The following is a 55,442-nucleotide window of genomic DNA, read 5'->3' as shown; positions in this document are numbered from 1 at the left end:
CGCCCTCGCCGGCCAGTTCGAGCAGCAGATCAGCGCTCAGCTTGGTGTGTACGGAGACCGGCAGGTCATAGGCGTAGAGCGGGAGCCCGCCCCGGACGGCGACGGTACGGAAATGGGTGCGGATCTCGGCCGGATGGGTGCGCGTGTAGAACGGCGCCGTCGCCACCAGCCCCGACACCCCGGCCTCGACCGCGACCCGCACGTGCTCCAGAACCCGCGGCGTCGTCATGTCGATCACCCCGGCCAGCACCGGCACCTGCCCGCCCACGTGCCCGACGACCGTGTCGAGCACCACCCGCCGCTGGGCGTCCGTCAGGTACGCCACCTCCGAGGAGGACCCCAGCACGAACAACGCGTCCACGCCACCCGCGAGCAGATGATCGACCAGCCGGGTGAGCGAGACGGCGTCCACCTGGTAGTCGGGGGTCATGGGGGTGCAAACGGGCGGGATGACGCCTCTCAGCATCGCATCCGCACTGGTCATGCTCGCTCCTGGATCAGTTCGAGGTCGGTCGCTCCCGCCGCCACCGGGTGGTGGCAGTGGAAGAGATGGTCAGCATCGGTCCGCGCGTCCGGCATCTCCGCGGCACACACCTCGTCCGCCCGCCAGCACCGCGTGCGGAACGGGCACCCGCTCGGCGGATTCGTCGCCGAGGGCACCGCCCCGACCAGCGGGATCGCGTTGATCGGCGAGATCAGTCCCGGCGTCGCGGAGAACAGCGCCCGCGTGTACGGATGCCGCGCGGCCAGCGGCACGGCCTGCGCGGGTGTCTGCTCGACGATCCTGCCCAGATACATCGTGACCACGCGGTCGCTCATCCTGCGTACCGTCTGGATGTCGTGCGAGACGAACACCAGCGCGAGCCCGAGCCGTTCCTTCAGGTCGAGCAGCAGGTTGAGTATCTGGGCGCGCACGGACACGTCGAGCGCGCTCGTGGGCTCGTCGGCGATGAGCAGGTCAGGTTCGAGGGCGAGCGCCCTGGCCACGGCCACGCGCTGGCGCTGCCCGCCGGACAGCTGGCTCGGCAGCGCGTCTGCCGCGCTCGGGGGCAGACCGACCAGGTCGAGCAGCTCGCGTACGCGGGCGTCGCGCTCGGCGGGGGCGCCGCGGCGGTGCACGTCGAGCGGGTCGCGCAGCACCTGCCTGACCGGCAGCCGCCGGTTGAGCGCCGTGGACGGGTCCTGGAACACCATCCCGACGCTCGACCCGACCAGCTCCCGCCGCCGGGACTCCTTGAGCGCCCACAGGTCCGCGCCGCGGAACGTCACCGTGCCCGCGGTCGGCCGCTGCAGCCCCACCAGCACCCTGGCCAGCGTGGACTTGCCGCAACCCGACTCCCCCACGACACCGACGGTCTCGCCGGGGCCGATCACCAGGTTCGCGGCGGTCAGCGCGTAGACGCGGTCGCGCGCGAACACGCCACCCGAGCGCGCCTTGTGCACGACGTGGACGTCCTTCAGCTCAAGCACGCTGCTCACTCCTCACCAGACTGACCGCGGGGTGGTGGCAGGCCACCGCGTGGGTGGCGTCCCCCGCCAGCACCGGCGTCTCGGTACGGCACACGTCCGTGGCCATCGGGCACCGGTCTGCGAACCGGCAGCCGGCCGGGAAGTCGGCCGGTGCGGGCACCACGCCGCGGATCTGCGTGAGCCGCTCGGCCCCCGACTCCAGCGACAGCACCGACCCGAGCAGGCCGCGCGCGTAGTGGTGGGCCGCCTCCCCGACCAGGGTCGCGGTGGCGCCGGTCTCGACGATCTGGCCGCCGTACATGACCACCACGCGGTCGGTGACGTCGGTGACCAGCGCGAGGTCGTGCGAGACGAGGATCAGCGCGAACCCCAGCTCCTCGCGCAACCGCAGCAGCAGCTCGATGACCTGCGCCTGCACGGTCACGTCCAGCGCGGTCGTGGGCTCGTCGGCGACGATCAGCTTGGGCTCGCGCGAGAGCGCCATCGCGATCAGCACCCGCTGCCGCTGCCCGCCCGAGAGCTCGTGCGGGTAGGAGGACAGGGTGCGGCGGGCGTCCAGTCCGACGAGTTCGAGCAGCTCTGCCGGGGTACGCCGGCCGCCACGCCGGGTGACCTGCTTGAGCTGGGCCTTGATGGTCATGGCCGGGTTCAGCGAGGAGAGGGCGTCCTGGTAGATCATCGCCATTTCGTGGCCGAGCAGCCGGCGGCGGGCGCGGCGGGGCAGCGCGAGCAGCTCCTGCTGGTCGAAACGCACGTGGCCGCTGACGCGGGCGTCGCGGGGCTGCAGGCCCATGATGGTCAGCGCGGTCAGCGACTTGCCGCAGCCCGACTCGCCCACCAGGCCGAGCACCTCACCCGGGCGTACCTCGAAGCCGATGCCGTCCACGATGTCCACGCCCTCGGCGAACCCGATCCGCAGCCGCTCGACCGCGAGGATCGGCGGGCCCTGCGGCAGGGGGCGGGCGCGTTCGGCCAGCCTTTGGGCGGCCTCGGCCAGGCCGGGCAGCTCGACGATCTCGCCGGAGCCAGGCTGAGCCTGCTCGAACGCGTCCTCCTCCTTCTTGACCGGCGCCTTGCGGGCGGCGGGCGCGGCCCAGGCGTCGGAGATGCCCTCGGACAGGATGTTGAGTGCGAGCACGGTGATCAGGATCAGCAGTCCGGGGAAGACCGTGGCCCACCAGCCGCCGAGCAGGACCAGGTTCTTGCCGTCGGCGATGACACTGCCCCAGGAGGGGTTCGGGGGGCGTACGCCGGCGCCGATGAACGACAGCGACGCCTCGAACACGATCGCGTCGGCCACCATCACCGTGCAGAACACCAGCACCGGCGCGGCGCAGTTGATCGCGACGTGCCTGATGAGGATGTGCGGCGTGCGGGCGCCGATGATCCGCTCGGCCGCCACGTAGTCCTCGCCGTACTGGGCGATCACGTTGGCCCGCACGACCCTGGCCACGGACGGCATGTAGAGGAACGCCATGGCCATGACCAGCACCGGGATGCTGCCGCCGAACACCGCGACCAGCACGGCGGCCAGCGCGATGCCGGGGAAGGCCATGATCACGTCGAGCACCCGCATGAGGGTCTCGTCCACGGCCCGGCGCGAGGTGGCCGCGACGGCGCCGATGATCGCGCCGGCGACCAGGGCGAGCCCGGTCGCGCCGAGGCCGATGATGAGCGACCAGCGGGCGCCGTACAGGAGTCTGGACAGGATGTCGCGGTTGGCGCTGTCGAGCCCCATCCAGTGCGCGGCGGACGGGCCGCCGCCGGCGGCCTCCTGGAAGTACGGCGAGTGCGGCGCGATCCACGGCGCCAGCACCGCGGCCAGCACGACGACGGCGACGATGCCGACCGCGACCCACGACAGCGGCCTCAGCCTGCGCAGGCCCACGCCGGGCCGGGACAGACGTTCGGTCAGTCCACGTCTCATGCGGCGCTCCTGAGGCGGGGGTTGATCAGCAGGTAGAGGACGTCGACGACGAGGTTGACGACCATGAAGCCGACGGCGATGGTCAGCACGACGCCCTGGACGACGGCCGGGTCGCCGTCGCGCACCGCGTTGATCATGAGCTGGCCCATGCCGGGCAGTCCGTAGATGGTCTCGATGACCACGGTGCCGCCGATGAGGTAGCCGATGCGCAGGCCAAGCACGGTCAGCGGGTTGATCAGGGCGTTGCGCAGCACGTTGCGGCCGACGACCACGATCTGCGGCAGGCCGCTGCCGATCGCGGTGCGTACGTAGTCGCGGTCCAGCTCCTCCACCATCGACGTGCGGATGATGCGGGTGAGCTGGGCGGCGATCGGCAGCGACAGCGACAGCGCCGGCAACGTCATCGACCGCAGCCAGCCGGTGAAGGAGTCGGCCGGGTTGATGTAGCCGCCCGTGGGGAACAGGCCCTCGCCCACCGCCAGCCACTGGATCATCAGCAGCGCCAGCCAGAACGCCGGGGCCGCCACGCCGATCAGCGACACCATCCGGATCACCTGGTCGGGCCACCGGTCGCGGAACAGCGCGCCCGTCACGCCGAACACCAGCGCGAGCACCACCGCCACGGCCAGGCCGAGGAACGTGAGCTGCAACGTCAGCGGCAGCGCGGTCGTCACGGACTCCAGCACCGGCTTCTTCGTGAGCACGCTGGTGCCGAGGTCGCCCCGCGCCAGGTCGGCGACGAAGTGGAGGTAACGCAGCGGGAGCGGGTCCAGCAGGCCGTTCTCGAGCTGGAACTGGTGGATCTGCTCGGGGGTGGGGTTCGCGCCCTGGAAGTAGGCGTACTCCGGCTTGTTGTTGGAGAAGCGCATCACGACGAACACGAACGCGACCACGCCGAGCACCAGCGGGACCAGGATGAGGAGCCGCCGCAGCAGCATCCGGGCGACGAGCGTCATGTCCTCTTGGCCTGCAGCAGCGTGATGCCCGGGTACGCCTGGGCGCGGATGCCGGACAGCTTCTTCGGATCCCAGGCGGTCATCAGCTCGGTGTGGACGACGGGGTAGAGCACGGCCTGCTCAGCAATCATGTCCAGATATTTGTGGACAGCCGCGGTCTTTTTGGTTTTGTCCGGTTCCTTGGTCGCCTCGTCCATCAGGGCGAACAGCGCCTTGGCGTCGTCACTGCCGTCGTAGTGGGCGTACTTCATCCACAGGCCGCCCGCCACGAAGTTGTAGCGCATGATCAGGTCGGCGTCCATGCCGAACTGGTTGGGGTTCGAGGCCGCGGCGACCACCTGGTAGTCCTGGAACTGGTCCATCTTGGTGAACAACGCGGCCGTGTCCTGCGGCTCCAGCGTGGTCTTGATCCCGACGGCCTCCCAGGAGGAGGCGATGGTCGGCAGGCAGTCGGCGATCCAGCTCACGTTGACGGCCATGAGGTTGACCGTCAGGCCGGTCACCCCCGCCTCCTTGAGCAGGGCCTTGGCCTTCTCCGGGTCGTAGTCGTAGACGACCGAGGCCGGCTTGTGATCGGGATGCCCCTCGTTCAGGAACGAGCTGGAGGCCGTGCCGTGGCCCTTGAGCGCCACGTCGATCATCTTCTGCCTGTCGATCGCGTAGTGCAGCGCCTGCCGGACGCGTACGTCGTCGAACGGCTTGGCCGCGGTGTTGAACATCAGGAACATGTGGTTCATGCCCCGGCCGCCCTCCACCGTCAGGCCCTGCTGCTTGAGCTGCTCGACGTTGGCGTACGGGATGTTGTCGGCGATCTGCGCCTCTGCCGAGCCCCCGGAGATCTTGGCCACGCGCGCCGCGGCGTCCACGATCGTCAGCCAGTTCATCTGCTTGACCCTGGCGGGACGCGGGCCGTTGTAGGCGGCGTACGCCTCGAACGAGGTGTTGGACTTCGGGTTGTGCGCGGCCAGTTTGTACGGCCCCGAGCCCACCGCCTTGCCGCTCTTGGCCTGGTCCCACGCCCCCGCCTGGCCGAACACGTGCTTCGGCATGATCTTGGCGATCGTCAGTCTGGGCGCGGCGTCGGGGAACGGGAACGCGAAGACCAGCTCCACGTTCCTGTCGTCGATCTTCTTCACCTCACGCAACCAGGACCTGAAGAAGTTGCCGACCAGCACGTTCGCCTCGGGGTCGAGGATCCGCTCGAACGTGAAGACCACGTCGTCGGCGGTGACCGGCTTGCCGTCGTGCCAGGTCGCTCCCTCGCGCAGGGTGAACTTCCACGAGGTCGCGCTCACGTCGGAGGGCAGCGCGGTCGCCAGCGCCGGATACGGCTCGCGGGTGATCGGGTCGGTGTCGAGCAGACCTTCGTAGACGTGGTTGATCCCGGCCATGGCGAACGCCGAGGCGGTCTGCGTCGGGTCCCAGCTCTGGTCGTTGCCGTAGCCGATGACGGCGGTGATCAGGTCTTTGTTGGATCCGGCGCCGACCGAACCGGTCGAGGCCGGGCCTCCGGAACAAGCGGAGAGCGTGGCCGCGATGAACGCCGCCGCACCGGTCGCTCCGCTGTAACGCAGGAAGTCACGGCGGCTGAACTCAGAGCTCACGGATGCCTCCCAAGGGGTAGAACGTGGGACATCCCATGTCCTATGTTGTGCGTAACGTGGACGCTAAAGGCTGCCCCCTCTTGAGGTCAACAGAAGATTTCCCGATTGTTACCTGCGGGGGTTCCGCCCCCTAACCCCTCGACCAACTTACGAAGAAGGGATTCTTCATGACCGCTGTCCCGCGTCCGGCGCGGCAGAGCCGTGCCGTCGAGGCCCAGCAGGGCGTCAAGGACTTGATCGTCCGGCGCGGACTGGTGGCCGGGGACCCCCTGCCGACCGAGTCGGAGCTCATGGAGGAGCTCCAGGTCAGCCGCAACTCGATCAGGGAGGCGCTCAAGGCCCTGCAGGCGGTCGGCATCGTGGACATCCGCCACGGCTTCGGCATGTTCGTGGGCCGGATGTCCCTCGCGGGACTGGTGGACGAGCTCACCTTCCACAGCCGCATCACGCTCCAGAACGGCAAGAACCACCTGGCGCACCTCGTCGAGATCCGCGAGATCCTGGAGAGCGGCCTCGTGCAGCGCCTCATCGACCTGGGCCAGGAGGCCGACCTGACGCCGATCTCCGACGTCATCGCCCGCATGGAGTCCGAGGCGGATGAGGGTCTCGTCTCCCCGGAGACCGACCGTCTCTTCCACGACCTGCTCTACCGGCCGCTCGGCAACCCGCTCGTGAGCCAGCTGCTCGGCGCGTTCTGGGACGTCTACTACCAGCTGCGCGACCACCTGGGGGAGCCGGACGAGCCGCCGCTCGACGTGGCCAAACGGCACCGCGACATGTACACCGCCGTGCTGGCCGGCGACCGGGCCGCCGCGGAGGCCGCCGTACACGCTCATTTCCACGGCGTACGCAATCGCCTGGCCCGCCTGCGCGGCTGATCTCCTAAGCTGACGACATGGCCGAGATCGCCGTCCCCGACGGCTCGTGGACGTTCAACGGCGAGGTCCTGCGCATCGTGCCCGGCAGCGGGAAGGACGTCCACGATCTGCGCAGGACGCTGGGCGAGGTGCTGGTCCCGCTGGAGGCGATCGCGGGGGTGGCGTTCGAGCCGTCGCGCAAGGGCGGGCACCTGCGCCTGCGGCTGCGCAAGGGGGCAGATCCGCTGTCCGACGCGGTCGCTGGCGCGCTGACCTCGCCGGCCGACCCCTACCGGTTGTCCGTTCAGAAGGCGCGCGCGGGCGCGGCCGAATACTTCGCCGACGAGATCCGCGACACGCTGCAGGTCTACCAGACGCCGAGCGGCCCCTGCGAGGACTACCTGCTGCCCGGCCCGTCCGTGCCCATCTCGGCCACGGCAGGCGACGGCGCGGCGTTCTTCGACGGGGAGCGGGTGCGCCTGGAGTGGACCGGGTTCGCCGGCTCGGAGAAGGAGAAGGCGGGGCCGCAGGAGTTTCCGCTGACGGACGTGATCGGCGTGGAGTGGAAGCCGCAGTCCGGCCTGGGCACCGGCACGCTGCGCTTTCGTACCAAGGACGCGGGCCCGCCGCAGCCACCCCAGAAGGACCTGCGCTGCGTGGCCTGGGGCATCCAGCGGTTCGGCGGCGCGACGGCCCTGGTGGCCGCCGCCGTGCTGGCCCGCCTGCCGCGCGAGACACCGGAGCTGCCGGCCGCGTCGGCGCCGGCCTCCGACGACGTGCACGACGCGGTGCTGCGCCGCCTGGCCGAGCTCGGGCAGCTGCATCGCTCCGGCGTGCTGACCGACGAGGAGTTCGCGACCGCCAAGCAGGCGATGATCAGGCGTCTCCAGGAATCGTGAGCCGCTGCCTCCGGGCTACGATCGACTACATCAGGACGGCGGTGTCCACCTCGGCGAACCTGGGGTCGGCGAGCAGGTGGTCACGTACCGCAGTGGCCGCGGCGAAGACGGCCGCCAGCCGGCCCGCGCCCGCGCCGAGCACGTCGGCGGGGTCGCCGAGGCGGCGCAGCCGGTCGAGCGTGCGCAGCAGGACGAACCCCTGCCTGTTGGGCGGGCTGGTGATCACCTCGTGGTCGCGGAACGTGCCCCTGGGCGAGCGCGTCCTGCCCCGCGGCTGGGCGCAGAAGGCGTCCGCCCTGCACGTACGCCGGGCCATCAGCGGCACGTGGAACGGCAGGGAACTGCTGCCGCCCGCTCCGGACGCCGTCGCCGACTCCGGGTACGGCTACCAGTTCTGGACGACCGAGGACCGGATCTACGACGCCTCCGGCATCTTCGGCCAGGAATGCATGATCTTCCCCGACCAGGGCGGCGTCGTCGTGGTCACGGGCGCCATGGGCGAGGACACGTACCACGACCTTCCGGAGATGATGCGCGGGACGTTCAGGCAGGCGTTCGACGGCGCCGCGCGGGAGACGGTCGGGGACGACGCGGCCGGTGGGTCGAGCAGCGCACCGGCGTGAGCGGCTGGCGGCTGCACCACTCCTACCAGGACGCCCGCGCCCCCATCCTGGCCGCCGCCGAGTGGGCTTCGCCGGACGTCCTCCGGCTGACGTGGCACTTCCTCGAAGCGCCGTTCATCGACACGCTCACGCTCCGGTTCGACGCGGACGGCGTCACCGTCGAGCACGACGTCAACGTCAACTCCGGCCCGACCGCACTGCCCGCCGTCCGCGGGCTGCGCCGGATCTGACAAGCCTTATTCGAACTCCCCAGGAGGCAAACGGTGCTGTCACATAGTGGCCTACCTGTTCGGCGATTTGGGCCCTGCCCCGGATGGTCCGCCCGTCCGTCGATCTGGACGGCCTGCCCTCTGTTCAGCAAGCTGTTCGGAGGCTCGTCTCGGTGCCGCGGTGCAGCCGGAAACGTGACGGTTCGGCGGGCTGCTTGTTGCTGCTCCACGATCCGTCGGGGTTGGTGACGTGTAGGGTTGCGGTGATGCTGATCTCGTCTCCGCCGGCCCAGGTGGCCTCGAGGTGACCCAGGTGGGTGCCCGGCTCCCGGGTGTCGGGGTAGGGCCAGCTGTCCAGGGTGAAGCGGCTGGCGTTGCGGTCCGCCACCTCGCCCGAGAGCCGGTAGTCGATGGAGCGCCCCGCGACGCACACCGTGGCTTCACCCTCGATGTCGCGGGAGCATCGGAACACGTCGGCGCACGTAGATACATGACCACCGGCCGCGTGTCGCCTCGCCCGAATGACATCTCGCCGTGCCAGTGTCCGAGCAGCGTGGGCCGGCCGGTCAGCGACAGGGCCCACGGACTGAACAGCGCCTGGCTCAGATACGGCAGGGTGAGGGCGACGATGACCAGGACGCCGAAGATCACCAAGCCCGGCTTCTTCGACGTTCGGCGCCTGGGGGTGGACGGCGCCCGGTCATCCCGCCTCTGGCCAGATCCCCATCCCGGCAGCTCGGCACGGCTGCTGGTCATGGCCCGACTCCTTTCGCCCGCCGATCGACGGGCCTGGTAGAGAGGGTCACCGCAATGTTCACCGAGGAGGTGCCCGAAGGATGGGCTAGCCGCAGGCGGGGCCCGAGACGCCATGGCCAGGGACAACGTCCACGTGGCATTCGGCCAAGGGCAGCAGAACCACGCTCGTTCAGAACCGCCGTAGGGTGAAGGTGTCAACGGGTTTGCCGACGAACAGCAGGTCCATGCGCCCGCTCAGCACGTAGAAGCGGCCGCGCGGATCGGCGGCCGCGGTGGTCGGGGCCGGATCCTTCCAGAACCTCTGGCTGGTGACCCGTGCGCTCTTCCAGTCCTTGGCCGGCCGTACGACCGCGACCGCGTTGGCAGGGGTTGCACTGAGCCGGTTCCGCACCACCAGCAGCGACCCGTCGCGCCGTAGGGCAATGCCGTCCGCGCCGGTCAGGGGCCGGTCGAGCGGCACGCGGCGCAGCGATCGGGGACGTTGCGCCGGTACCCGCCACAGCGTGCCATCATTGGTCTTTGCGATGATCAGATGACCGTCCTGCCAGGCGATGCCGTTGGCCGCGAAGTCGCTGCCGCCGAGCCGGGCGTCGCGGAGGAAGACTGATGCGCGGCCGTCCGTATCGACTCGATAGATCACGGGTGCGAAGGAGTCGGTGACGTACGCGGTTCCGTCCGGGGCGAGCGCGATGTCGTTGCCGAAGTGGTTCTCCCGGACTCCGCCGGTGGTCGCGGCGAGGTCCACATAGCGCACCCGGTGCCCAGTCCGTAGGTCGTACACCCCAAGCCCGGCCACATGCTTCTGGGTCTCGGGCGAGGAGTGCTCGCCGGCGCCGTCGTCGGCGTTCGCCACGAACAGCCGCTGATGGGCGGAGTCGATCTGGATCCCGACAGCGGAGATCAGTTTCGAGTCGCGCACCAGCGTCTTGACCGATCCATCCGGCCGCAGGATGGACACGGTCCCTTGACGCATCGAGCTGACCAGGAACGCCTTGCGTGCGGGATCGTAGGCAACCCCCTCGGGGTGCAGTGTGGGCGCATGGCCGTTGATCACTGTCGGGTACCGGTCGGCGGCGGGAACCGCGGCCGATGCGGCAACCGGCGCCATGGTCACAGCGAGCGCGACCGCGGCCGATACGCCAAGTGAGCGGGGGATAAATGTCGCAGGCATGAATGCTCTCTTGTGTGTCCGTACTGAACGCCAACAACCCTGCGACATCACCGATCAATGAGTCCAACGCATACTTGTCATGAAAGCGATCGCGGATCGCGATAGATAGCGGGGCGGGCGCCGCACCGCCGGCCGGGGGCGTCGCCCGTGTCTGTCTCCGTGTTCTCGGACGTCGGGCGGATCAGCTCCAGAAAGGCCGTGGCCGCAAGGGACGGCCGGTTGCCCCAGATCAGGTGCTCCATCCGCGTGGGGGCGTCGCGAAGACGGATGATGTGCAGGTCGGGGAAGCGTGGCGCGTACGCGGCGGGCAGCATGCCCACGCCGAGGCCTTGGCGTACGAGATCGACCATGAGGTCGGCGGAGGACACCTCGAAGGGCACCTCACGTCGTACGCCCGCGGCCGCGAAGGCCTCGTCCGACTGCGCTCGCCCGGCCGCGCCGGCGCGGAAGTCGATGAACGGTTCGTCCGCCAGGCTCCGCAGGTCCACCTCGCGGTCCGTCCGATGGTAATCGGGCGCGACCACGGCGACCAGTTCGCCTCCACCTAGCCGGCGGCTCTGGACCCCCCTCGGTTCCGCGCGGGATGGCAGGCCGAGGAACGCGACGTCGACGCTGCCCCGCCGGACCCGTTCGATCAGGTCGTCGCTACCCGCCGAGGTGAGCGTGATGTGCACCCGCGGATGGCGCCGGCGGTAGTCTCTCAGGGCGACCGGCAGGTTGACGGCCGCCACCGTGGGGATGGCACCGACGGCGAGCCGCCCGCGGATCTCTCCGCTCGCGGCCGCGACCTCGGCCCGCGCGCGGGCCGCGGCCTCCAGGCACTCCCGGGCCGCGGGCAGGAACGCCTCTCCGGCCGGTGTCAGTCGTACGCGGCGGCTGGTGCGCTCGAACAGCCGGGCGCCGAGCTCCCGTTCGAGACTGGCGATCTGATGGCTGAGGGCCGACTGCACCACCCGGCAGCGTTCGGCCGCCCGGGTGAAGTTGCTGGTCTCCGCGACCGCGACGACGTACCTCAACTGCTGTAGCTCCATCCAACCATCGTGCATCACGATCGATCACGATGAAAACTATGCGTTGGACTCATTGATAGCTGGTCGCGCACCCTTGACCGCATGACGGAAACCCTGAGGCGCGCGCCCATCTCCGCGGCTCCTCCGCGGCTGCGTCGCGGGCTCCTGCTTCTGATGTCGGTGTCCACCGGGCTCTCGGTCGCGGGCAACTACTTCGCGCAGCCCCTGCTCGAGGTGATCGGGCGGGAGCTGGAGCTGAGCACCACCATGGCCACCCTCATCGTGACCGCCGCCCAGGGTGGGTACGCCTTGGGGCTGATCCTCCTGGTTCCCCTGGGCGACCTGGTGGAACGTCACCGCCTCGCGGTCTTGCTCTTCGCCGGGACCTCGGCGTTTCTCCTTGTGTCCGCCCTAGCGCCGAGCGGTCCGGTGCTGCTGACCGGCACCGCGCTGACCGCGCTCACATCGGTGGCCGCGCAGGTCGTGGTCCCGTACGCGGCCACCCTGGCGACACCCGGCGAGCGCGGGCGCGTGGTGGGGACGGTCATGGCGGGCCTGATGCTCGGAGCTCTGCTGGCCCGCACGGCCTCGGGTGCGCTGTCCGAGTTCGGCGGCTGGCGGACGATCTACTGGCTGAACGCGATCCTCATGGCGGCTGTCGCCGTTTTGCTGTGGCGGTTCCTCCCGCGCCTGCACACCCCCGTCGGGCTGTCCTATCCGGCGCTGCTGCGGTCGACGCTCGCGATGTTCCGCCACGAACCGCAGCTCCGGTGGCGGGCGGGGATCGGCGCGCTGTCGTTCGCCGCGTTCAGCATGCTGTGGACGTCGATCACTTTCCTGCTGGCCGGGCCGTCGTACGGCTGGCGCGAGGCGTCCATCGGGATGTTCGCCCTGGTGGGAGGCGTCGGGGCGATCACCACACCGATCGCGGGCCGGCTGGCCGACCACGGATGGGTGCAGCGGGTCAGCGGCATCGCCACCGCGCTCCTGGCACTGTCCTGGCTGGCCGTCGGCGCAGGCGAGGGCACGCTGGGCTGGCTCATCGCCGGGGTCGCGCTCTTCAACGTGGCCCATCAGGCGGTGCTGAACACCAACCAGAACGTGATCTATGCGCTTCGCCCTGAGAGCCGCAACCGGCTCAACTCCGCGCTCATGACCGCGTTCTTCGTCGGCGGCGCCGCCGGATCGCTGCTGACCTCCGTGGCCTGGACCGGAGCCGGATGGACCGGCGTGAGCCTGCTCGGCGGCACGCTGTCGACCGCGAGTTTCGCGCTGTGGGCGCTGGAACGCGTCCGAGCGAAGAAAGGTCGATCACTACCGTAGATTCATTCATTTATTCCGAAGTCCTTCACATGGAACAATCAGAAAGAAGAAAATGGCCACACACGGCGAACACCCGCACTCGACCTTGAGATCATGGTTGGGTGTTTCAGCAATCACGGCCAGTCTGTTCGTCTTCCTCACCACCGAGTTGATGCCCGTCGGCCTGCTCACCCCGATAAGTACAAGCCTGCGCATATCGGTGGGCATTGCCGGACTGATGGTTACTCTTTACGGCGTCTCGGCCGGACTCGGCGTACCGTTCATCGTGGCATGGACCAGGCGCGTCAACCGACGCGTCCTGCTGTCCGCACTCCTGGCGATATTGACCCTGGGAAACGTGATCACTGCCATCTCGCCGAACTATCCGCTGGTCCTGACCACACGGCTCCTCATGGGATTCGCCAGCGGCACGTTCTGGGGCATAGGCGTGGCCATGTCGATGCGCCTCGTCCCGCAACGCCACGCGAGCAGGGCGGCCGCGATCGTCATGTCCGGCATCTCGGTCGCCTCGGTCGTCGGCATACCGCTGGGAACAATCGTGGAAGACCTCACCGACTGGCGCACCACGTTCCTCATCTGGGCCGGCCTCAGCGCGCTGGTGTTCCTCGCGGTCGTCACCGTCATCCCATCGCTGCCGTCGGCGAACGCGGTTTCGGTACGGGAGGTCTTCGGACTCCCACTCAAGAACGTGCAGCTGCGTTTGGTGCTGTTCACCGTCGTACTGTTCGTGCTCGGCCATTTCGGTGCGTACACCTTCGTGCGCCCCTACCTCGAGGGCAATTCGTTCGCCACACCCCTCTTCATCACCGTGCTGCTGATGGTTTACGGCGCGGGCGGCGCGGCCGGAAACGTCGTCGCCGGACACACGGTGAACAAAAACTTGAGAGGCAGCTTCATCGTCGGCTGCGCGGGGCTCGTGCTGTCCTTGCTGTTGCTGCTCACGATCGCTCACGGGCAGGTCGGCTCGGTCGTGTCGCTGATTCTCTGGGGACTTTCCTTCGGCGCCGTCCAGCTGTGCCAGGTCAACATGACGCAAACCGCCGCACCTGACACCTTCGAAGCCGCGATGTCACTCAACACCATGGCCTACAACACCTCCATTGCGCTCGGGGCGCTTTTCGGTGGACTGTTCGTCGATCATCTGGGTGTCACCAGTGTCGTCTGGTTCGGCGTGGCACTGACAGCGGCTTCGCTGCTCCTCACGCTCAGCACCCGCCAGAGGACCTCACGTCCCGTCCCCGACGATGCGTTGGCCCCCAGCGAATAAGCCAGCTAACAGAGGAGATTAGCGGTGCGCGTAAAAGCGTTTGATCACCTGGTGCTCAATGTGCGGGACGTTGAGCGAGCACTGGAGTTCTATTCGGAAACACTCGGACTCGAGCAGGAGCGGGTTCCGGAGTGGCGGGCGGGTAAGGCGCCCTTCCCATCGGTACGGGTCAACGAATCCACCATAATCGACCTGGTCAATCGCCCGCGCGGCGAGTCGAATGTGGATCACATCTGCCTTGTAGTGGATCCTGTGGACTGGCAGAAGGTGATCGATTCCGGCGTCTTCACCGTGCTGGAGGGGCCGGTCCGCCGGTTCGGCGCGCGTGGCGACGCGCAGTCGGTGTATGTCCAGGACCCGGACGGCAATACCGTCGAGCTGCGCTGGTATCCCAAGGATGCCAAGCGGTAAGTCGTGCCGGGATCGGGCGGCCGCGTGATTCCACGATCGATGCGGCCGTGCAGGCACCGTTCGAGCCTGTGGGTGCCAAGAACTCGGCCGCCCTATGCGACCTGCGCGTATTCGTGGATCAGCCCGCCGAGGCGGTCACGTCGGATCGCGTCAGTGGGCGTGACGGCTGCCGGTAGCCGGCCGCCGTCAAGCCTTGACGGTAGCTGCGCAAGGCCGCTGTGGTGTCGCCGCGTTCCTCGTGCAGGCTGCCCATCCGGTTCCAGAGGTTGACGACGGAGCGTCCCGGAGCCGCGTGTGCCAGCGCGCGTTCCCCTTCGTCCAGGGCGGCAAAGGCCTGCGCCGGGTCGTTCGCCGCGAGGTGGACCATGCCGAGAGCGATCAACGCTTCGGCTTCGGCCACCGGAGCCGCGTCGGCGGTGAGCCTGGAACGGGCGGCCTGCGCCCAGCGCAGCGCCTCGTCGAGGTCGCCGAGTTGCACTGCGGCGCGGGCCAGGTAGGTCTCGCACTCGCTGATCTCCGCCGGGCTGCCCAGTTGCGTGAGGCGGTCGTGCGCGTCGAGGAGGAACTCACGGGCTTGTCCGGGGTCGGCGGGTTCGCCATCCAGGAGCAGCTCGCCGTAGAAGGTGCGCAGGACGGCGAGGTTGCGCTGGTGGTCGGTCTCGCCGAACAGGGCCAGGGCGCGGTCGGCGAAGGCCTTGGCGTCGGCGCCTCTGCCCTGGTAGTGGGCGGTGACGGCGGCGTTCCAGTAGGCCGAGCCCCTGGCCAACGGGCTGCCTGTGCCGTCGGAGATCTCAATGAGGCGTCGCAGCAGGTGCGCGGCGCGTACGAGGTCGCTCCGGTGGATATAGACGCCGGCCAGGGTGACGCCCAGCCGCACCGCGCTATCGCTCCATTCCACGCCCAGGTCCTCGAACGTGGCCATCGCCCGCTCGCCGAGGTCAGCGGCATAGCCGTAGTCGCCCAGGTCCCGGCTGCAGCGCAGCACGTCCGTGGCCCGTTCGGCCCAGAGCGCGGTGCCCGGCTCCGCGGCCTTCCACAGCGCTTCGTAGGCGGTGATTGCCTGCTCGGTGCGGCCCAGCAACTCCAGCGCCCGGGCCCGGCCAAGCTCGGCCCGCGCATGGAACGGGGGCGGGCCGCTCCGTGTGACCGCCTCGAACTCGCGCAAGGCGTCCTCGGCGGTGGCGTGCTGCAGGGCCAGTTCGGCGAAGGCAAGCCGGCGTTCGGTCTCCTGCCACAGATCAGGCTGCCGGCCGGTGGCGAGGTGGTCGGGCGTGGTGCCGAGCTGCTCGGCCAGGTACCGCAGCACCTCGGGTGACGGACGCCGCCGGCCCGACTCGATCAAGGAGAGGTAGCCGGCCGACAGCAGGCCCGGCTTGACCAGCGCCGCCTGTAAGAGCCCCTGCTCCTGGCGCAGTTCCCGGATGCGCCGCCCGACCCCCTCATCCGTCATGCAAGGCAGCCTACCAGGGAGTAATTCTCCGATTTACTCTGGATAACACCATCCATTACAGTTGCCCCGCCTCCCGAAGGAGGCTGCCTCACCTAACGAAAGGCGCTTTGGCCATGACGACTCACGACACCAAGATCGAAGCCATCGGCAGGTTCTTCACCGCCTACGCCGCCCACGACCTCGCGGGCATCCGCGAAGTGCTGGCCGACGACATCGAATGGACGATCCCTGGCCACCACCCCCTGTCGGGCGTCAAGCGCGGAGTGGAGGAGGTCGTCGCGTTCTTCACCCAGCTGGGCAAGTCCGGCTTCCAGGCCGATCCGCTGTTCCTAGAGGCCAACGAGGAGTACGTCGTGGACATCCACCGCGGCTGGACCACCGAGGGTATCGGCAAGGTCGACACCATGTGGGCCCTCGTGTGGCACTTCAACGCCGACGGAAAGGTCGACCGGGTGGTCAACCTCTCCGCCGACCAGCACCAGATGGACGCCTTCATCTGGAACAACTACTCCCTGGCCCCGCTCCCCGCCCGCCTGGCCGCTTCGCCGGAGTAAGCGCGCAGGCTGCTGACTCCGGCAGCCTCGGCGGAGTCGCGTCCACGATCAGCCATCCGATCCCTCTCTGATGAGCAGATCGTCCGCTACGAACGCTTTCCCGAGGAGCCCTCGCTGGCCGAGCTGGAGCAGTTCTTCCGGCTCGACCGCGCGGCGCTGGAGGCCTTGGCGGCCAAGCGGCGTCCGGCCACCAGGCTGGGGTGGGCGGTGCAGTGTGGGACGGTGCGGATGCTCGGGATGTCCCTGACCAAGGATCCGCTGGCGGTCCCGCCGGGCGCGGTGGCGTTCGTGGCCGAGCAGCTCCGGCGTACTTCGCCGACTACGGCCACCGTCAGCAGACCGTCTACGAGCATGCGTAGGAGATCGGCCTTCGAGGAGGCTGAGTGCGGGAATTAGCGTAGCCGGCGGAGTGTGATCACGGCTGCTGTTCCGTGAAGGGATCCTCCAACGGAACGGCACCCGGCCGGACTACAGACCCCCGACGGCGGCTGGGAACGCGGGGAGCTCATCTTCGACCCTTCGGTGCCGGCGTTGCCGGCCGCCACCACGAAGAGCGTGCCCGTCTCCTCTGACAGGGTGTTCACCGCCTGCTCGACGGGGTCGACGCCGGGCTCATCACTCGCTCCTATGCTCATGTTGACGACCTTGGCCTTGACCTCGGTGGCGGCCCACTCCATGCCGGCCGGCATCGCCGAGTCGGAGATGCCGTCGGCACCGCCCACCTTCCCCACGGCGATGTGGGCCCCAGGCGCGACGCCACGGTACTTCTCCCCGGCCCCGGCGACGATCGAGGAGACATGGGTGCCGTGCCCCGACACGGTCCACCATGTCGGGTTCATCGGAGAAGTTGCGCTCCTGGGTGATGACGCCCTGAGGTCGGGATGGCCGGCGTCGTAGCCGCTGTCGAGCACCACCACCGTGACACCCTGACCGGTGAACCCCTGCTTCCACGCCTCGGTCGCGCCGATCTGCCTGGTGCTGCGGTCCAGCGTGAACGACCGGCGCCCGTCGAGCCAGATCTTGCCCTTCCCGGCGGCCAGGGTACGGACCCCGCCCACCAGGTCCTGCCACGTCCGCGCGGTGGTGTTCTTCGGCACCTTCACCGCCGCCACACCCAGGTCGGTGAGCTTCCGGGTCGGACGGGCCCCGCTCAGCGTCGGGGCGGGCCCCTTGGTCGCCTGGGTGATCAGCGGAATCTCGGCTGTGCCGGCGTCGCCGTACTTCCATTCGAGGAGCTGGGTCACGTCGAAGAGTCGATCGTCGAGCACTCCCTCGGCGACGAGCGGGAACGCGTCCGAGGGGATGACGTGGAGGTGGCCGTCGCGAAACTGCGTCGAGTAGCGGACCTGCCGTCCAGGAGCGGGCCGCCCCGAGCGACCTGCGCATACTCGTGGATCAGCCCGCCGAGGCAATCACGGCGGATGACCTTGATATCGGCCTCAACCGGGTCGGGCAAGGCTTGTAGCGGAGCAGCCTGGCCTAAGGATCGATGGGGGCGATGCTCGTTGAAATGAGCCTCGTACGCAGCGAGTACCGACCGCAGATGCCGGAGCTCTGGTGATCAGCACCCGATCGGGCACCTCTCGGCGCAGGGCGCCGATCCATCGCTCCCTGGAACGAACGCCATCTACGGCATTCCCTGCGCGAGTATGAGGAGTTCTACAACCAGTACCGAGCCCATCAAGCCCTGGACCAGGCGACTCCACTCCGCGTCCCGGACTCGATCATCGATCCGGCCAGAATGTTCGACCTGAACCTACGTCGGCGAGACCGGCTTGGCAGGGTCCTCCACGAATACTCATACCGCTTGAACTGCATGGATTGGGTTTCGGCAGGCGCAGGCTCCCCAGGCGGGGGTTGGTACGCCGTCCTCGGAGAAGCCCCCGCGCCGGCCGGGATCGGGGGCGATCCCTCGGCTGTTGCAGCGGGTGGCCCACAACTCGTCTCCGAGGACGGCTCATGCTTCAGGGCGTCCGGATCCTCCCGCCACAGCCGATCCTACTGATACGGCATCCGCACGTTGATCCTCAGAGTGTGGTTGCTATGAGGCGTCGTCCAGTGCGAAGCGCATGTACCGTTCCGCCGAACGACGCACCGCAGCCCATCCATCGGCAGTGACCACCCGTCCCCAGAATGCTCCGTAGATGCGTTCGAAGGCGAACGGTTCGATCAACTCGAGTGCGCGGCGGATGGTGCGTGGTCGCTCCGGAATGAAGTTGGGGATGCTGTACATGAAGCTGACCCACCGCCGGTCCATCACCACCATGAAGATGTCGCCACTGAAGAGCGCGCCGCGTCCCTCGGGGTCATCGCTCCAGTGCAGTACGGTGCCCCCGGCGAAGTGCGTGCCCGCGTTGATCAGCGTCATGCTGGGCGTGATCTGGTGGGTGTCGCCCGTCCAGTACTCGATCAGCGGATCGGGCCGCCCGACCCAATCATGGTCCGCGGCGTGGACGTACACCGGGGCGTCGAAGGTCCGGGCCCACTCGGTCATCACGCCGTAGAAGTGCGGATGGCTGACGGCGATCGCGCTGATCCCGCCCAGCTTCTCGATCTCTACAGCAAGATTGTCATCGAGATAGCCCACGCAATCCCACAGCACGTTGCCGGACGGCGAGCGGATCAGCAGCGCACGCTGGCCGACCGCCACCGACGGCACCGCGCCGACCCCATGCACACCGGGACCCTCCTCATCGATCCGACCGCGATGCCCGTCGGCGCGCAACTCGGCCAGTGTGGTCCATTGTTGGCCTGCCCAACCGACATACTGCCGCTCGTCCAGACAGATCGGGCAATCGGCGCGCGGTGCCCCGTATTGCACACCGCAGGTACGGCAGATCGGAAGCTGTGCACTGGTACTGGATGTGACCGGTTTCGATGGCGACATCAACACTCTCCTTCTGACGATGCTTGCAGCTACCGATGCAGGGACCTGCCTTACGGGAGTCCCGGGATGGGGTCGCGGCCGGTTCACCGAGGCGGTGGCGTCGGCGTGAGGAGGATCCCTATATAGGCAGATGACTATTTAGTCTCTAGGCAATATAGGGAGATGGCGAATAAGGTGTCAACGTGGAGAACGCAGAGGTGCGGTGGGCCGAGATGTTGCGGGCGCTGGGTCATCCGGTGCGGCTGGGCATCATGCGACGGTTGGCAGCCCGGCCAGAGACCTGCGCATGCGACTTCAGCGACGTGTTCGGGCTGAAGCAACCCACCATCAGCCAGCACCTCAAGGTGCTCCGCGAGGCTGATCTGGTCACCACGCGCCGCCGCGGCAACCAGATCTGCTACTCAGTGCACCCCGACGCGATTCTCGAGCTCACCGACACGCTTGGCGCGCTCGCGGCCCGACCCGCCGACGCAACTTCTCGTTCGGGACGAACATCCGGCCCGGGTGCGCTGGATCGCGTAGACCGGCCCTGACGTGGTCACGGCGCCGGTCTTACTGCATTGCCTCCGGCGGGGGCGTTCCGGCTCCGGGGAGACCAAGATCACGGCTCACGGTGGTGGAGTAATTGCGATCCAAGCCTGCCCGTCTGCCATCGCCCCAGAACAAGTCCTGACCCGAAAATTCGACCTTCACGTGGGCAGGCGGCAGCGAACCCCTAGCAGCAATGAGCGATAGTGATTCGCGGTGAGTTGTGTCAGGTCGGCTCGGGCTCGATGAGGACGGCCTTGCCGTTGCGGATGACGATCTTCTGGCCGGTGAGGGCCTGTAACTGGCTGGCTAGGCTGCGGGCGCGACGGTCTTTGTTGATGCGGGTTTCGTAGTAGTCGGCACCCAGGTCATGGAAGGGGGCCTAGGGGTCGGATAGCAGCTGATAGACGACGGGGAGCACCGAGTTCCCGGCGGGCTCCTCGGCGGCCACGGGGCCCACTCCGGTGATCTCATCGAGCTGGGCCGCCTGAGCCGAGAAAGGGCTGACCGCGCGGATCGACCTGGGCGTCGTGGCCGCCGCGGCCGGGATGAGCACCTGCGCGCTGGCCCGCTACCAGCACTTCGTTCCCGCCCTGGACCAGCCCACCGCGGTCGCGGCCAGCAGGCTGGCGATCACGGCTTCCCAGTCGATCCGCGCCATCGCCTCGCTGGTCGGCACCAGCTTGTAGAAGCCGGTCACGTACCGGGCGTGCCCTCCCGCAGCTGCCCGTCCGGACTCACTACAGCGTCGTACCCGTGCACGTCGAGGCCGGGGATCTGGCGGTGATCCTCAACGTCAGCGCAGTGCGCCCACGTCAGGAACGGGGCACCTCGCTCCAACGCGGCCAGCCAGGGACGCAGCACCAGATCGGCCTCGTCGGCCAACACCCCGGCCTCGACGTCTACCCCGCCCGGCGCAGCTCGGCCAGGCCGCCTCACCCCACGATGTGGGGTCGATCACGGCAACCACAATGCGAACGATCCCAGCTTCGATCAGCAGCGCGCGGCAGGCAGGAGCACGGCCCACATGGTTGCAGGGTTCCAAGGTCACCACGGCCGTGCCGCCGCGGGCAGCGGGCCAGCCGCGACGAGGGCGTTGACCTCCGTGTGCGCCTCACCCTTGCGGCGGTGGAAGCCCTCGCCGACCACACGGCCGCCCGAATCGAGGATCACACAACCCACCGGCGGATTCGGGGCTCGTCGTGCCGAAGCCCAGTGGAGACACGGCAATCGCACGTCGAGCTTGATCAACTCTTTGTCAGAAGGAGAACGGATCCGGCCTTGAATGCCCACCACGCCTTCCGGTTTGGTGTTCCATTGATAGTCCTACGGGTCTGACCCTACGAACGGGCCCAAGCCGGGTTCCGGAACGCCCGGCCACGTGCCGAAGAGCATCCAGCGAGCAACCACGGGAGCACCTCAACGCGGCCGGGGCCCCTTGAAAACCGAGAAACCCCAGCTCAACGTGCCGAGCTGGGGTTTCTGTGCGGTGCGCCGCCAGGGACTCGAACCCCGGACCCGCTGATTAAGAGTCAGCTGCTCTAACCAACTGAGCTAGCGGCGCAACGGGTGTAACTCTATCAGCCGGCGAGCACTGCTCCACACCATCAGCCGAGCCGGACGGCCAGCCCCTCGTACGCCTCCAGCACCAGATCCCAGAACCGCTTCACGTCCAGCGAGGTGCCCACGAGCGCGTTCGGCCGCCGGTCGCCGAGCTCGAAGTCCGTGACCGTCATGCCCCTGGTGAACCGCCCGGCGGTCTCGACGTCCACCACGGCGGGGACGCAGGTGAACAGCGACGGATCGAGCACGTACGCCACCGCGCACGCGTCATGGATGGCCGGCCCGCCCTCGGCCGTCACCACCCCGTAGAACCGCGCGGCGGGCACCAGCAGACCGGACAGGCGCCCGAGCGGCCGCATGCGCTCCAGCACGTCCGAGGTCACCACGGCGGTCAGCGTCACGTCGAGCCCCATCATCGTCACCGTCCACCCCGCCTCGAAGACGATGGCGGCCGCCTCGGGATCGGCCAGCATGTTGAACTCGGCCGCCGGATTGTGGTTGCCGCGCGTGTAGGAGCCGCCCATGATGACCAGGTCGCGGGCCCACTCCACGACGCGGGGCTCACGGCGTACGGCGAGGGCGATGTTCGTCAGCGGTCCCACGGCCACCAGAGTGATCTCGCCGGGGGCGGCGCGCAGGGTCTCCACGATGAAGTCCACCGCGTGCCCCTCCGCCGGGCCCCGCGTGGCCACGGGCAGCACCACGTCGCCCAGCCCGGTGGCCCCATGCACACCGGCGGCCCGCACGGTCTCCCGCAACAGCGCCCCGGCGCTGCCGGCGGTCACGGGCACGTCACCGAACTCCAGGAACTCCCTGAGCGCCAGCGCGTTTGCCGTGGTCAGCGCGAGATCGACGTTGCCGCCGACCGTGGTGACGCCCACCACGCCGAGGGAGGGGGAACCGGCCGCCAGGGCCAGGGCGAGCGCGTCATCGATGCCGGGGTCACAGTCAATGAGAACTTTCTTCACTTACCAGAGGGTACGCATGGATCGGGCCGGGCAGTTCCCCCAAAGCTGCCCGGCCCGATCGTTGGCGGTCCAGGCCGACGCTTTCCCCCAAAAACGTCGGCGGTCCCGCACTTTGCGAACCGCGGTCCCCCTCCGCGTCCGCATCGGTGAAGGTCTGTCGGTCTGTTGACCTGCTACAACGCTACCGAGACGAATGCAACGGTCGCGTCATAACGGGGTCGAATATCTGTTTAATCCGACTACGGAAGCTCCAACCGAACCTCCGTTCCCTCCTCCAACGACCTACCCACCGTGCAGTACTTCTCGTGAACCCGCTGCGCGACCGCGCGGAACACCTCGCCGGCCTCCTCCGACGGCAGCTCCACGTCGTACGTCACCGTCACCGAGCCGAGCTTGTTCGACTCGACCTTCTCGCCGGACACCGACATCGCCAGGCGGACGAGCCGGTGACCGCGCTTGGCGGTGAGCGGCTCGACGGTCACGATGTTGCACCCGCCGAGCGCCGCCAGCAGCAACTCCACCGGGGTGAACACGCCATCCTCGTCGCCACCGCCGATCCGCACCTCGGCACCTCGGGCGTTGGTGGCCCGGAACCCGCCCTCTTCAGTCCGCTCGACACTTACGTTAGCCATGTTTCAGACCCTACTCAGAAACCTTTAATGTTCATTCACGATGGTGGTCGCATGGCTAGCGAGGTGAATGCGAATCCAGGGCCCGTCCTGTTCTGGTGCGGGGTCGCGGTCGCCGAGTTCGGCGCGATCCGACCGGGTTTCGGCTATCCGTGGCGTCCTTCGGCGTATGCCGCCGCGGCGCTGCTCATCGCGATGGGGCTCATCATCGTCAAGGCAGCTGACCATCTGCGCACCGAGCAGGCCAGGCAGCGGCTGAGACTCGGCGGCTACCTGGCGGGCGCGCTGCTGGTGGCCCACCAGTTCAGTTCCACGGCCTACGTGACGGAGCTCAGCCGCGCGGGCTCGCTCATCCTCTACGCGATGGCGGCCGTGATGGCGGTCCTCAGCCACCAGGTCCCCGGCCCGACCAGGCCGTCGCTGCTCATCGCCACCGGCCTCGACCCGGCCGCGCTGCGCACCCGCCTGGCCGCCCCGGAGTCCGCGGACACCGTGGCGGTCTACCGGACCGCGCAGGCCACCGACGAGCTGCGCGACCTCGAGGCGAGATACCGGCTCATCCTCGTCGTCGGCGAGGAGCACGACCCGCGGGTCAAGGAGCGCCTCAGCGCCTCCGGCCTGAGCCGCGAGATCCCCGACATCGCCGAGCGCGAGGTCGTGGTGGCCGGCCCACCCCAGTTCAAGCGGTACGTCCGCGGCGCCCTGTCACGCCTTGCCATCCCCAGATCACAGATCCATTTCAAATCAGCGCAAAAGGTTTAGCCTGACGTTACGCGTCGTCTGCAAGCGTGGGGTGCGGACAAGGAGGCAAAGTGACGACTTTCCCCGGAACCGCTCGTGCCGAAATGGTCATGGGCATGCCGGTCAGTGTGGATATCCGCACGATGCTGCCCGCGCGTGAGCTGAAGCCCCTGCTGGACGACGCGTTCGCCTGGCTGAGGTGGGTCGACGACACCTTCAGCCCGGCCAAGGAGGACAGCCAGATCGGCCGGCTCAACCGAGGCCAGACGATCAGGCAGATCCCCGAGCTCATCGAGGTCCTGCACCGCTGCGACGAGCTCAGCGAGGCCACCGGCGGCTGGTTCGAGGCCCGCATCAACGGCGTCATCGACCCGTCCGGCTACATCAAGGGCTGGGCGCTGGAGCGACTGTCCCGGGCGCTGTCCAACGCGGGCGCGGGCGACCACCGCCTCACCGCGGGCGACGACATCCGCGTACGCGGCTCGGCCGCCCCGGGCAAGCGCTGGCGGATCGGCGTCCGCGACCCGCGCACCGACGTGGTCCGCAAGGTCGTCTTCGCCAACGACCTGGGCATCGCGACCTCGGGCGGCGCGCCCGTCGTGAATCCGCGCACGGGCAAGGTCCAGGAGTCGCTCAACTCGGTCACCGTGATCGGCCCCGACCTGGGCCTGGCCGACGCCTACGCCACCGCCGTCTACGCCATGGGCCCGGTGCTGGCCCGCCGCTTCGCCGCCGACCTGGCGGAGTCGGGGCCGTACCAAACTCTGATCATCGGTCGCGACGGGCAGGAGGTGGCCACCCCGGGCTTCGCCGAATACAGTGGCGCCGAGGCCCGTCTGGTGGGCTGACCGCGCCGGGCGGGGCGGGGTCACGCGTCGGGATGTCTGCGCAGATAGTCGATGTAGATCGGACGCAGTGCCTCGCCCAGCTCTCCCTCTCCCGACGCGATCGCATCGCTGAGCAGCGCGGAGACCCGGGTGAGATCCGCGGCGGTCTCGTGACCGCTCGCGGCCTCCGCGGCCGGGATCACCTTCAGCAGATCCCACAGAAACCCCAGATCACCGTGGCGTACGGCATAACGCACCGCCCGATCGTGCAACTCGTGCACCGGCAACGCCTCAAGCCCGTTCGCGTTCATGACAGTCCTCCCCTGCACGCCCCTTCCCCGCGTTGGGCCGACGATAACCGGTGACTACCAGGAGTGAGCGAAGGGCATCGTACTGACCGCGCCCCTATCGCAGCGCCGATCACAAGTGGGAGGATCAACCAGCGTGAGATTCATCATCAGAACCATTGCCGCGGCGATCGCCCTCTGGGTGGCCGTCCAGTTCCTCGATGGCATCAAGGTCAACGTCGAGACCAACACGGCGACGTACTGGGGCGTGCTGCTGCTGGTGGCGTTGATCTTCGGCATCGTCAACGCGATCGTCAAGCCCATCATCAAGTCGCTGGGGTGCGCGCTCATCGTCCTGACGCTGGGCCTGTTCCTGCTCGTGATCAACGCGGCCATGCTGCTGCTGACGAGCTGGATCGCCGGCCAGCTGGACATCCCCTTCCACGTCGACAACTTCTACCCTGCCGCGTTCTGGGGCGCGATCATCATCAGCGTGGTGAGCTGGCTGCTGGGCCTGCTGATCCCCGACAAAGACTGACCCTCCATGCTGCTCGACGGTGCCGGCCTGACGTGCGCGCAGGTGCACGAAGCCGCCTACGGCGGGGCCCGGGTGACGATCGACTCGCTCGATCGGGCCCGGGCCGCCTGGGCCACCGCGCAGGGTCTGCACGGCCCCGTCTACGGCCGCAGCACCGGCGTCGGCGCCAACAAGGACTTCGCGCTCGAGCACGGCGGCCTCGACCTGCTCCGCAGCCACGCGTGCGGCGCAGGCCCGCCGGTGGAGCCCGCCCGCGCCAGGGCGATGCTCGTGGTCCGGCTCAACCAGCTACTCGCGGGCGGCTCCGGCGTCGACCCCGCCCTGCTCCCGGTCCTGGCCGACGCCGTCAACGGCGGTTTCACCCCGCCGATCCGCACATACGGCGCCATCGGCACCGGGGACCTCCCGGCCCTCGCCACCACCGCCCTGTGCCTGCTCGGCGAGCTGCCCTGGCTCGGCGGTGACCGGTCGGCGCCCGCGCCCCGCTATGCCATGAACCCTGACGACGCGCTGCCGTTCATCAGCTCGGGCGCCGCCACGCTGGCCGACGCCGCGATCGCCGTCCATCGCCTGCGACTCCTCCTGGAAGCCGCCGTCGACGTCGCCGCCCTGTCGTTCATCGCCGTCGACGCCTCCGCGGAGCCGCTGGCCGCCGCCGTACAGGAGGCCCGTCCCCAGCCCGGTCAGGCCGCCGTCGCCGAACGCCTGCGCGCGCTGCTCACCGGCCGGCAGCCCGCCCGCATCCAGGACCCGTACGGCTACCGCGCCTTCGCCCAGGTGCACGGCGCCGCCACGGACACGCTCGACCGCGCCACCGCGGTCGTCGAGATCGACCTCAACGCCGCGACCGAGAACCCGCTCTTCGCCGGCACCCTGGCCTGGCACAACGGCAACTTCCACACGGCGCCCGTGGCCCTGGCCCTGGACGCGCTGCGAGCCGCCGTCGCGCAGACGGCCCAGCTCAGCACGGCCCGCCTGGCCACGCTCATGGACCCGGCCTACACCGGCCGACTCCCCTTCCTCGCCGACCGCCCCGGCCGCTCAGGAGCCATGATCCTGGAGTACGTCGCCCAGGACGCCCTGGCCGAGCTCCGCCACCTGGCGACCCCGGTGACGACGGGCACCGCGGTGATCTCCCGGGCCGTGGAGGACCACGCCGGCTTCGCCACCCAGGCCGCCCGTCACGTGCTGCGCTGCCTGGAGCCGCTGGAGCTCGTGCTGGCCTGCGAGCGCACCGCCGCGATCCGCGCCCTGCACACCCCTGCCCCGGACCGCCCGCTCACCGAGGACCTGGAGGAGTCCCGCCGCGCGCTGTCACCACCTGCCTGACGACCGCCCGGTCACGGCGGTTCGGCGACCGAGCCGCGCTCTCTGAGTGTGGGGGCCTGGACGACGCGGCGGCGACGGGTCCCGCCGTCGGCCGCCGCCGAGATGAGCCGGACCGCCGCCCGCACGATCCCGTCGATGTCCCAGTCGACGGTCGTGAGCCCCGGCGTGAGCAGCCCCGACATCGGGTAGTCGTCGTAGCCCATGACCGACACGTCGCCAGGAATCGACAGCCCGAGCTCCTGCGCCGCCGCGTAGACCCCGTAGGCGATCGAGTCGGCGAAGCAGAACACCGCGCTCGGCTTCTTCTCTGTCAGGATGCGCAGGGCGGCCGAGGTGGCGCCGGCCAGCCCGTGGGGCGCGGTGGCGACCTCGATGTCCAGCCCGAGGCGCTCGGCCTCGGCGGTGGCGTAGACGTCGGCGGGGCGGTCGGGCGTGCTGGCCTGCGTCGAGGTGAGCACGGAGACGCGATGGTGGCCGAGGGAGCGCAGGTGCTCCAGGGCCAGCGTCACCCCGCGCCGGTTGTCGAAGACGACCTCGCCGGCCGTGCCCGCGAGCGCGTCGCCGATCGCCACCACGGGCAGTGACTCGCACAGCTCCGTCCAGAAGGCGGCGGCCGGGTCGAGCGGCTGCACGATCATGCCGTCCACCCGCTGGTCGCGTAGCTGCTGGGCGAGGAGGCGCTCCCTGGCGGGGTCGCCGACCGCGTCGAGGATCAGCGCGTAGCGGTCCTTCTCCCGCAGCCCCCGGCTGATCCGGACCGCGAGCGACTGCTGCCACAGGTCCTCCAGGGAGCCGCAGAGCAGGCCGATCATGCCGGTGCGGCCGCTGGCCAGCGCCCTGGCGATGGGATCGGCCTCGTAGCCGAGCTCGGCGGCGGCCGCGCGGACGCGCTCCATCGTCTCCTCGGACACCTGGAGACCGCGTAGGGCGTAGGAGACGGCCGCCGGTGACAGCCCTGTGGCCTGGGCCACTTCACGGATCGTCGCTCTCTTGCGAGCCATTAGGCCAGCTTATTGCGTCAGCCCGACAGAAGCTGCCCGTGTTCGGCCTCGCGTTCGCGTGGGTGGTGTTCATGACGCCTGCCGCGTCGCGGAAGCCGTTGACAAAACGGTGGGTGAAGCGGTTCACTGAACCGTATCACTGAAGCGTTTCACTGCCTTGGTTCCGCAGGCGGACTGGATTTACAGGTAATGTGAGTAGGAAATTAGGGGAGGTGCGATCGTGGCCATCGACGTGCATCAGCATGTGTGGACGCGTGCGTTCGTCGATGCGTTGCGGGCCCGCACCTCTCCGCCGTACCTCGACGGGTGGACGCTGATCCTCGACGGCGAGCCGCCGTACGAGGTGGATCCCGCCGATCACGAGCACCGCGACACCACCGGGCTGGAGCTCGCGCTGGTGTCGCTGTCGAGCCCGCTCGGCATCGAGTCCCTGCCGCCCGAGGAGTGCTGGCCGCTGCTCGACGCCTACCACGACGGCGCGCTGGCGCTCGGCGCACCCTTCGGCGTGTGGGCGGCCACCTGCCACAGCGAGCCGGACCCCGAGCGCCTGGCCGCGGATCTCGGCCGGGGCTGCGCCGGGCTGCAGATCCCCGCCACGGCCGTGCCCGACGACCGGCTGCTCGACGTGCTCACCGAGCGGGACCTGCCGCTGTTCGTCCATCCCGGTCCCGCGAGCCCGGCTCCGGGCACGCCGCCCTGGTGGCCGGCGGTGGTGTCGTACGTGCAGCAGATGCACGCCGCCTGGCACTACTTCCACGCCGTCGTCAGGCCCAGACACCCCCGGCTGCGGGTGTGCTTCGCGCTCCTCGCGGGCCTCGCGCCACTGCACTCAGAACGCCTGATCGCCAGGGGCGGCACCGGCCGCGGCCTGGTCGACCCGGACGTCTTCGTGGAGACCTCCTCCTACGGCCCACGCGCCATCGACGCGATCGTCCGCGAACTGGGCATCGACGTCGTCGTCAACGGCTCCGACGCCCCCTACGCCACCGCCCCGGACCCCGGACTCGGCACGGCGGCCGATCATGCCATCCGTGCCGTCAACCCCCGTCGTCTACTAGCCAGAAGGGAGTCTCGTACGTGAGCACGAACCAGATCCAAGGCGGGGGCACCTGTGCCCGGTTGCCGGAGCGCACCCTTGACCGGCGTGAGTTGCGGGAGCTGGTCGACGAGCTGGCCGCCAACCCGGAGGAGTGGGGTGAGCTGGTGGAGTTCCCCGAGGACGGCGGGCGGCACTACGCCTCGCTCTACCGCGACGCGTACGTGGACGTCTGGGTCTTGTGCTGGCGCCCCGAGGACGACACGGGCTGGCACGACCACGACATCTCCTCCGGGGCCGTCCACGTGGTGCGGGGCGCGCTGCTGGAGTGCAACCCGCGCATCGGCGGCGAGCACCTGGAGACGGTGGTGTCGGTGGGGCAGTCGTTCTCGTTCGGGCCTGACCACATCCACCGGCTGAACGGCGCGGTCGGCACCAGCGTCTCGATCCACGCGTACTCGCCGCCACTGTGGCGGCTCGGCCAGTACTCGATCGACGGCACCGGCGTCATGCGCCGCATCTCGGTGAGCTACGCCGACGAACTCAGACCTGTTGACTGCCTCACTCCGTGAGGCGGGCTCGGTCGCCTCACGCCGCCGCCTTCCCCCCACTCCGGTCGCTACGCTCCCTACGCTCCTCCAGGCGACGGCACTCCCTCGCGAGCTCATGGCCTCACCCCGTGAGGCGGGCTCGGTCGCCTCACGCCGCCGCCTTCCCCCGCTCCGGTCGCTACGCTCCCTACGCTCCTCCAGGCGACGGCACTCCCTCGCGAGGTCGTGGTGGCCTGAGCACGCAGCAGCTTCCGCAGGGCTCGACGTCGGGCAGTGTGATCCACAGGCAGCAGGTCCTGCGGAAGTAGGTGTCGCCGGCGGGCTCGACCAGCCCGTCGACCGGCGGGCCGATCTCCTTCAGCAACCTCATGTAGTCGCCGGGCACGATCGAGGTCAGCGGGTGGGCGACCGCCTCCGCCGTGGACCCCCACAGGGTCCGTTCGCCCACCTTGGCCCGCGCGCTGATGACCGTGACCAGCGGCTGCTGCGACTCGGCCAGCGCCGCGCGGATCGCGCCCGCGCCGGTGTCCCAGCTCACGCGGGTGGCCGCGATCGTCACCCCCGCCCCGGACACCTTGAAGTACGTGTCCGCGAACCGCATGATCGGCACCCGCCCGTCCAGCGCCCACCCGAGCGCCATCGGCAGAGTGTGCCAGTAGCTGTAGGTCTTCCAGAACAGCGCCGCGCCGACGTGCCCCGGCGCGTTCCAGCGCGCGGCCGTCTCCTCGATCAGCCCGTCCAGAATCCGGTACGGCGCCCGCACCAGCTCCGCGACCGGCGTCCAGCCCTCATCGGGCTCGGCGGCGGGCTCGATGACGAGGCCGGGCAGGACCCCGATCACCCCGCCCCGCCCGTCGGCCATGCGCTGGAGCGCCTCGCTGAGCACAAATCCCCCACTTCAAAGGTTAGCCTTACCTGAAAGTAGCAGGGCGTCCGGCGAACCAGCCAACCAAGATCTGCACCGCGAGCACGCCCAGCCCCGCCGTCAGCGGTACGGACCAGCCGCCCGACACCTCCCTGAGCAGGCCGAACAGCAGCGGCCCCAGCGCGGCCACCACATACCCCGCGGACTGGGCCACGGCCGACAACGCCGTCACCGCGGCGGGATCGGCCGGCCGCAACGTGATGATCAGCAGGGCCAGTGCGAATGAGGCCCCCTGGCCGAGCCCCAGCACGATCATCCACAACCACGGCACGGTCGCCGGCGCCAGCAGGACGCCCAGATACCCGAACACGGTCAGCGCGCCCGCCCCGACCACATACGACACCTGGGAGGGCCGCCGCCCGGCCAGGACGGGGACCGTGAGGGAGGCGGCCACCTGGACCAGGTTCGTCAGGCTGAGGAGGTAACCCGCCTGGTCGGCGGGCAGGCCGGCGTCCAGGAAGATGGTCGGGAGCCAGGCGAGCATGACGTAGAAGGTGAGTGACTGCAGGCCCATCAGCCCGGTCACGTACCAGGTCACGCGACTGCGCAGCACAATCCCGTACGGCCTGGGCCCGTTCTGCGGCCCGGCCTGCTCGGACAGCGCCTGCGGCAGCCAGAGCAGCGCCGCGAGCAGGGCGGGCACGGCCAGCAGCGCCGAGACGCCGCGCCAGCCGTATCCGGTGGCGTGTTCCATCGGGATCACCACCGCGGAGACGGCGGCGGAGCCGGCCACCACGCCGGAGACGTAGACGCCGGTCAGGAGATTGATTCTGGACGGGAAGTGGTGCTTGACGATGCCGGGCATGGAGACGTTCATGACCGCGATGGCGGTGGCGGCGAGAGCGGAGCCGAGGTAGAGCACGAGCGCGCCGCCGAGGCCGCGCAGCGCCACGCCGGCCGCGAGGACGATCAGGCCGGCCAGGAGCGTGCGGTCGAGGCCGACCCGCCGCGCGAGCAGCGGCGCGACCGGCCCGAACACGCCCAGGCAGACCACCATGACGGTGGTGATCGCGCCGCCGCCGGCGGGCGAGAGGCCCACGTCGCTCATGATCTCGTCGAGGAGCGGGGAGACGCCCGCGATGGCCGGCCGCAGATTGAGTGCGGCCAGGACGAAGCCGGCCACGAGCAAGGCTGATCTCACGGACATAGGTGACCACTCTGGCATAGCGGGCTGACAACGTTGTCTACCAGGCCGGAGTAGGAAATGATCCTGGCGTGAGACCGACGATGAAGGACGTGGCCACGGCGGCGGGCGTGGCGCTGAAGACCGTCTCGCGCGTCGTGAACGGCGAGCCGGGCGTGCACCCGGCCACCGCCGAGCGGGTGCGCGCGGCCATCGACCGGCTGGGCTACAGCCGCAACGAGAGCGCGCGGGTGCTGCGCAGCGGCAGGACCGCCACGATCGGGCTGGTCATCGAGGACGTCGCGGACCCGTTCTACTCGGGGCTGAGCCGGGCCGTGGAGGGCGTCGTCATCGGGCACGGCTGCCTGCTGCTGAGCGGCTCGTCCGGGGAGGAGCCCGGCAGGGAGCGGGAGCTGGTCGAGACGTTCTGCGCGCGCCGGGTGGACGGGCTGATCATGGTGCCGGCCGGCGACGATCACACGTACCTGTGGGCCGAGCTGGAGACCGGCACCCCCGTGGTGTTCGCCGACCGGCCGCCGGGGTCGGGCATCGACGTCGACACCGTGCTCACCGACAACGCAGGCGGGGCCGCGCTGGCCGTACGCCATCTGCTGGGTCACGGGCACCATCGGATCGCCTTCCTCGGTGACGACCCGGAGATCTACACGGCCGCCGAACGGTTACGCGGTTACCGCGCGGCGCTCGGAGGGCTGTTCGACGAGCGGCTGGTGTGGATGGGGCCGCCGTCGCCGGATCCCGTACGCGCCGCGCTGGACGGGATGTTCACGCTGGAGTCGCCACCGACGGCGTTGTTCACCGGCAACGGGCGCTACACCGTGACCACGTTGCGCGCCCTGGCGGGGCGGCGGGTGGCGCTGGTCGGGTTCGACGACTTCGAGCTGGCGGACCTGCTCGACCCGGCGGTGAGCACGGTGGCACAGGACCCGTCGTGGATGGGCCGGGTGGCGGCCGAGCTGCTCTTCCGCCGCCTGCGCGGCGACACGGGCCGGCCAGAGCACATCGAGCTCCCCGTCCGCCTCATCCCCCGCGGCTCCGGCGAACTCCCCCCACCACCCCGGTGAGTCGCGCGTGAGCCGCGGCACGCCGCTGGAGCAGGCGCACACGGAGATCGTCAGGGTGCTGGCCGGGCGCCAGGTGCCCCGCTGGGCCAGGGACCTGCTCCTCGGCCCGCACGTGGTCGAGTCGCTGGCCGACGCGTACGAGGCGCTCTGGACGGAGATCATCTCCCACGAGTGGCCGCGCTTCCGTGCGATCCTGCAGCGCGACGTGGCCCAGCGGGCGGGCCGGCTGGCGGCCTACGGCTGGGCGGCCGCGCTGGAGGACCTCAGCCCGCGCGTCCACTGGCGGCGCGGCGGGCACATCGAGGTCGAACTGATGTCGGCCGGCGGCTCCCACGGGCTCGGCGGCAAGGGGCTGCTCTTCGTGCCGTCGGCGTTCATGCGCGGCATCGGCGTCTACCTGGATGACGCGTGGCCGTACGCGATGATCTACCCGGCGAGGGGCATCGCCGCCGCGCCGCCCGCGCCGGACGCCGACCTGTCGGCGCTGATGGGCCGCACCCGCGCGCGCATCCTCGCCGAGCTGGCCGAGCCGGCGACGACCACGCAGCTCGCGGCCCTCCTGCGGCAGAGCGTCGGCACCACGGGCGGCCATCTCGCGGCCCTGCGCAGGACAGGGCTGATCACCGGCACCCGCACGGGCCGTAGCGTCCTGTACGCCCGCACCGCCCTCGGCGACGCCCTGGCCAACGGCTAGCCTTTCCCCCGGAGCTCACTAACGTATAGTCGTTGCACATCAGTTCAGCAAATATGTTCACAGCCAGGAGCGCGCGCATGAATGCCGCCGACGTCGCACCAGAGACGCAGGCCAGGTTCCCCCACGAGCTGATGTACGCGGCGGCCCAGCAGTACTACATGGAGGACGCCACCCAGGGCGACATCGCCAAGCGGCTGGGCGTGAGCAGGGCGACCGTGAGCAGGCTGCTCAACGAGGCCCGCAGGCACGGCATCGTCGAGATCAAGGTGCACCGGCCGGCCACGCTCGACGACGGCCCGCTGGCCGCCGACGTGGCACGCGCGCTCGACCTGGAACGGGTCCACCTGGTCCCCAAGGTCAACGGCCCGGCGCTCGGCCCCTGGCTGGCCCCGGGCGTGGCCCGCGCCCTGGCGACGGTGGGCCTGGAATCCGGTGACGTCGTGCTGGTCTCGTCGGGCACCACGGTCTACGAGTGCGCCCGCGAGGGGCTCGGCCGGTTCCCCGGCGTCACTATCGCGCCGGCGGTGGGCGGGCAGGAGGAGCCCCAACCCTGGTTCCAGACCAACGAGACCACCCGCATCCTGGCCGAACGCGTCGGCGGTGTGCCCGCCTACCTCTACGCGCCCGCGCTGCCGGGCCCAGAGCTGTTCTACTCGCTCCAGCACGAGCCGTCCGTGCGCCGCGTCATGGACCTGTGGGCGCACGCCAAGTGCGCCGTCGTCGGCGTCGGCTCGGCGCCGCTGATGCGGCAGATGATGCCCGCCTTCATGCCGCGCGACGCCGACAGCCTGCGTCACGCCGTGGGCGACGTCTGCATGCGGGTCTACGACCGCGACGGGGCGCCGATCACGTACCCGGGCAGTGAGCGGCTGGTGGCCACCCGGCTGGAGGAGCTGCGCCGCATCCCCGCCACGATCGCGGTCGCGGTGGGCGCGGAGAAGGTGCTGTCCATCGTCGCGGGCGCCAGGGGCGGCTACTTCAACCAGCTCGTCACCGACACGCCGACCGCCGAGGGCCTGGTGGCGGCCACCCGGCAGCTCTGAACATCTTTGCTGGACAAATGTTCTGAGCGCACGCTAACGTGAGCCGCACCACAGGGCATCCCCTCCTGTGAGGGCATGCCCCGTGCCTCGGGGGCAGCGAGCATCTTGATTTAGCGAGTGAGGAACGAACCCGTGAACAGAGCTCAATTGCGGACCTCCGCGTTCGCCGCGGCGGCGGTGCTCGCCGGCTCGGTGCTGGCCGGCTGCGGCTCGGGCACCGGCTCCACCGGCGCAAGCACCGGCGGCGGCACCGGGAACGGCGCCGACGGCAAGGTCGCCTTCCTCATGCCCGACCTCGCCTCGACCCGGTACGAGCTGCAGGACAAGCCCCTGTTCGAGGCCAGGATGAAGCAGCTGTGCCCCAGCTGCCAGGTCATCTACCAGAACGCCGACTCCGACGCCTCCAAGCAGCAGCAGCAGGCCAACTCGGCCCTCGCGCAGGGCGTCAAGGCGATCGTGATCGACCCGGTCGACTCCGCCGCGGCGGCCACCATCGTCAAGTCGGCGCAGGCCCAGCAGGTGCCGGTCATCGCCTACGACCGGCCGATCCCGGCCACGCCCGCCGACTACTACATCTCGTTCGACAACGAGAAGATCGGCTCCTTGATCGCCCAGTCTCTGGTCGACCACCTGAAGGCGGAGAACGCCGAGGGCGGCATCCTCCAGGTCAACGGCTCTCCCACGGACGCGGCGGCCGGGCTGATCAAGAAGGGCATCCACAGCGCGGTCGACCCGAGCGGGTTCAAGCTGCTGGCCGAGTACGACACCCCCGACTGGCAGCCGGAGAAGGCGCAGACCTGGGTCAGCGGCCAGATCACCCAGTTCAAGGACCAGATCGCCGGCGTGGTCGCGGCCAACGACGGCACCGGCGGCGGCTCGATCGCCGCGTTCAAGGCCGCGGGCGTCGAGGTGCCGCCGGTCACCGGCAACGACGCCGAGGTCGCCGCCGCGCAGCGGATCATCTCGGGCGACCAGTACAACACGATCTCCAAGCCCATCAAGATCGTCGCCGAGGCCGCCGCGAACGTGGCCTGGGACTTCATGCAGGGCAAGAAGCCCGCGGGCAAGGCCACGCTGTACAACACCCCCTCCCAGCTGTTCGTTCCCACGGTCGTGACCACGGAGAACATCAAGGAAGTCCTGTTCGACAGCGCCATCATGAAGGCCCCCGACGTGTGCACCGGCGCGTACGCCGCGGGCTGCGAAGAGCTCGGCATCAAGTAGGAGAACGCCGATGACCGTCCTGTCCCTGCGCGGGATCAGCAAGACCTTCGGCGCGGTGGCCGCGCTCACCGACATCGAGCTCGACGTCGCCGCCGGCCAGGTCGTCGCCGTGGTGGGAGACAACGGCGCGGGCAAGTCGACGCTGGTGAAGATCCTCTCGGGCGTCCACCCGCAGGACTCGGGCACGATCACGTTCGAGGGCGACCAGGTCGAGATCCCGACCCCGGCCGCCGCGCACAAGCTCGGCATCGCCACCGTCTTCCAGGACCTGGCGCTCTGCGAGAACCTCAACGTGATCCAGAACCTGTTCCTCGGCCAGGAGATCCGCCCGCTGCGGCTGAACGACGTGGCCATGGAGACCCGCTCGTGGGAGCTGCTCCGCCAGCTCTCCGCCAAGATCCCGAGCGTACGGGTGCCGGTGGCGGCGCTGTCCGGCGGCCAGCGGCAGACCGTGGCCATCGCCAGGTCGCTGCTCGGCGACCCGAAGGTCATCATCCTCGACGAGCCCACCGCCGCGCTCGGCGTGGCACAGACGGCCGAGGTGCTCAACCTGGTCGAGCGGCTGCGCGAGAACGGTCTGGGCGTCATCATGATCAGCCACAACATGGCCGACGTGAAGGCCGTCGCCGACACCGTCGCGGTGCTGCGGCTCGGCCGCAACAACGGCGTGTTCCCCGTGGCCGACGTCTCCACCGAGGACATCATCGCCGCCATCACGGGAGCCACCGACAACGCGGTCTCCCAGCGCCAGGCGCGCCGCAAGGAAGGGCTCCCGTCGTGACCGTGACCGCCGACCGCCAGGACGAACGGCTGAAGCAAGTCGGCAAGGGCATCCGCCACGCCCTCGCCGACGTGGTCGAACGCTCCCGCGGCGGCGACCTGGGCGTCATCCCGGTCGTCGTCGGGATCGTCGTCATCTGGACGGTGCTGCAGATCCTCAACCCGATCTTCCTGTCCAGCGCGAACCTGGTGAACCTCACACTGGAGTCGGCCGCCGTCGGCGTCATCGCGCTCGGCATCGTGTGCGTGCTGCTGGTGGGCCAGATCGACCTGTCCGTCGGCTCGGTGAGCGGGCTGTCGGGAGCGGTGCTCGCGGTGCTGTTCGTGGGTCAGGGGCTGCCGGTCTGGCTGGCGGTCCTGGCCTCCGTCGTCATGGGCGCGGTCATCGGCTGGTTGTACGGGCAGCTGTTCAACCGGTTCGGGGTGCCGAGCTTCGTGATCACGCTGGCCGGCCTGCTGGCCTTCCTCGGGCTCCAGCTGTACGTGCTGGGCACCAAAGGGTCGATCAACCTGCCCTTCGACTCGGGGCTGGTGAACTTCGCGCAGCTCGACTTCGTACCGGCCTGGTTGTCGTACACGTTCGCGGTCGTCGCCGCGCTCTGGTTGTTCGCCAGCGGGTTCCTGCACGCGCGGGAGCGGCGGCGGGCAGGGCTGTCGGCGCGGAGCATGTCCGTGCTGGTGGCCAGGAGCGTGGCGCTGCTGGTGGTGCTGGCGTTCGTGGTCTGGTATCTCGGCCAGACGCGGGGCGTGGGCTGGATGTTCGTCTTCTTCGTGGCGCTGGTGCTGATCATGCACTATCTGCTGTCGCGGACGAAGTGGGGCCGGGCGGTCTACGCGGTCGGCGGCAACGTGGAGGCCGCGCGCCGGGCGGGCATCAACGTCAAGGCCATCTACACCTCGGTGTTCGTGTTGTGCTCGACGTTCGCGGCGGTCGGCGGCATCCTGGCCGCGGCTCGGCTGGCGGCGGCCAACCAGAGCAGCGGCTCGGGCGACGTCAACCTCAACGCCATCGCGGCGGCCGTGATCGGCGGGACGAGCCTGTTCGGCGGGCGCGGCACGGCGTTCGGCGCGCTGCTCGGGATCATCGTGATCCAGTCGATCTCCAGCGGTCTGACGCTGCTCAACCTGGACTCCTCCATCAGGTTCGTGGTCACCGGCGTCGTCCTGCTGCTCGCGGTCGTCGTCGACTCCGTGTCGCGCCGGTCCAGGACCTCCCATGGCAGGGCCTGATGGCGATCATCTGCGTGGACGCGGGGACCACGGTCATCAAGGCGGTCAGGTACGACTCCTCGGGCGCCGAGGCGGCCGTGGCCCGGCGGGAGACCGCCGTGTCCAGGCCCGCGCCCGGCCACGCCGAGCAGGACATGACCGCGGTCTGGGACGCGGTCGCCGCCACCGTACGCGAGGTCGCGGGCCGTCTCGGGGGTGACGTCGAGTTCGTGGCCGTGACGGCCCAGGGCGACGGCTGCTGGCTGGTCGACGGGAACGGCGAGCCGACCGGCCCCGCGATCCTCTGGAACGACGCCAGGGCCGCCGCGACGGTCGACGCCTGGAACCGCTCCGGGCTCGCCGCGGCGGCCTTCCGCCGCAACGGCTCGTCGGCCGCGTCCGGGCTGCCGCACGCGATCCTGACGTGGCTGCGCGCGCACGATCCGGCCCGGCTCGACCGGTCCCATGCCAACCTGACCTGCGGCGGCTGGATCTTCTCCCGGCTCACCGGGGAGCTGGTGGCCGAGGAGTCCGACGCCTCCGCGCCGTTCATGGACCTGCGGGCGCGGGCGTACTCTCCTGAGCTGCTCGCCATGTTCGGTCTGGAGTGGGCCGAGCGGCTGCTGCCCCCGGCCCGCTCGTGCCCCGTCGCCGAGCTGACCGCAGGGGCCGCCGCGACCCTGGGCCTGCCCGCGGGGACGCCGGTCGTGATGGCCCCGTACGACATCGCGGCGACGGCCCTCGGCGCGGGAGCGGTACGCGCCGGGCAGGCGTGCGGCATCCTCGGCACCACGTTGTGCACCGAGGTGCTCGTCGATTCCCCCGGCCTGGACGGCGAGCCGACCGGCGTCACCATCGCGCTGCCCGGCGGCTACCTGCGGGCCTTCCCGACGTTCGCCGGCACGGAGGTCGTGCAGTGGACGTGCCGGCTGCTGGGCCTGCGCAATCCCGCCGAGCTGGGTGAGCTGGCGCTGCTGAGCACGCCCGGCGCGGGCGGTCTGACGTTCCTGCCCTACCTGTCGCCCGCCGGTGAGCGGGCGCCCTTCTCCGACCCGCTCGCGCGGGGGGCGATGCTCGGGATGTCGTTCGAGCACAGTCGCGAGGACGTCGCGCGGGCGGCGCTGGAAGGGCTCACGATGGTCATCCGCGACTGCCTGGCGGCCACTGGGGCGTCGCCGACCGAGTTGCGGGTGTGCGGGGGCGGCTCGGCCAGCTCCGCCTGGCTCGGGCTGATCGCCGACGTCACCGGCCTGCCCGTACGCCGTTCCGCCGACGCCGAGGTGGGGGCGCGGGGGGCGTACCTGGTGGGGCTGGCCGCCACGGGGGCCGCGCCGTCGATCGCCGAGGCCGCGGCCGGGCACGTATGCCTGCGCGACGCGGTCGAGCCTGACCCGGGCCGGCAGGCGTTCTACGACAAGCTGTTCGAGGATTTCCTCGCGTTGCGCGGGGCCGGCGCCGGGTCGTGGCCGCTGCTCGCCGAGATGCGGGATCGTACATGAGCGTGTGGATCGGCGTGGATCTGGGGACGCAGAGCGTCCGGGCGATGGCCGTCACCGGGGACGGCCAGGTGCTCGGCACCGGCAGCCGGCCGCTGACCAGCCACCGTGACGGGCCGCGTCACGAACAGGACCCCGAGCAGTGGTGGCGCGAGCTGGCCGCGGCCACCGGTGACGCGCTGCGTGACGTGCCGCCGGAGCGGGTCGCGGGCGTGGCGGTGTGCGCGACCTCTGGAACGATCCTCCTGGCCGACGCCGGCGGCCGCGCCCTGACCCGGGCGCTCATGTACGACGACAGGCGCGCGGACGCCGGGCGGGTCAACGCGGCTGGCGGGCACGTGTGGGAGCGGCTCGGCTACCGGCGCATGCAGCCCAACTGGGCGCTGCCGAAGCTGTTGTGGCTGCTCAGGGACGCTCCGGCGGGCGCGCGGGCGGTTCATCAGAGCGACTTCGTCAACCGCCGCCTGACCGGGCACGAGGTGGCCACCGACCTGAGCAACGCGCTCAAGACCGGCGTGGACCTGATCGACGAGCGCTGGCCGCTGGACGTGTTCGAGGCGCTCGGGGTGCCGCTCGGGATGCTCCCCGACGTGGTCAGGCCCGGCACCCGGCTCGGCACGGTGTGCGCGAGGGCCGCCGCCGAGACCGGACTCCCCGAGGGCACCCCGGTGATCGCCGGAACCACGGACGGCTGCGCCGCCCAGCTCGGCGCGGGCGCCCTGCGGCCGGGGAGCTGGAACTCGGTGCTGGGCACGACGCTGGTGCTGAAGGGCGTGACCAAGGAGCTGATCCACGACCCGCTGGGAGTCGTGTACTCGCACCGCGCCCCGGACGGCTCGTGGCTGCCCGGCGGCGCGTCCAGCACGGGCGCGGGCGCACTGACGCGCGACCTCCCCGGCCGCGACCTCGACACCCTGAGCGAACAGGCCGCCGCCCGGCGTCTTCCGCACGCTGTCACCTATCCGCTGGTGTCGCGGGGGGAGCGGTTTCCGTTCGACGCGCCCGGGGCCGAGGGGTTCACGCTCGGGGAGCCGGCCGACGACGTCGAGCGTTACGCGGCGATCCTGCTCGGCGCGGCGTTCATCGAGCGGCTCTGCTTCGACTACCTCGACCTGCTCGGCGCCCCCGTGAACGGCGAGATCATCCTGACCGGCGGCGCGACGCGGAGCGCGTACTGGAACCAGCTCCGGGCGGACGTCCTGGGACGTCCCGTGACGCTTCGGGAGAACGCCGAGCCCGCCCTGGGCATGGCCGTGCTGGCGGCGGGCGACCCCGGCGAGATGATCAGGACCCGCGCGATCGTCGAGCCGACGGGAGCCGATCTGACCGAGCCGTACCTGCGTTTCACCGATGAGCTTGAGCGGCGCGGCTGGCTCGACGCGACCGCCGCACTCCACGCCCGCGAGAGGACCGCCCGATGACCGACCTCGTCCTGGTTCGCCACGGTGAGACCGTCTGGCACGCCGAGAACCGCTACGCCGGGCTCAGCGATGTCGAGCTGACCCCGCGCGGCCACGACCAGGCCGCCCTGCTGGCGGAATGGGCGGCCACCGCCGGCCTGTCGGCCGTGTGGGCCTCCACGCTGAGCCGCGCCAGGATCACCGCGACGGCCGCCGCGGCCAAGGCGGGCGTGCCCCTCCAGGTCGACGCCCGGCTGGTCGAGCTGGACTTCGGCGAGGGAGACGGCCTGACCTCGAAGGAGATGGCCGAGCGGTTCCCCGAGGCGCGCGCGGCCTTCGAGGCCGACCCCGCCGCACACCCGCTGCCGGGCGGCGAGGACCCGTACGCGGCCGCCGGCCGGTTCACGGACGCGTTGCACGACATCGCCGCGCGGTGCGACGGGCGCGTCCTCGTGGTGGCCCACACGACCGCCATCAGGCTGGCCCTGTGCCGGCTCATCGGCGTGCCGCTCGGCGAATACCGCCGGCTGTTCCCGCGCCTGGACAACTGCGCCCTGACGGAGCTGCGCGTGGGTGCCGGGCGGGCCGCGATGTTGCAGTACAACTCCCCGATTGGAGCCGTTCGTTGACCATCCGAGTGCTTGCCGCAGGCGACCACTTCGTCCTGAACCGCCTGCTCACCGACGCGCTCAGGCGCGAGGTGCCGGGCGAGGTGGACATCCGCGAGCTGACGCTGCCGTGGCCGGTGGAGCCGTTCGGCCGGGTGGGCGAGGTGGACGAGGCCTCAGACGTGGAGGACGAGCTGATCGAGGCGCTGCGCGGCGTCGAGGTCTGCGTGACCCAGATGGCCCCCTTGACCGAGCGGGTCCTTTCCGCCTCCCCCGGCCTGCGGTTGTTCTGTGTGAGCCGGGGCGGGCCGGTCAACGCCAACCTGGAGGCGGCCACGCGGGCGGGGGTGGCGGTGACGTACGCGCCCGGCCGCAACGCGGTGGCCACCGCCGAGCACACGCTCGCCATGCTGCTGGCCGCCACCCGCAGGATCCCGCAGACGAACGCCGACCTGACCGGCGGCGTGTGGCGCGGCGACTACTACATGTACGACAACGTCGGCCCCGAACTGGACGACAGCACGGTCGGCCTGGTCGGCTACGGCGCGATCGGCCGCCGTGTGGCCCGCATGCTGACCGGTTTCGGCGCGACCGTGCTGACCCACGACCCGTATGTGGACGTCCCCGGCCGGGTGGACCTCGGCGAGCTGCTCGAACGCTCCCGCTTCGTCTCGCTGCACGCCCGCGCCACCCCCGAGACCACCGGCATGATCGGCGCCGCGGAGATCGCGTCCATGCCCGCGGGCTCGGTCCTGGTCAACTGCGCGCGGGGGGCGCTGCTCGACTACGACGCGCTCTGCGACGCGCTCGACTCCGGCCACCTGTTCGGCGCCGCGCTGGACGTCTTCCCCGAGGAGCCCATCCCGCCGGGTTCGCGCCTGCTCACGACCGCCAACCTAGTGATGACCCCGCACCTGGCCGGGGCCAGCAAGGAGACGGCGATGAAGGCGGCCTCGATCGTGGCCGGGGACGTGGCCCGCTACGTGCGCGGCGAACCCCTCGCCCACTGCGCCAACCCCGCCCTCACCAGCCCCTGAGCCCACCACGCGCCCCGTGGAGGGGCATCCCGTGAAGGCCCATCCCGTGGAGGCCCATCCGTGGAGCGCCCTGATTCCCTGAGCGCCGGGCTGGGCGCTGGGTGAGTTGGGGTTCACGTTCGCTGGAGGGTGCCGTCCTGGCCGGTGGAGACGGTGACGCTGAAGTCGTGGCTGGTGCCGGGGAGGTCGCCGCCGTCCGAGACGACCACCAGCGCCCCCTTCGACACGCCGAGCCCCACCAGGGCGAGCAGGTCGCAGTTGGGCGGCCAGGTGACCAGCACCACGTCGGACTCGGACAGCCGCACCGGGCAGTCGAGCTCCGCCATCCTGCCCAGCAGGTCGGAGTGCGACAGGCAGCGGCCGTCTGCCAGCAGGAGCGCGTCCTGGTGCTTGGCGTCCAGCGCGGGCAACGCGGTCGGCTCCAGCGTCAGCAGGCTGCGGAAGTCGATCGTGTCCGGCGCCGCGCCCAGCGAGATGACCTGACGCACCCGTGACGCGTCGGCCGCCAGACCCGCCACCTCCGCCAGGTCCGGCGTGGTGATCAGAGTACGCGCGTCGCACTCGCGCAACCACGCGGCCACCTCGTGCGCCCCGAGTGCCGGATCGATCGGCGCCGCCACCCCACCGGCGGCCAGCACCGTGTGCACCGCGACCGTCTGCGCGCCCGCGGTCGAAACGTGTACGCCCACCACCTGATCCCGCCTGGCCCCCCTCCGAACCAGCCCGGAGGCCGCCCTGGTCACCTCGGTCACCAGCCGGCGATAGCCGTAGACGTGACCGCCGCGCAGATCGATGAGCGCCGGACGATCACCGCGCTCGTAGGCCCGGCGGAACACCTCGTGGATCACGGTCCCGGTGGACGAGGCGGTGGGGTTCATGCCCGCCAACGTACGGCCGTCACAACCGCCACAACATCCACCGATGTATGTATGCGGGTATGCATTCGGAGTGGGCGGGCCCGAGCCCTGCGCGGCTCGAGCCCGCTGTCACACGCCAAACGAACCCCCACCCCTCCGAGGGGGCTCTGTCGAACGTGTGACGTTCTCCAACGCGGGGGCATGCCCCCCGCGACCCCCCCATCAAAGTCAAAGGCTTGGAAGAGGCTTTTGTCTTTGCGGCGAGCTGGCGCTCGCCGCCTTGTGGTGCGATGAGCAAGCTCATAGCACCACAAGCGATCCCCCCGCGGCGTGCCCCCCGCGACCCCCCAAAGTCAAAGGCTTGGAAGAGGCTTCTTGTTTCGCAGGAAGCGAGCTTCCTGCGCTTGGAAGAGGCTGTCGCCCTTCCAAGGGGGTGCGGGTGCTGTTGTAGGGCTTCTTTTTGCCTGCCGGCGTCGGCAGGCGGTGGAGGGGCTTTAGGGCTTGCTGGAAAGGACGGTTGCGACAGAAACGGTAAAGGCGGGCTCGGGGGTGGCGCATGCGTTGGGATGGCCATTCTGAGGTGTACGTGGGGGCTCGGGTGAATGTGTAGAGAGGTGGGGATTAGCGGTTGGCGATTAGCCAGGCGGCTATTTGGGTGCGGGTGGAGAAGCCTAGTTTGGAGAGGATGTTGGCTACGTGGCGGGCGGCTGTGGCGGGGCTGATGATGAGTTCGTCGGCTATGGCGCGGTTGCTCAGGCCTCTGGCTACCAGTTCGGCTATCTCGCGTTCTCTGGGCGTCAGGCGGCTTTCCTGGGTTGCTGGGAGTGTTGGTGTTGGTTGTGGGGGGAGGTCTGGGAGGGTGCCGTCCAGGGCGCAGGAGACTGCTTGGTCGGCGGTCATGGATGTGCCCTCGGACCACAGCACGGCTACCACTGCTTCGCCCAGTCTGGAGCGGGCGGGGCGTAGCAGCTCCTCGGTTCGGGCGTCCGGGCGGCGGTGGCGCAGCGCCACCGAGGCGGCGGTCAGCAGGACCGCGTGCCGATGGTCGCCCTCGGCCGCCAGCAGACTCGCCCACGCCTCCAGCCGCCTGGCGATGCCGGTCCTCAGGCCCGCGTCGCGGCTGAGCAGCAGCGCCTTGGTGAGCTTGGCCCTGGCCTCCACCAGGTCGCCCTCGTCGAGCGCCACGCCGCCGAGCCCCGCGAGACAGCTCGCGATCTGCTGCCTGGGGTCCGCGTGCCGGACCAGGCGCAGGCCCGACTCGTAGTGCCGCCTGGCGGTCGGGAGGTCGCCCGTCCTCCTGGCGATCGTGGCCAGGCCGATGTGGCTGAACGCCTGGCCGTAGTGGTTGTCGAGCTCCTCGCTGATCGACAGGACCGCCTCGAACGCGCGCCGCGCCTCGTGCAGACGGCCCTGGCTCAGGCCGAAGCTGGCCCTGCTGCCCTGGGCCAGCGCCTCCAGGATGAGGTCGCCGGACCGCCTCGCCGTGTCCAGTGCGTCGGACAGGAGGTCCTGCTCGCCGGTGAGGCCGGCCAGGGCGATCGTGCCGATGGCCTCGCCGTACACATCGCCCGCGGCCGTGCACATGTCGAGTCCGGTGCGCACGCATCGGACGGCCGGCTCCAGGTCGCCCGCCTCCTGCGCCAGCTCGCCGCGCAGGATCATGGCCTGGCCGCGCAACCCCGGTGGCACGAGCGGCGCGTCGAGGGCGAGCAGCCGGTCGAGGCGTTCGGCCATGTCGGGCTTGCGCCCGCCGATCAGCAGGAAGCGGATGTCGGTCAGCAGGCCGAGGGCCGTCTCCGGCAGGCCGATCGAGACCGACCAGTCGCAGGCCGCGCCGATCTCGGCCCTGAGACCGTCGAAGAGATTGATGTAGCGCTCGAACACCCGCCACGACGTGCGCGTCCCCGGTGCCAGCGCCTCCCTGAACCCCGCCGCCATCCTCGCCAGCGCCTCCAGGTGCCTGCACCGTAGCTCGGGCTCCTCACCGGACGCCGCCAGCTGTTCGAGCGCGTAGTCGCGTACGGTCTCCAGCAACCGGTAGCGCGCCTGCCCGGCGATCTCGCCGTCGAGGGCCACCAGCGACTTGTCGACCAGGTCGCAGAGCCGTGGCAGCACCTCCTCCTCGGGCAGCCCGGGGCCGGAGCAGACCTCTTCTGCCAGGTCGAGCGTCCACGAGGAGCGGAACGCGGCCGTCCGCCGCAGCAGCAGCCGCTCCTGCGAGGTGAGCAGCCGGTAGCTCCAGTCGACCGTCGCCCGGAGCGTACGATGCCGCGCCGGCGCCGTACGGGCTCCACCCGCCAGCAGCCTGAACCGGTCGTCGAGCCGCTCCACGAGCTGCCCCACGGACAGCACCCGGACCATGGCGGCGGCCAGCTCGATCGCCAGCGGCAGCCCGTCGAGCGCCTGACACAGCTCCACCACCAGCGGCCGTGTCTCCTCGGTCGGCTCGAAACCGGGCCTGGCGGCCGCCGCCCTGGCCACGAACAGCCGGACGGCCTCGCTCTCCGCCCCGTCCACCGACAGCGGCGGCACCCGCCACACCGTCTCGCCCTCCACCCGCAGCGGCTCGCGGCTGGTGGCCAGGATGGTCAGCCCGGGGCACCGGCCCAGCAGGGCACGGCACAGCTCCGCGCACTCGCCGATCACCTGCTCGCAGTTGTCGAGCAGCAGGAGCACGCGCCGGCCGCCGATCGTCTCGGCCAGGTCGCCGGCGATGCCGAGCTCGGCGGCGACGTGCCCGCCGAGCTCGCCCTTCTCCAGGTCGGCCAGCTCGACCAGGTAGACGCCGCCCGGGTGATCCGGGGCGATCCTGGCGGCCAGCCGCAGCGCGAGCCGGGTCTTCCCGATGCCGCCGGCCCCGCACAGGGTCACGGCGCGGGAGACGGTCATCAGGTGAACGAGCTCGTCCATGTCCGACTCTCGGCCCACGAACATGTTCGGCTCGGCCGGCAGGTTGCGGAAATCGGCAGGTCGCAGCATCACAGTGAGTGTGTCACCAACTACGGCCCGCGCCCAGACACATTTCAGTGCGCGCCACCCGTCACGCAGTTCACGACAGGGCGGCCTCGATGACCGCCCGCGCGATGGGCGCCGCCGCGTAGGCCCGGTCGCCGGGATGCTCCAGGACGACGCCCACCGCCACCTCCGGCGTGCCGGCCGGCGCGAAGGCGGTGACGGCGGCGTGGTCCTCCACGCCGGGGACGTTCGCCGTCGGAGCGGTCTTGGCCGCCACCTCCATGCCGGGGATCGCCGCCGCCGTCCCCGTGCCGCCCGCGTGCGTCACCGTGGTCATCATCGCCGCCAGGTACTTCGCCAGCGCCGGGGACACGGCCGTGCGGTACGGCGTGGGGTCGGCGCGGTCGATGACCGAGCCGTCCGGCAGGCGTACGTCCGCCACCAGGTACGGCCGCATCAGCACCCCGTCGTTGGCCACGGCCGCCGACAGCATGGCGATCATCAGCGGGGTGGCCCGGTTGTCGTGCTGCCCGATGGCCGACAGGGCGGTCTGCGACCTGTCCATGGCCTGCGGATACCGGCTCGGCGTCGTGGCCAGCGGAATGGTCAGGTTCGCGGCGTTGAAGCCGAACGCCTCCGCCTGGTCCCGCAGGAGGTCCTGCCCGAGTTGCAGCCCGATGCCGGCGAACGCCGTGTCGCACGAGACCTGGAACGCGTACGCGAGCGTGGGCCGTACGATTCCGCACCCGTCCCCCCGCAGGTACGTGCCCGTCCCTGGGAGCTGCAGCCGGGCCGGGGCGTCCACCGGGGCCGACGGCGTGTACTCGCGGGAGGACAGCGCCGCGGCCGTCGTGACCAGCTTGAACGTGGACCCGGGCGGATAGAGCCGGTGCAGCGCCCGGTTCAGCAGGGGCCGCGACGGGTCCTGCCCCAGCCGCCGGTACGCCTCCGCGAGCGCGGGCCGGTCGAAGGTGCTCAGGGCGTTCGGGTCGTACGACGGGTACGTGGCCAGCGCCAGGATCGCCCCGGTCGCCGGATCGAGGGCTACCGCCGCCCCCGGGACGCCCGTCGTCTTGAGCCCCTGGTAGGCGGCCCACTGCACGCGCTCGCTGATCGTCAGCCGGACGTCGGCCCCCTGCTCGGCCCCGTCCCCGACCAGCGAGCGCACCTTCACCTTGGCGTCCTCGCCGGACAGCACCGCCTCACGCGCCTGCTCGATCCCGGCGGACCGGTGCAGCGACAGATACCCAGTGATCGGGGCATACACCTCGCCATCCCGATAAATCCGCTTATACAGGTACGGCCCGCCACTCGTGAGCCGGCTGCCGGCGACCGCCGTGCCCTCGTACGTGAGGATCTCGCCCCGCGGATGGTCGAACCTCGCGATCAGCGGCCGCTCGTTCCTGCGGTCGGCGTTCAGCGCGTGCGAGTCGAACGCCTGGACCAGCGTGATGTGGGCCAGCAGGACGAACAGCAGCACCGCGCAGAGCTGAGCCACGCGGCGCAGCGCGACGTTGAACCGCCTCGCCCTCGATCCGGCCATGGATCTTGGTTTACCGGCCGGACCGCAAAGGCCGGGCTAGAGGATGCTGCGGTAGAAGGAAATCTTGTTATGGATGTAGCGCTGGCGCTCGGCGAGGTTCTCGATCTGGGCGTGGACGTGCTGGTCGTGCTCCTCCAGCAGCTTGATCCGGTCGGGGATCGTGTCGTCGCCCGCGCGTACGAGCTCGGCGAAGCGCAGCATCTGGGCGATCGGCATCCCGGTGTCGCGCAGGCAGCGAAGCGTGCCGAGCCAGCCGATGTCCTCCTCGCTGAACCTCCGCTGTCCCGCCGCGTTGCGTCCGACGCGCTCCAGCAGGCCGATCTTCTCGTAGTAACGCAGGGTGTCGAGGCTGAATCCGCTCTCCTCGACCGCCTCCGCAGGTGTGTACACGCTCACGAAGGCAAGGATCCCACCTGGAGCGCACTCCAGGTCAACCGCCCGCCCGTTTCGAACACCAGCGCCATCGGAAAAGTCCTTGACATGGAGTGCGCTCCAGCTCTCAAAGTCAGGCCATGAACATCGCACTCGGCACCATTCCGTTCGGCACCGGCGTCGATCTGAAGGACACGTTCGCCATCCTGGACCGCTTCCACGAGGCCGGGGGCACCATGCTGGACACGGCCAACAACTACCCGTTCTGGGAGGCGGGCCGCTCGGGCGACGAGAGCGAGCTGGCCATCGGCGCGTGGCTGGCCGCCCGCGGCAACCGGGACGAGATCTTCATCAGCACCAAGGCCGGCGGCCGGCCCACGGTCTCCGGCGACACCTCGCTCGACTCGGCCGAGGGGCTGTCCGCCCCCGCCGTCGCGCGGGCCGCGGAAGGGAGCCTGCGCAGGCTGGGCACCGACCGCATCGACCTGTACTGGTCGCACGTCGAAGACCGCGCGGTGCCGCTCGAGGAGACCTTGGGGGCGTTCGACGGGCTGGTCGAGAAGGGCAAGGTCGCCCGTCTGGGCGCCGGCAACATGGCGACCTGGCGGCTCGAACGCGCTCGTGGCATCGCGGCCGCCCGGGGCTGGACGCCGTACACGTACGTGCAGCTGCGTCACACGTATCTGCGGCCCCGGCCGCACACCAAGCTGCCGGAGATGGGTCACACGCTGGCCTCCGACGAGACGCTCGACTACCTCGCCGCCGAGCCTGACTTGACGTTGTGGGCGTACAACACGCTGATGTTCGGGGCGTACACGCGTCCCGACCGGCCGATCCCGGACATCTACCACCATCCGGGCACGACGCGCCGCCTCGCCGCCCTCCGCGAGGTGGCCGGGGAGCTGTCCGCCACCCCGAACCAGGTCGTGCTGGCCTGGCTCATGGCCGACGGCGTCGTGCCGATCGTCGGAGTCTCCACGATGGCGCAGCTGGAGGAGGCCATCGGGGCGGCCGACCTGAAGCTGGACACGGAGTCGCGTACCCGCCTGGACGCCACCTCCTGACCCGCCTCCTGACCGTCTCATGGGCACCCACCCGCCGGCTCGGGGGCGCGGGGGGTGGCGTCAGGGGAGGTGGTCGGAGAGGTAGCGGCGGATGAGTCGCTTGCACTCGGCGACCAGCGCCGGGTCACCGCGCGGATCCCCGCGGAAGGCCAGTTTGAGCACCGCGTCCGTGGCCTCGACGGCGACCAGGACCGCACGGTCGAGCTCCGGCCGCGCGGGCGCGTCCAGGCGCTCGAGCAAGAGGACACGCAGCCGGTCGGCCACCACGGCGCTGTTGTCGTGTGACCCGTCGAGCGAGTGCTTCGTGCCCGCGACGGGACCCCCGCCGGGCGCGGTGAGCACCTCGCCGAAGTCCATGACCGCGAACCCGGGCGTCGTGCGTTTCATGTCGACGAACTCGTCGATCGCCAGGTCGACCAGGTCGGTCCAGTGCGTGGGGTCGGCCGCGGCGACACGTTTGGTGATCCGCTCGAGGAAGGCGTCGAGGTTGCGCAGCGCCAGCGCCCGCACCAGCCCCAGCTTGTCGTGGAAGAACTGGTAGAACGTGCCGATCGGCACCTCGGCCCGCCGCGCGACCTCCTTGGTGGTCAGTGCTTCGTAACCCACCTCGTCGAGCAGGAGCGCGCACTCGTCGAGCATCCGCTCCACTCGCTCGGCACTGCGACGCTGGGCGGGACGGCGGCGCAAGGTACTCGTCATGCCCTCATCCTTGCCTATTACCACCTGGTAGCGGGAGCCGCTCGCGCTCCGCTTAACCTGAGCCGAACTCGCCTGGCTCAGAACACCGACACGTGGACGTGGTCGTAGTGGTTGGCGGTCACGCCGCCCCGGTTGGACATGGGGTCCCAGCCGCCGCCCGACCGGATGTCGTAGTAGCGCTGCTTCCAGATGATGTACATCACGCCCAGCCTGGCGCCGTTCTTGATGAGGAACTCGGCCAGGGCGTCACCGCGGTCGGCGTCGGCGCCGGAGGCCATGGTGCCGCCGCCGGACATCATGAAGTCGCAGGCCCGGCCCTTGCCGTGCTCGCCGGGGTCGCCTGGGCGCAGGCAGCCGACGCCGTACTTCATGGGGAAGTTCTGCATGATCTCGGCGCGTACGGAGATCATCCGCGGGGTCAGGCCCTCGGAGCCACCGGGCTGCTGGAAGCCGTACTTGGCGAGCAGGCGCTCGATCTCGCGCCGCTTGCCCTGCATGGTCTTGATCTCCTTGCGCAGCTTCTCGATCTTGTCGTTGGCCTCGACCTTGGCCTCTTTGGACTTCTCGATCAGCTTCTTGACCCGCTTGACGCGCTCGGTGCGCTCGTTGGCCATGGCGTTCATGCTCGCGGCCTGCCCCAGCATCTTGTACGGATCGACGTCGGGACTGATGAGCCGGAAGCTGTCGAGGGGGCCCGCCATGTAGGCCGTCTGGGCGATCCGGCCCACCTCGGCCTCCGCGGCCTCGAGTTGCGCCTGGAGGTCGCCCGAAGTGTCGGTGGCCTTCTTCGCCTGGATCCTGACCTCCTCCAGGCTCTGGATCTGGCCGCGGTAGAGGTCGTTGAGCTTGGCCGCCTGCTTGGTGAGTTTGCGCAGCTCAGCGGGCGAGGGATCGGCCGCGGCCGGCTGTGGCGGCTGGAGGCCGAGCAGTCCGACGAGAACGGCGGCAAGAAGGGCAAACCGCCAGATTCTCACGCCCGTCCCCTCCCCTCATAGACGGACCGAAACTATAGAAGATGATCTTCATATCTGTCATCCGAACGACCGAACTGCTGCACCTTTGGCGAGTTTTCTAGGGGTTTGTCCGCAATAAGGAGGAGCTAAAGATTGGGTCTTGTATAGATCGCTCCAAAGGTCTGAGATGTCGATCGAACTCGTCTCTGCGAAGGGGCAGACCGTGTCTCATCGAACATCTCGAACATCGGCCCTCGCCGCCGCCGTGATCCTCGGCTTAGGCACCTCCCTCGTGGCCGTCGCCACCGAAGCCACCGCCGACCCGTTGCCGCCAGGCGACCGGATCGAGCTCTACCAGATCGACAGCCCACCCGGCACCGCGCAGGCGCTCAGGGAGAAGGGCTTCGACGTCGTCCAGCACGAGAGGAACGGCGCCAAGGAGCACATCGAGCTGACCGCCGGCGCGGCCGGCCTGGCCGGGCTGAGGAAGCTCGGCCACGAGCCGGAGCCCGTACGCGATCCGCAGGGACAGACCCAGCTGGAGGCCGCGAGGACGCAGGCGGCGGGCGGGTACACCGTCTACAAGTCCTACTCCGAGCGCGGCGGCATCGCCGACCAGCTCAGGGCCATCGCGAACGCCAACAGGGACATCGTCGAACTGCAGTCGATCGGCAGGACGCTGAAGGGCCAGGACATCCTGGCCGCCAAGGTCACCACCGGCGCCAGGCTGCTGCCCGACGGCATCAAGCCCGCCACCCTCTACTCCGCCACGCAGCACGCCCGCGAGTGGATCGCCGCCGAGGTGGACATGCGGCTGCTGAAGTACGTGGTCGCGAACAGGTCGGCCCTGCGGGACCTGCTCAACAGGACCGAGCTGTGGTTCGTACCGGTCGCGAACCCCGACGGCTACGACTTCACGTTCACCGAGGGCAACCGCCTGTGGCGCAAGAACCTGCGAGACGTCGACGGCGACGGGCAGATCACGATCGGCGACGGCGTCGACGTGAACAGGAACTTCCCGGCAAACTTCCACTACGACGAGGAAGGCTCGTCGAGCATCCCCAGCAGCGAGACCTACCGCGGCGCGGGACCGGCCAGCGAGCCGGAGACCAAGGCCATGGACGGCCTGCTCCGGCGGGTCGGCTTCGAGATGCAGCTCAACTACCACTCCTTCGGCCCGCTGTTGCTCTACCCGATCGGCGTGCAGATCGCCACGGAGACGGCGGACAACCCGATCTACGAGGCGCTGACCGGCGACGACGCCAACCCGGCCATCCCGGGCTTCGACCCGGACCTCGGCGCCGAGCTGTACACCACGAACGGCGACACCAACGACCAGGCGCACTCCAGGTACGGCACGCTGTCGTGGACGCCCGAGCTCAACGAGGGCTGCGACGGCTGCGGCTTCGTCTTCCCCGACGACGAGGCGCTGGTCCAGGCGGAGTTCGAGCGGGGGCAGCCGTTCGCGCTCGACGTGGCCAGGTCGGCGGTCAACCCGGTCGAGCCGGTGAGCCATCTCGGCAACAAGACCCCCGACTTCGTGCCCGACCCGTTCGAGGTCAGCCACGGCAAGAACCAGGTCGTCCAGGTCAACGCCAAGCGCAAGCTGGGCCCGGTGTTCCTGAACTACCAGGTCAACGGCGGCCGTACCAAGGTCGCGCTGACCAGCGAGTGGAAGGGCGGCGAGCGCTACGGCAAGGGCTACGACCGCTACTACCACCGGCTGCGCGGCAAGATCACCGGCACCGGACCGGGCGACCGGGTCAAGGTCTGGTTCAGCTCGATCGGCAGGAAGAGCGCGGACTTCACCTACACTGTGGCGACCGACATCGGCGGCAAGGTCCTGGTGCTGGCCACCGAGGACGTCACCGGCCTCAGCCCGGCGCAGGGCGTGAGCGAGGCTCAGTACGCCGACGAGTACGCCGCGGCACTCCAGGCGGCCGGCTACAGCTCCGACGTCTACGACATGGACAAGATGGGCCGCACGGCCCCGCACCCGCTCGGCGTGCTCAGCCACTACAAGGCCGTGGTCTGGGAGACCGGCGACGACGTCATCCCGAGGTCCGCAGGACAGGCGCCCGGCACCACGTCCAAGGGCGGCGTCGACACCGAACTCGCGGTCCGCGACTACCTGAACGAGGGCGGCAAGCTCCTGCACGCCGGCAAGTACCCGTCGTACGCGGCCAACGGCAACGGCCTGTACTTCTACGAGCCCGACCAGCCGGAGAACCCCGAGTGCACAGTGGATGACGACCCGCCGTGCATCCCGGTGTTCAACGACTTCCAGCAGTACTGGCTGGGCGCCTACGTCTACTTCGACGACGCGGGCACCGACCACGACACCGGGCAGCCGTTCGCGCTGCAGGGCGGCGGCGGCAGGTTCGAGGGCTTCGACGCCACGCTGGAGCCTGCCCACACCAACTCGTTCGTGGCGACCTCGGCCATCCTGCCCGCCGAGCAGTTCCCGCTGTTCGCGAGCTCGGCCCAGGTCAAGTGGGTACGCCCGGGCGGCCCGTTCGACCCGCACACCGGCTCATGGGACGTCTACAGCGGCATCGCCGACGTCTCGTGGAAGCGGCTGACCAAGACCATCGACCTGACCGGCAGGACCGGCGGCGACCTGTCGTTCTGGACCTCGTACGACACCGAGGCCAACTGGGACTACCTGACGGTCGAGGCGCGGACGGCGGGCGGCGACGACTGGACCACGCTGCCGGACGCCAACGGGCACACCACCCAGGAGACCGGGGACAGCTGCCAGACGGCGAACAGCGGCGGCTGGCGCGAGATCCACCCGTTCACACAGCGCTACCAGGGCGTGAACTGCGAGCCGACCGGCACCTCCGGCTCCTGGCACGCCGCCTCGGGCAACTCGGCCGGCTGGCAGCAGTGGAAGGTCGACCTGAGCGCGTACGCGGGCGAGCAGGTCGAGATCTCCGTCTCCTACATCAGCGACTGGGCCACCCAGGGCGCGGGCGTCTTCCTCGACGACTTCGCGGTCACGCTGGACGGCGCGGTGGCCGAGGAGACCTCGTTCGAGTCGGATCTGGGCGGCTGGGCCGTCGGTACGCCGCCCGAGGGCACCTCACCGTCGATCAACGACTGGTTCCGCACCGACCAGGTCTTCGAGGAAGGCGGCGGCATCGTCACCAAGGACACCGTCTACCTGGGGTTCGGCGCTGAGAGCGTGACCGATCAGGCCACGCGTACCGACCTGATCAAGAGATCCATGCGACACCTCATCGGCGACTCCCGCTGAGGCCGGAGAGGGGTGCGGCGCTCGTGCCGCACCCCTCTTGCGTGTCCGGACAGAACATGGTTCGGTCACGTAGAGGCAGACCTCAAGTCCAGCAGGAGGCTCACGACATGCGCCAGCACGACAAGCTGTTCATCGGGGGCGAATGGGTGGCCCCAGCGGGCACCGCGACCATCGACGTCATCTCCCCGCACACCGAGGAGATCGTCGGCCGGGTGCCCGAGGGCACTGCCGCGGACATGGAACGCGCGGTCGCGGTGGCCAGGGAGGCGTTCGACCACGGGCCGTGGCCGCGGATGACGTTCGCCGAGCGGGCCGAGGTGATCGGCAGGCTGGCCGCGATCTACAACGAGCGGCAGGGCGAGATGGCGAGCCTCATCACGGAGGAGATGGGCTCCCCCATCACCTTCTCCAACCTCGCGCAGGCGCCGCAGCCGCTCGGCATGCTGCAGTACTACGCCGAGCTGGGCAAGTCGTTCGAGCAGGAGGAACAGCGTCCCGGGCTGTTCGGCCCGCTCACCGTGCGCAGGGAGCCCGTGGGCGTGGTGGCGGCCGTGGTCCCGTGGAACGTGCCGCAGTTCGTCACCATGACGAAGGTCGCGCCTGCGCTGCTGACCGGGTGCACGATCGTGCTCAAGCCGGCGCCGGAGACGCCGCTGGACGCGTACCTGCTGGCGGAGTGGGCGGCCGAGGCCGGGGTTCCGGCGGGCGTGCTCAACATCGTGGTCGCCGGGCGCGAGGTGGGCGAGCACCTGATCTCGCACCCAGGCGTGGACAAAGTGGCCTTCACCGGCTCGACCGCGGCGGGCCGGCGCATCGCGGCCATCTGCGGCGAGCAGCTCAAGCGCGTCAGCCTGGAGCTGGGCGGCAAGTCGGCCGCGATCATCCTGGACGACGCCGACCTGGCCGCCGGCATGGGCTTCCTGGCCATGGCGTCCCTCATGAACAACGGCCAGGCGTGCGTGGCGCAGACCCGCATCCTGGCCTCGCGCAACCGCTACGACGAGGTCGTCGAGGCGGTCACCGGCATGGTCAACTCCCAGCCCGTCGGCGACCCCGCCGACCCGGCGACCGGCATCGGCCCGCTGGTGGCCAGGCGGCAGCAGGAGCGGGTCGAGGGCTACATCAAGATCGGCATGGACGAGGGCGCCAAGGTCGTGGCCGGCGGCCTGGACCGGCCGTACGACCGCGGCTGGTACGTCTCGCCCACCGTCTTCGCCGGCGTCACCAACGACATGCGCATCGCCCGCGAGGAGATCTTCGGCCCGGTCCTGGCCGTGATCCCGTACGACGACGAGGCCGACGCCGTACGCATCGCGAACGACAGCGACTACGGCCTGGCCGGGACGGTGTGGACGGGCGACACCGAGCGCGGCATGGACGTGGCCCGCCAGGTCCGCACCGGCACCTACGGCGTCAACTGCTTCATGCTGGAGACCAACGCGCCCTTCGGCGGTTACAAGGCCAGCGGCATCGGCCGCGAACTCGGCCCCGAGGGCCTCAACGGCTACCTCGAGTACAAAACCATCGCAACGCTCGGCTGAGACTTGGCCCCTCCCTCGGGGGGGCTTCGTCCCCCGAGCGCCCCCCATCAAAATCAAACCCAAACCCCGACACACCCTTACGGGGGCTCCGCCCCTGGTTTTGGGGCCCCGCGCACGCGCGGCTCCCTCAGGGGCTCCGCCCCCGAGACCCCCGAAAACCCAACCCCAACAACCCCTTACGGGGGCTGCGCCCTTGGTTTTGGGGC

57 protein-coding genes, 1 tRNA gene and 1 pseudogene (1 of these 59 running past the window's edge) are annotated in these 55,442 nt (G+C 70.0%); 29 read left to right on the top strand and 30 right to left on the bottom strand.

Annotated elements, in window-relative coordinates; all coding sequences use genetic code 11:
* The 5 genes in view from ITP53_RS12955 to ITP53_RS12935 are tightly spaced (each overlapping or abutting the next) and all read right to left on the bottom strand, a layout consistent with a single transcriptional unit that may run on beyond the window.
* Window positions 1–484, bottom strand: the 5' portion of a protein-coding gene (locus ITP53_RS12955; RefSeq protein ID WP_195895606.1) for a dihydrodipicolinate synthase family protein. Its footprint begins 437 nt before the window's first position; 484 of the gene's 921 nt are visible here — the first part of the coding sequence; the start codon lies at window positions 482–484; its stop codon lies off the left edge, out of view.
* Window positions 481–1,470, bottom strand: a complete 990-nt coding sequence (locus ITP53_RS12950; RefSeq protein WP_328814389.1) for an ABC transporter ATP-binding protein — start codon at window positions 1,468–1,470, stop codon at window positions 481–483. Before ITP53_RS12950 ends, ITP53_RS12955 begins: the two co-directional genes overlap by 4 nt.
* Window positions 1,463–3,397, bottom strand: a complete 1,935-nt coding sequence (locus ITP53_RS12945; RefSeq protein WP_195895604.1) for a dipeptide/oligopeptide/nickel ABC transporter permease/ATP-binding protein — start codon at window positions 3,395–3,397, stop codon at window positions 1,463–1,465. The genes ITP53_RS12950 and ITP53_RS12945 overlap by 8 nt, the downstream gene beginning before the upstream one ends.
* Window positions 3,394–4,353, bottom strand: coding sequence for an ABC transporter permease (locus tag ITP53_RS12940; RefSeq protein ID WP_195895603.1), 960 nt, complete (start codon window positions 4,351–4,353; stop codon window positions 3,394–3,396). The genes ITP53_RS12945 and ITP53_RS12940 overlap by 4 nt, the downstream gene beginning before the upstream one ends.
* Entirely contained in the window at window positions 4,350–5,957 is a 1,608-nt protein-coding gene (locus ITP53_RS12935; RefSeq protein ID WP_195895602.1) for an ABC transporter substrate-binding protein, read from the bottom strand. The genes ITP53_RS12940 and ITP53_RS12935 overlap by 4 nt, the downstream gene beginning before the upstream one ends.
* A gap of 167 nt (window positions 5,958–6,124) precedes the next feature.
* On the opposite strand from ITP53_RS12935, the gene ITP53_RS12930 reads away from it, so the two are divergent.
* Both ITP53_RS12930 and ITP53_RS12925 read left to right on the top strand, forming a co-directional pair.
* Window positions 6,125–6,835, top strand: a complete 711-nt coding sequence (locus ITP53_RS12930; protein WP_195895601.1) for a FadR/GntR family transcriptional regulator — start codon at window positions 6,125–6,127, stop codon at window positions 6,833–6,835.
* Window positions 6,836–6,852: 17 nt separating this feature from the next.
* On the top strand, window positions 6,853–7,713 hold the full coding sequence (locus ITP53_RS12925) for a DUF4429 domain-containing protein (protein ID WP_195895600.1): 861 nt from the start codon (window positions 6,853–6,855) through the stop codon (window positions 7,711–7,713).
* A 25-nt stretch (window positions 7,714–7,738) separates the two neighbouring features.
* Here ITP53_RS12925 and ITP53_RS12920 read toward each other — a convergent pair whose 3' ends face one another.
* The gene (locus ITP53_RS12920; RefSeq protein ID WP_195895599.1) at window positions 7,739–7,939 is read right to left on the bottom strand and encodes a hypothetical protein; all 201 of its coding nucleotides are present in this window, start codon (window positions 7,937–7,939) and stop codon (window positions 7,739–7,741) included.
* Between ITP53_RS12920 and ITP53_RS12915 the strand changes: the two genes are divergently transcribed.
* Both ITP53_RS12915 and ITP53_RS12910 read left to right on the top strand, forming a co-directional pair.
* Window positions 7,932–8,336, top strand: a complete 405-nt coding sequence (locus tag ITP53_RS12915; RefSeq protein WP_195895598.1) for a hypothetical protein — start codon at window positions 7,932–7,934, stop codon at window positions 8,334–8,336. The two genes, ITP53_RS12920 and ITP53_RS12915, sit on opposite strands and share 8 nt — an antisense overlap.
* On the top strand, window positions 8,333–8,566 hold the full coding sequence (locus tag ITP53_RS12910; protein ID WP_195895597.1) for a hypothetical protein: 234 nt from the start codon (window positions 8,333–8,335) through the stop codon (window positions 8,564–8,566). The genes ITP53_RS12915 and ITP53_RS12910 overlap by 4 nt, the downstream gene beginning before the upstream one ends.
* A 124-nt stretch (window positions 8,567–8,690) precedes the next feature.
* Here ITP53_RS12910 and ITP53_RS12905 read toward each other — a convergent pair whose 3' ends face one another.
* The 3 genes from ITP53_RS12905 to ITP53_RS12895 form a co-directional block, all read right to left on the bottom strand.
* Window positions 8,691–9,017, bottom strand: a complete 327-nt coding sequence (locus tag ITP53_RS12905; protein WP_195895596.1) for a hypothetical protein — start codon at window positions 9,015–9,017, stop codon at window positions 8,691–8,693.
* Between the two features lie 453 nt (window positions 9,018–9,470).
* Complete coding sequence (locus ITP53_RS12900; protein ID WP_195895595.1) at window positions 9,471–10,415, bottom strand: SMP-30/gluconolactonase/LRE family protein; 945 nt, start codon at window positions 10,413–10,415, stop codon at window positions 9,471–9,473.
* A 134-nt stretch (window positions 10,416–10,549) separates the two neighbouring features.
* Window positions 10,550–11,503, bottom strand: coding sequence for a LysR family transcriptional regulator (locus ITP53_RS12895; protein ID WP_195895594.1), 954 nt, complete (start codon window positions 11,501–11,503; stop codon window positions 10,550–10,552).
* Between the two features lie 81 nt (window positions 11,504–11,584).
* Between ITP53_RS12895 and ITP53_RS12890 the strand changes: the two genes are divergently transcribed.
* Genes ITP53_RS12890 through ITP53_RS12880 form a run of 3 tightly spaced genes read left to right on the top strand, consistent with a single transcriptional unit; the run spans window position 11,585 to window position 14,483 of the window.
* Complete coding sequence (locus ITP53_RS12890; RefSeq protein ID WP_195895593.1) at window positions 11,585–12,805, top strand: MFS transporter; 1,221 nt, start codon at window positions 11,585–11,587, stop codon at window positions 12,803–12,805.
* A 52-nt stretch (window positions 12,806–12,857) separates the two neighbouring features.
* Window positions 12,858–14,072 (top strand): MFS transporter, encoded by a 1,215-nt coding sequence (locus ITP53_RS12885; RefSeq protein WP_195895592.1) that lies wholly within the window; start codon window positions 12,858–12,860, stop codon window positions 14,070–14,072.
* A gap of 24 nt (window positions 14,073–14,096) precedes the next feature.
* On the top strand, window positions 14,097–14,483 hold the full coding sequence (locus tag ITP53_RS12880) for a VOC family protein (RefSeq protein WP_195895591.1): 387 nt from the start codon (window positions 14,097–14,099) through the stop codon (window positions 14,481–14,483).
* 118 nt (window positions 14,484–14,601) lie between these two features.
* Here the strand turns inward: ITP53_RS12880 and ITP53_RS12875 are convergent, their stop codons facing one another.
* A complete protein-coding gene (locus ITP53_RS12875; protein ID WP_195895590.1) occupies window positions 14,602–15,933 on the bottom strand; it encodes a helix-turn-helix domain-containing protein in 1,332 nt (443 codons plus the stop codon).
* A 113-nt stretch (window positions 15,934–16,046) separates the two neighbouring features.
* Here ITP53_RS12875 and ITP53_RS12870 point away from each other — a divergent pair, with 113 nt between their 5' ends.
* Both ITP53_RS12870 and ITP53_RS61040 read left to right on the top strand, forming a co-directional pair.
* On the top strand, window positions 16,047–16,487 hold the full coding sequence (locus ITP53_RS12870) for a nuclear transport factor 2 family protein (protein ID WP_195895589.1): 441 nt from the start codon (window positions 16,047–16,049) through the stop codon (window positions 16,485–16,487).
* A 9-nt stretch (window positions 16,488–16,496) separates the two neighbouring features.
* Window positions 16,497–16,883: a DUF4158 domain-containing protein gene (locus ITP53_RS61040; protein ID WP_195895621.1), complete on the top strand. Its 387-nt coding sequence runs from the start codon at window positions 16,497–16,499 to the stop codon at window positions 16,881–16,883.
* Here ITP53_RS61040 and ITP53_RS12860 read toward each other — a convergent pair.
* The 3 genes and pseudogenes from ITP53_RS12860 to ITP53_RS12850 all read right to left on the bottom strand — a co-directional run bounded on the left by ITP53_RS12860 (window position 16,880) and on the right by ITP53_RS12850 (window position 19,374).
* On the bottom strand, window positions 16,880–17,899 hold the full coding sequence (locus tag ITP53_RS12860) for a S8 family serine peptidase (RefSeq protein ID WP_207755904.1): 1,020 nt from the start codon (window positions 17,897–17,899) through the stop codon (window positions 16,880–16,882). The two genes, ITP53_RS61040 and ITP53_RS12860, sit on opposite strands and share 4 nt — an antisense overlap.
* Window positions 17,900–17,964: 65 nt before the next feature.
* Window positions 17,965–18,030, bottom strand: a pseudogene (locus tag ITP53_RS61035) (hypothetical protein); the annotation flags it as partial.
* 498 nt (window positions 18,031–18,528) lie between these two features.
* Window positions 18,529–19,374, bottom strand: a complete 846-nt coding sequence (locus ITP53_RS12850; RefSeq protein ID WP_195895587.1) for an MBL fold metallo-hydrolase — start codon at window positions 19,372–19,374, stop codon at window positions 18,529–18,531.
* A gap of 182 nt (window positions 19,375–19,556) precedes the next feature.
* Here ITP53_RS12850 and ITP53_RS12845 point away from each other — a divergent pair, with 182 nt between their 5' ends.
* Window positions 19,557–19,907 carry an ArsR/SmtB family transcription factor gene (locus ITP53_RS12845; protein WP_328814388.1) on the top strand — a complete coding sequence of 117 codons (351 nt, stop codon included), beginning with the start codon at window positions 19,557–19,559 and terminating at the stop codon, window positions 19,905–19,907.
* 377 nt (window positions 19,908–20,284) lie between these two features.
* On the opposite strand, the gene ITP53_RS12840 is transcribed toward ITP53_RS12845, so the two are convergent.
* The 7 genes from ITP53_RS12840 to ITP53_RS12815 form a co-directional block, all read right to left on the bottom strand.
* A complete protein-coding gene (locus tag ITP53_RS12840; protein WP_195895586.1) occupies window positions 20,285–20,458 on the bottom strand; it encodes a hypothetical protein in 174 nt (57 codons plus the stop codon).
* Window positions 20,459–20,473: 15 nt separating this feature from the next.
* On the bottom strand, window positions 20,474–20,602 hold the full coding sequence (locus ITP53_RS59180; protein ID WP_268961023.1) for a hypothetical protein: 129 nt from the start codon (window positions 20,600–20,602) through the stop codon (window positions 20,474–20,476).
* Entirely contained in the window at window positions 20,599–20,790 is a 192-nt protein-coding gene (locus tag ITP53_RS12835; RefSeq protein ID WP_195895623.1) for a hypothetical protein, read from the bottom strand. The genes ITP53_RS59180 and ITP53_RS12835 overlap by 4 nt, the downstream gene beginning before the upstream one ends.
* Before the next feature lie 159 nt (window positions 20,791–20,949).
* Window positions 20,950–21,138, bottom strand: coding sequence for a hypothetical protein (locus ITP53_RS59175; RefSeq protein WP_328814391.1), 189 nt, complete (start codon window positions 21,136–21,138; stop codon window positions 20,950–20,952).
* A gap of 254 nt (window positions 21,139–21,392) precedes the next feature.
* Window positions 21,393–21,466: transfer RNA gene (locus ITP53_RS12825), tRNA-Lys, on the bottom strand.
* A 43-nt stretch (window positions 21,467–21,509) separates the two neighbouring features.
* Complete coding sequence (locus ITP53_RS12820) at window positions 21,510–22,433, bottom strand: nucleoside hydrolase (RefSeq protein ID WP_195895585.1); 924 nt, start codon at window positions 22,431–22,433, stop codon at window positions 21,510–21,512.
* A gap of 239 nt (window positions 22,434–22,672) precedes the next feature.
* Window positions 22,673–23,065 (bottom strand): OsmC family protein, encoded by a 393-nt coding sequence (locus ITP53_RS12815; protein WP_195895584.1) that lies wholly within the window; start codon window positions 23,063–23,065, stop codon window positions 22,673–22,675.
* 51 nt (window positions 23,066–23,116) lie between these two features.
* On the opposite strand from ITP53_RS12815, the gene ITP53_RS12810 reads away from it, so the two are divergent.
* Together ITP53_RS12810 and ITP53_RS12805 are read left to right on the top strand one after the other, a co-directional pair.
* Window positions 23,117–23,824: a ferredoxin reductase domain-containing protein gene (locus tag ITP53_RS12810; RefSeq protein WP_195895583.1), complete on the top strand. Its 708-nt coding sequence runs from the start codon at window positions 23,117–23,119 to the stop codon at window positions 23,822–23,824.
* A gap of 50 nt (window positions 23,825–23,874) precedes the next feature.
* Window positions 23,875–24,651 (top strand): FAD:protein FMN transferase, encoded by a 777-nt coding sequence (locus tag ITP53_RS12805; RefSeq protein ID WP_195895582.1) that lies wholly within the window; start codon window positions 23,875–23,877, stop codon window positions 24,649–24,651.
* 20 nt (window positions 24,652–24,671) lie between these two features.
* Here ITP53_RS12805 and ITP53_RS12800 read toward each other — a convergent pair whose 3' ends face one another.
* Window positions 24,672–24,941 carry a hypothetical protein gene (locus ITP53_RS12800; RefSeq protein WP_195895581.1) on the bottom strand — a complete coding sequence of 90 codons (270 nt, stop codon included), beginning with the start codon at window positions 24,939–24,941 and terminating at the stop codon, window positions 24,672–24,674.
* A 133-nt stretch (window positions 24,942–25,074) separates the two neighbouring features.
* Here ITP53_RS12800 and ITP53_RS12795 point away from each other — a divergent pair, with 133 nt between their 5' ends.
* Window positions 25,075–25,455 carry a phage holin family protein gene (locus ITP53_RS12795; RefSeq protein ID WP_195895580.1) on the top strand — a complete coding sequence of 127 codons (381 nt, stop codon included), beginning with the start codon at window positions 25,075–25,077 and terminating at the stop codon, window positions 25,453–25,455.
* A gap of 6 nt (window positions 25,456–25,461) precedes the next feature.
* Window positions 25,462–26,784 carry an aromatic amino acid ammonia-lyase gene (locus tag ITP53_RS12790; protein ID WP_195895579.1) on the top strand — a complete coding sequence of 441 codons (1,323 nt, stop codon included), beginning with the start codon at window positions 25,462–25,464 and terminating at the stop codon, window positions 26,782–26,784.
* Between the two features lie 11 nt (window positions 26,785–26,795).
* Here ITP53_RS12790 and ITP53_RS12785 read toward each other — a convergent pair whose 3' ends face one another.
* Window positions 26,796–27,785, bottom strand: a complete 990-nt coding sequence (locus tag ITP53_RS12785) for a LacI family DNA-binding transcriptional regulator (RefSeq protein ID WP_195895578.1) — start codon at window positions 27,783–27,785, stop codon at window positions 26,796–26,798.
* A gap of 220 nt (window positions 27,786–28,005) precedes the next feature.
* Here ITP53_RS12785 and ITP53_RS12780 point away from each other — a divergent pair, with 220 nt between their 5' ends.
* Together ITP53_RS12780 and ITP53_RS12775 are read left to right on the top strand one after the other, a co-directional pair.
* Window positions 28,006–28,866 carry an amidohydrolase family protein gene (locus ITP53_RS12780; protein WP_328814387.1) on the top strand — a complete coding sequence of 287 codons (861 nt, stop codon included), beginning with the start codon at window positions 28,006–28,008 and terminating at the stop codon, window positions 28,864–28,866.
* Window positions 28,863–29,393: a cysteine dioxygenase gene (locus tag ITP53_RS12775; RefSeq protein ID WP_195895577.1), complete on the top strand. Its 531-nt coding sequence runs from the start codon at window positions 28,863–28,865 to the stop codon at window positions 29,391–29,393. Before ITP53_RS12780 ends, ITP53_RS12775 begins: the two co-directional genes overlap by 4 nt.
* A gap of 166 nt (window positions 29,394–29,559) precedes the next feature.
* Here ITP53_RS12775 and ITP53_RS12770 read toward each other — a convergent pair whose 3' ends face one another.
* Both ITP53_RS12770 and ITP53_RS12765 read right to left on the bottom strand, forming a co-directional pair.
* Window positions 29,560–30,258 (bottom strand): hypothetical protein, encoded by a 699-nt coding sequence (locus ITP53_RS12770; RefSeq protein WP_195895576.1) that lies wholly within the window; start codon window positions 30,256–30,258, stop codon window positions 29,560–29,562.
* A 25-nt stretch (window positions 30,259–30,283) separates the two neighbouring features.
* A complete protein-coding gene (locus tag ITP53_RS12765; RefSeq protein WP_407941229.1) occupies window positions 30,284–31,438 on the bottom strand; it encodes a CynX/NimT family MFS transporter in 1,155 nt (384 codons plus the stop codon).
* Between the two features lie 74 nt (window positions 31,439–31,512).
* Here ITP53_RS12765 and ITP53_RS12760 point away from each other — a divergent pair, with 74 nt between their 5' ends.
* From ITP53_RS12760 to ITP53_RS12715, 10 genes are all read left to right on the top strand, one after another.
* Window positions 31,513–32,502 (top strand): LacI family DNA-binding transcriptional regulator, encoded by a 990-nt coding sequence (locus ITP53_RS12760; RefSeq protein ID WP_407941228.1) that lies wholly within the window; start codon window positions 31,513–31,515, stop codon window positions 32,500–32,502.
* Window positions 32,503–32,509: 7 nt separating this feature from the next.
* Window positions 32,510–33,196, top strand: coding sequence for an ArsR/SmtB family transcription factor (locus ITP53_RS12755; protein ID WP_195895574.1), 687 nt, complete (start codon window positions 32,510–32,512; stop codon window positions 33,194–33,196).
* A 77-nt stretch (window positions 33,197–33,273) separates the two neighbouring features.
* Entirely contained in the window at window positions 33,274–34,239 is a 966-nt protein-coding gene (locus tag ITP53_RS12750; protein WP_195895573.1) for a sugar-binding transcriptional regulator, read from the top strand.
* Window positions 34,240–34,371: 132 nt separating this feature from the next.
* Window positions 34,372–35,463, top strand: coding sequence for an ABC transporter substrate-binding protein (locus ITP53_RS12745; RefSeq protein WP_207755901.1), 1,092 nt, complete (start codon window positions 34,372–34,374; stop codon window positions 35,461–35,463).
* Window positions 35,464–35,473: 10 nt separating this feature from the next.
* Window positions 35,474–36,244: an ATP-binding cassette domain-containing protein gene (locus ITP53_RS12740; protein ID WP_195895572.1), complete on the top strand. Its 771-nt coding sequence runs from the start codon at window positions 35,474–35,476 to the stop codon at window positions 36,242–36,244.
* Entirely contained in the window at window positions 36,241–37,473 is a 1,233-nt protein-coding gene (locus ITP53_RS12735) for a sugar ABC transporter permease (protein ID WP_207755900.1), read from the top strand. Before ITP53_RS12740 ends, ITP53_RS12735 begins: the two co-directional genes overlap by 4 nt.
* Window positions 37,473–38,951 carry an FGGY-family carbohydrate kinase gene (locus ITP53_RS12730; protein WP_195895571.1) on the top strand — a complete coding sequence of 493 codons (1,479 nt, stop codon included), beginning with the start codon at window positions 37,473–37,475 and terminating at the stop codon, window positions 38,949–38,951. The genes ITP53_RS12735 and ITP53_RS12730 overlap by 1 nt, the downstream gene beginning before the upstream one ends.
* The gene (locus tag ITP53_RS12725) at window positions 38,948–40,369 is read left to right on the top strand and encodes an FGGY-family carbohydrate kinase (RefSeq protein WP_195895570.1); all 1,422 of its coding nucleotides are present in this window, start codon (window positions 38,948–38,950) and stop codon (window positions 40,367–40,369) included. Before ITP53_RS12730 ends, ITP53_RS12725 begins: the two co-directional genes overlap by 4 nt.
* Window positions 40,366–40,977 (top strand): histidine phosphatase family protein, encoded by a 612-nt coding sequence (locus ITP53_RS12720; protein WP_195895569.1) that lies wholly within the window; start codon window positions 40,366–40,368, stop codon window positions 40,975–40,977. The genes ITP53_RS12725 and ITP53_RS12720 overlap by 4 nt, the downstream gene beginning before the upstream one ends.
* Complete coding sequence (locus ITP53_RS12715; protein WP_195895568.1) at window positions 40,974–41,993, top strand: 2-hydroxyacid dehydrogenase; 1,020 nt, start codon at window positions 40,974–40,976, stop codon at window positions 41,991–41,993. Before ITP53_RS12720 ends, ITP53_RS12715 begins: the two co-directional genes overlap by 4 nt.
* Before the next feature lie 113 nt (window positions 41,994–42,106).
* On the opposite strand, the gene ITP53_RS12710 is transcribed toward ITP53_RS12715, so the two are convergent.
* The 4 genes from ITP53_RS12710 to ITP53_RS12695 all read right to left on the bottom strand — a co-directional run bounded on the left by ITP53_RS12710 (window position 42,107) and on the right by ITP53_RS12695 (window position 47,744).
* Entirely contained in the window at window positions 42,107–42,871 is a 765-nt protein-coding gene (locus ITP53_RS12710) for an AMP-binding protein (RefSeq protein ID WP_195895567.1), read from the bottom strand.
* A gap of 600 nt (window positions 42,872–43,471) precedes the next feature.
* A complete protein-coding gene (locus tag ITP53_RS12705) occupies window positions 43,472–45,829 on the bottom strand; it encodes an ATP-binding protein (protein ID WP_195895566.1) in 2,358 nt (785 codons plus the stop codon).
* Between the two features lie 70 nt (window positions 45,830–45,899).
* The gene (locus ITP53_RS12700; protein WP_195895565.1) at window positions 45,900–47,348 is read right to left on the bottom strand and encodes a penicillin-binding transpeptidase domain-containing protein; all 1,449 of its coding nucleotides are present in this window, start codon (window positions 47,346–47,348) and stop codon (window positions 45,900–45,902) included.
* Between the two features lie 36 nt (window positions 47,349–47,384).
* Entirely contained in the window at window positions 47,385–47,744 is a 360-nt protein-coding gene (locus ITP53_RS12695) for a MerR family transcriptional regulator (protein WP_195895564.1), read from the bottom strand.
* 116 nt (window positions 47,745–47,860) lie between these two features.
* Between ITP53_RS12695 and ITP53_RS12690 the strand changes: the two genes are divergently transcribed.
* Entirely contained in the window at window positions 47,861–48,784 is a 924-nt protein-coding gene (locus tag ITP53_RS12690) for an aldo/keto reductase (RefSeq protein WP_195895563.1), read from the top strand.
* A 60-nt stretch (window positions 48,785–48,844) separates the two neighbouring features.
* On the opposite strand, the gene ITP53_RS12685 is transcribed toward ITP53_RS12690, so the two are convergent.
* Together ITP53_RS12685 and ITP53_RS12680 are read right to left on the bottom strand one after the other, a co-directional pair.
* Complete coding sequence (locus ITP53_RS12685; protein WP_195895562.1) at window positions 48,845–49,483, bottom strand: TetR family transcriptional regulator; 639 nt, start codon at window positions 49,481–49,483, stop codon at window positions 48,845–48,847.
* Window positions 49,484–49,560: 77 nt separating this feature from the next.
* Window positions 49,561–50,457, bottom strand: coding sequence for a coiled-coil domain-containing protein (locus tag ITP53_RS12680; RefSeq protein WP_195895561.1), 897 nt, complete (start codon window positions 50,455–50,457; stop codon window positions 49,561–49,563).
* 166 nt (window positions 50,458–50,623) lie between these two features.
* Here ITP53_RS12680 and ITP53_RS12675 point away from each other — a divergent pair, with 166 nt between their 5' ends.
* Together ITP53_RS12675 and ITP53_RS12670 are read left to right on the top strand one after the other, a co-directional pair.
* Window positions 50,624–53,695: a M14 family metallopeptidase gene (locus ITP53_RS12675; RefSeq protein WP_195895560.1), complete on the top strand. Its 3,072-nt coding sequence runs from the start codon at window positions 50,624–50,626 to the stop codon at window positions 53,693–53,695.
* A 107-nt stretch (window positions 53,696–53,802) separates the two neighbouring features.
* The gene (locus ITP53_RS12670; protein ID WP_195895559.1) at window positions 53,803–55,236 is read left to right on the top strand and encodes an aldehyde dehydrogenase; all 1,434 of its coding nucleotides are present in this window, start codon (window positions 53,803–53,805) and stop codon (window positions 55,234–55,236) included.
* Window positions 55,237–55,442 lie beyond the last annotated feature (206 nt).

Origin of the sequence: Nonomuraea cypriaca (assembly GCF_015645445.1) — a bacterium.
Lineage (GTDB): Bacteria > Actinomycetota > Actinomycetes > Streptosporangiales > Streptosporangiaceae > Nonomuraea > Nonomuraea cypriaca.
The sequence above is the reverse complement of the archived record's forward strand: the minus strand, read 5'-3'. Positions and strand labels throughout refer to the sequence as shown.

Excerpts from the sequence above, each read along its gene's own strand:
- ITP53_RS12725 (WP_195895570.1), top strand. The coding sequence starts at position 38,948 with ATGAGCGTGTGGATCGGCGTGGATCTGGGGACGCAGAGCGTCCGGGCG.
- ITP53_RS12890 (WP_195895593.1), top strand. The coding sequence starts at position 11,585 with ATGACGGAAACCCTGAGGCGCGCGCCCATCTCCGCGGCTCCTCCGCGG.
- ITP53_RS12785 (WP_195895578.1), bottom strand. The coding sequence starts at position 27,785 with ATGGCTCGCAAGAGAGCGACGATCCGTGAAGTGGCCCAGGCCACAGGG.
- ITP53_RS12670 (WP_195895559.1), top strand. The coding sequence starts at position 53,803 with ATGCGCCAGCACGACAAGCTGTTCATCGGGGGCGAATGGGTGGCCCCA.
- ITP53_RS12740 (WP_195895572.1), top strand. The coding sequence starts at position 35,474 with ATGACCGTCCTGTCCCTGCGCGGGATCAGCAAGACCTTCGGCGCGGTG.
- ITP53_RS12750 (WP_195895573.1), top strand. The coding sequence starts at position 33,274 with ATGAATGCCGCCGACGTCGCACCAGAGACGCAGGCCAGGTTCCCCCAC.
- ITP53_RS12940 (WP_195895603.1), bottom strand. The coding sequence starts at position 4,353 with ATGACGCTCGTCGCCCGGATGCTGCTGCGGCGGCTCCTCATCCTGGTC.
- ITP53_RS12685 (WP_195895562.1), bottom strand. The coding sequence starts at position 49,483 with ATGACGAGTACCTTGCGCCGCCGTCCCGCCCAGCGTCGCAGTGCCGAG.
- ITP53_RS12850 (WP_195895587.1), bottom strand. The coding sequence starts at position 19,374 with ATGTCGCCATCGAAACCGGTCACATCCAGTACCAGTGCACAGCTTCCG.
- ITP53_RS12945 (WP_195895604.1), bottom strand. The coding sequence starts at position 3,397 with ATGAGACGTGGACTGACCGAACGTCTGTCCCGGCCCGGCGTGGGCCTG.
- ITP53_RS12720 (WP_195895569.1), top strand. The coding sequence starts at position 40,366 with ATGACCGACCTCGTCCTGGTTCGCCACGGTGAGACCGTCTGGCACGCC.
- ITP53_RS12790 (WP_195895579.1), top strand. The coding sequence starts at position 25,462 with ATGCTGCTCGACGGTGCCGGCCTGACGTGCGCGCAGGTGCACGAAGCC.
- ITP53_RS12700 (WP_195895565.1), bottom strand. The coding sequence starts at position 47,348 with ATGGCCGGATCGAGGGCGAGGCGGTTCAACGTCGCGCTGCGCCGCGTG.
- ITP53_RS12895 (WP_195895594.1), bottom strand. The coding sequence starts at position 11,503 with ATGGAGCTACAGCAGTTGAGGTACGTCGTCGCGGTCGCGGAGACCAGC.
- ITP53_RS12810 (WP_195895583.1), top strand. The coding sequence starts at position 23,117 with ATGGCTAGCGAGGTGAATGCGAATCCAGGGCCCGTCCTGTTCTGGTGC.
- ITP53_RS12800 (WP_195895581.1), bottom strand. The coding sequence starts at position 24,941 with ATGAACGCGAACGGGCTTGAGGCGTTGCCGGTGCACGAGTTGCACGAT.
- ITP53_RS12730 (WP_195895571.1), top strand. The coding sequence starts at position 37,473 with ATGGCGATCATCTGCGTGGACGCGGGGACCACGGTCATCAAGGCGGTC.
- ITP53_RS12930 (WP_195895601.1), top strand. The coding sequence starts at position 6,125 with ATGACCGCTGTCCCGCGTCCGGCGCGGCAGAGCCGTGCCGTCGAGGCC.
- ITP53_RS12815 (WP_195895584.1), bottom strand. The coding sequence starts at position 23,065 with ATGGCTAACGTAAGTGTCGAGCGGACTGAAGAGGGCGGGTTCCGGGCC.
- ITP53_RS12875 (WP_195895590.1), bottom strand. The coding sequence starts at position 15,933 with ATGACGGATGAGGGGGTCGGGCGGCGCATCCGGGAACTGCGCCAGGAG.
- ITP53_RS12690 (WP_195895563.1), top strand. The coding sequence starts at position 47,861 with ATGAACATCGCACTCGGCACCATTCCGTTCGGCACCGGCGTCGATCTG.
- ITP53_RS12710 (WP_195895567.1), bottom strand. The coding sequence starts at position 42,871 with ATGAACCCCACCGCCTCGTCCACCGGGACCGTGATCCACGAGGTGTTC.
- ITP53_RS12870 (WP_195895589.1), top strand. The coding sequence starts at position 16,047 with ATGACGACTCACGACACCAAGATCGAAGCCATCGGCAGGTTCTTCACC.
- ITP53_RS12885 (WP_195895592.1), top strand. The coding sequence starts at position 12,858 with ATGGCCACACACGGCGAACACCCGCACTCGACCTTGAGATCATGGTTG.
- ITP53_RS12705 (WP_195895566.1), bottom strand. The coding sequence starts at position 45,829 with ATGCTGCGACCTGCCGATTTCCGCAACCTGCCGGCCGAGCCGAACATG.
- ITP53_RS12925 (WP_195895600.1), top strand. The coding sequence starts at position 6,853 with ATGGCCGAGATCGCCGTCCCCGACGGCTCGTGGACGTTCAACGGCGAG.
- ITP53_RS12675 (WP_195895560.1), top strand. The coding sequence starts at position 50,624 with ATGTCGATCGAACTCGTCTCTGCGAAGGGGCAGACCGTGTCTCATCGA.